65 protein-coding genes, 1 tRNA gene and 1 other annotated feature (1 of these 67 only partly in view) are annotated in these 57378 nt (G+C 41.6%); of the genes, 19 read left to right on the forward strand and 47 right to left on the reverse strand.

Annotated features, from left to right (window positions below):
* Window positions 1-184: 184 nt before the first annotated feature.
* On the reverse strand, window positions 185-385 hold the full coding sequence (locus JI667_RS09595) for a cold-shock protein (RefSeq protein WP_034763533.1): 201 nt from the start codon (window positions 383-385) through the stop codon (window positions 185-187).
* Window positions 386-751: 366 nt separating this feature from the next.
* Between JI667_RS09595 and JI667_RS09600 the strand changes: the two genes are divergently transcribed.
* On the forward strand, window positions 752-925 hold the full coding sequence (locus tag JI667_RS09600; protein WP_206852511.1) for a hypothetical protein: 174 nt from the start codon (window positions 752-754) through the stop codon (window positions 923-925).
* 132 nt (window positions 926-1057) lie between these two features.
* On the opposite strand, the gene JI667_RS09605 is transcribed toward JI667_RS09600, so the two are convergent.
* A tRNA-Val gene (locus JI667_RS09605) sits at window positions 1058-1129 on the reverse strand.
* 145 nt (window positions 1130-1274) lie between these two features.
* On the opposite strand from JI667_RS09605, the gene JI667_RS09610 reads away from it, so the two are divergent.
* Window positions 1275-1499: a hypothetical protein gene (locus JI667_RS09610; protein WP_206852513.1), complete on the forward strand. Its 225-nt coding sequence runs from the start codon at window positions 1275-1277 to the stop codon at window positions 1497-1499.
* Window positions 1500-1528: 29 nt separating this feature from the next.
* Here the strand turns inward: JI667_RS09610 and JI667_RS09615 are convergent, their stop codons facing one another.
* The 4 genes from JI667_RS09615 to JI667_RS09630 form a co-directional block, all read right to left on the reverse strand.
* On the reverse strand, window positions 1529-3514 hold the full coding sequence (locus tag JI667_RS09615) for a TRAP transporter permease (RefSeq protein WP_206852515.1): 1986 nt from the start codon (window positions 3512-3514) through the stop codon (window positions 1529-1531).
* Window positions 3501-4022 carry a DUF1850 domain-containing protein gene (locus JI667_RS09620; protein ID WP_206852517.1) on the reverse strand — a complete coding sequence of 174 codons (522 nt, stop codon included), beginning with the start codon at window positions 4020-4022 and terminating at the stop codon, window positions 3501-3503. Before JI667_RS09620 ends, JI667_RS09615 begins: the two co-directional genes overlap by 14 nt.
* A 101-nt stretch (window positions 4023-4123) precedes the next feature.
* The gene (locus JI667_RS09625; RefSeq protein ID WP_206852519.1) at window positions 4124-5119 is read right to left on the reverse strand and encodes a TAXI family TRAP transporter solute-binding subunit; all 996 of its coding nucleotides are present in this window, start codon (window positions 5117-5119) and stop codon (window positions 4124-4126) included.
* Between the two features lie 309 nt (window positions 5120-5428).
* Complete coding sequence (locus JI667_RS09630; RefSeq protein ID WP_206852521.1) at window positions 5429-5983, reverse strand: phosphatidylglycerophosphatase A family protein; 555 nt, start codon at window positions 5981-5983, stop codon at window positions 5429-5431.
* A gap of 150 nt (window positions 5984-6133) precedes the next feature.
* Here JI667_RS09630 and JI667_RS09635 point away from each other — a divergent pair, with 150 nt between their 5' ends.
* The 4 genes from JI667_RS09635 to JI667_RS09650 all read left to right on the forward strand — a co-directional run bounded on the left by JI667_RS09635 (window position 6134) and on the right by JI667_RS09650 (window position 8757).
* Entirely contained in the window at window positions 6134-6859 is a 726-nt protein-coding gene (locus JI667_RS09635) for an alpha/beta hydrolase (RefSeq protein WP_206852523.1), read from the forward strand.
* A gap of 164 nt (window positions 6860-7023) precedes the next feature.
* A complete protein-coding gene (locus tag JI667_RS09640; protein ID WP_098352815.1) occupies window positions 7024-7542 on the forward strand; it encodes a YjcG family protein in 519 nt (172 codons plus the stop codon).
* A 1-nt stretch (window position 7543) separates the two neighbouring features.
* Window positions 7544-7966 (forward strand): GNAT family N-acetyltransferase, encoded by a 423-nt coding sequence (locus tag JI667_RS09645; RefSeq protein ID WP_206852524.1) that lies wholly within the window; start codon window positions 7544-7546, stop codon window positions 7964-7966.
* 98 nt (window positions 7967-8064) lie between these two features.
* Window positions 8065-8757, forward strand: a complete 693-nt coding sequence (locus JI667_RS09650; RefSeq protein WP_206852526.1) for a DUF421 domain-containing protein — start codon at window positions 8065-8067, stop codon at window positions 8755-8757.
* Here JI667_RS09650 and JI667_RS09655 read toward each other — a convergent pair.
* The 10 genes from JI667_RS09655 to JI667_RS09700 form a co-directional block, all read right to left on the reverse strand.
* On the reverse strand, window positions 8754-9650 hold the full coding sequence (locus tag JI667_RS09655) for an MBL fold metallo-hydrolase (protein WP_206852527.1): 897 nt from the start codon (window positions 9648-9650) through the stop codon (window positions 8754-8756). The two genes, JI667_RS09650 and JI667_RS09655, sit on opposite strands and share 4 nt — an antisense overlap.
* Before the next feature lie 26 nt (window positions 9651-9676).
* A complete protein-coding gene (locus JI667_RS09660) occupies window positions 9677-9955 on the reverse strand; it encodes a hypothetical protein (protein WP_206852528.1) in 279 nt (92 codons plus the stop codon).
* Between the two features lie 157 nt (window positions 9956-10112).
* Window positions 10113-10373 carry a stage VI sporulation protein F gene (locus JI667_RS09665; protein ID WP_206852529.1) on the reverse strand — a complete coding sequence of 87 codons (261 nt, stop codon included), beginning with the start codon at window positions 10371-10373 and terminating at the stop codon, window positions 10113-10115.
* Between the two features lie 141 nt (window positions 10374-10514).
* On the reverse strand, window positions 10515-10631 hold the full coding sequence (locus JI667_RS09670; RefSeq protein WP_082051146.1) for a YjcZ family sporulation protein: 117 nt from the start codon (window positions 10629-10631) through the stop codon (window positions 10515-10517).
* 79 nt (window positions 10632-10710) lie between these two features.
* Complete coding sequence (locus tag JI667_RS09675; RefSeq protein ID WP_206852531.1) at window positions 10711-11403, reverse strand: DUF421 domain-containing protein; 693 nt, start codon at window positions 11401-11403, stop codon at window positions 10711-10713.
* Window positions 11404-11418: 15 nt separating this feature from the next.
* Entirely contained in the window at window positions 11419-11775 is a 357-nt protein-coding gene (gene spoVAE, locus JI667_RS09680; protein ID WP_206852541.1) for a stage V sporulation protein AE, read from the reverse strand.
* A gap of 21 nt (window positions 11776-11796) precedes the next feature.
* Window positions 11797-12813, reverse strand: a complete 1017-nt coding sequence (spoVAD, locus tag JI667_RS09685; protein WP_206852543.1) for a stage V sporulation protein AD — start codon at window positions 12811-12813, stop codon at window positions 11797-11799.
* Window positions 12813-13283 carry a stage V sporulation protein AC gene (gene spoVAC, locus JI667_RS09690; RefSeq protein WP_206852551.1) on the reverse strand — a complete coding sequence of 157 codons (471 nt, stop codon included), beginning with the start codon at window positions 13281-13283 and terminating at the stop codon, window positions 12813-12815. The genes spoVAD and spoVAC overlap by 1 nt, the downstream gene beginning before the upstream one ends.
* A gap of 12 nt (window positions 13284-13295) precedes the next feature.
* Entirely contained in the window at window positions 13296-13763 is a 468-nt protein-coding gene (locus JI667_RS09695; protein ID WP_206852553.1) for a sporulation protein, read from the reverse strand.
* 264 nt (window positions 13764-14027) lie between these two features.
* Window positions 14028-14384, reverse strand: a complete 357-nt coding sequence (locus tag JI667_RS09700; RefSeq protein WP_206852555.1) for a DUF1360 domain-containing protein — start codon at window positions 14382-14384, stop codon at window positions 14028-14030.
* A 134-nt stretch (window positions 14385-14518) separates the two neighbouring features.
* Between JI667_RS09700 and JI667_RS09705 the strand changes: the two genes are divergently transcribed.
* On the forward strand, window positions 14519-15007 hold the full coding sequence (locus JI667_RS09705; protein ID WP_206852557.1) for a CotY/CotZ family spore coat protein: 489 nt from the start codon (window positions 14519-14521) through the stop codon (window positions 15005-15007).
* A 58-nt stretch (window positions 15008-15065) separates the two neighbouring features.
* Here JI667_RS09705 and JI667_RS09710 read toward each other — a convergent pair whose 3' ends face one another.
* From JI667_RS09710 to mgtE, 5 genes are all read right to left on the reverse strand, one after another.
* Window positions 15066-15620, reverse strand: coding sequence for a CotO family spore coat protein (locus JI667_RS09710; RefSeq protein ID WP_206852558.1), 555 nt, complete (start codon window positions 15618-15620; stop codon window positions 15066-15068).
* Between the two features lie 192 nt (window positions 15621-15812).
* A complete protein-coding gene (gene fabI / locus JI667_RS09715; RefSeq protein WP_206852560.1) occupies window positions 15813-16589 on the reverse strand; it encodes an enoyl-ACP reductase FabI in 777 nt (258 codons plus the stop codon).
* Window positions 16590-16669: 80 nt separating this feature from the next.
* Window positions 16670-17155, reverse strand: coding sequence for a DinB family protein (locus JI667_RS09720; protein ID WP_206852562.1), 486 nt, complete (start codon window positions 17153-17155; stop codon window positions 16670-16672).
* A 115-nt stretch (window positions 17156-17270) separates the two neighbouring features.
* Window positions 17271-19133: a monovalent cation:proton antiporter family protein gene (locus JI667_RS09725; RefSeq protein WP_206852563.1), complete on the reverse strand. Its 1863-nt coding sequence runs from the start codon at window positions 19131-19133 to the stop codon at window positions 17271-17273.
* 21 nt (window positions 19134-19154) lie between these two features.
* Window positions 19155-20498 (reverse strand): magnesium transporter, encoded by a 1344-nt coding sequence (gene mgtE, locus JI667_RS09730; RefSeq protein WP_206853043.1) that lies wholly within the window; start codon window positions 20496-20498, stop codon window positions 19155-19157.
* Between the two features lie 278 nt (window positions 20499-20776).
* On the opposite strand from mgtE, the gene prpE reads away from it, so the two are divergent.
* On the forward strand, window positions 20777-21514 hold the full coding sequence (gene prpE, locus JI667_RS09735) for a bis(5'-nucleosyl)-tetraphosphatase PrpE (RefSeq protein ID WP_206852564.1): 738 nt from the start codon (window positions 20777-20779) through the stop codon (window positions 21512-21514).
* A gap of 27 nt (window positions 21515-21541) precedes the next feature.
* Here the strand turns inward: prpE and JI667_RS09740 are convergent, their stop codons facing one another.
* Genes JI667_RS09740 through JI667_RS09755 form a run of 4 tightly spaced genes read right to left on the reverse strand, consistent with a single transcriptional unit; the run spans window position 21542 to window position 24342 of the window.
* Complete coding sequence (locus tag JI667_RS09740; protein WP_206852565.1) at window positions 21542-22474, reverse strand: RluA family pseudouridine synthase; 933 nt, start codon at window positions 22472-22474, stop codon at window positions 21542-21544.
* The gene (locus JI667_RS09745; protein WP_060670229.1) at window positions 22474-23271 is read right to left on the reverse strand and encodes an NAD kinase; all 798 of its coding nucleotides are present in this window, start codon (window positions 23269-23271) and stop codon (window positions 22474-22476) included. Before JI667_RS09745 ends, JI667_RS09740 begins: the two co-directional genes overlap by 1 nt.
* Window positions 23272-23305: 34 nt before the next feature.
* Window positions 23306-23947: a GTP pyrophosphokinase gene (locus JI667_RS09750; protein ID WP_206852566.1), complete on the reverse strand. Its 642-nt coding sequence runs from the start codon at window positions 23945-23947 to the stop codon at window positions 23306-23308.
* A gap of 20 nt (window positions 23948-23967) precedes the next feature.
* On the reverse strand, window positions 23968-24342 hold the full coding sequence (locus JI667_RS09755) for a hypothetical protein (protein WP_206852567.1): 375 nt from the start codon (window positions 24340-24342) through the stop codon (window positions 23968-23970).
* Window positions 24343-24470: 128 nt separating this feature from the next.
* Between JI667_RS09755 and JI667_RS09760 the strand changes: the two genes are divergently transcribed.
* The 5 genes from JI667_RS09760 (at window position 24471) to JI667_RS09780 (ending at window position 27787) form a co-directional block, all read left to right on the forward strand.
* Window positions 24471-25058 carry a CYTH domain-containing protein gene (locus tag JI667_RS09760; protein WP_206852569.1) on the forward strand — a complete coding sequence of 196 codons (588 nt, stop codon included), beginning with the start codon at window positions 24471-24473 and terminating at the stop codon, window positions 25056-25058.
* Window positions 25059-25107: 49 nt separating this feature from the next.
* Entirely contained in the window at window positions 25108-25740 is a 633-nt protein-coding gene (locus tag JI667_RS09765; RefSeq protein WP_206852571.1) for a lytic transglycosylase domain-containing protein, read from the forward strand.
* Window positions 25741-26058: 318 nt separating this feature from the next.
* Complete coding sequence (locus tag JI667_RS09770; RefSeq protein ID WP_206852573.1) at window positions 26059-26460, forward strand: globin; 402 nt, start codon at window positions 26059-26061, stop codon at window positions 26458-26460.
* Window positions 26453-27319 (forward strand): ClpXP adapter SpxH family protein, encoded by an 867-nt coding sequence (locus JI667_RS09775; RefSeq protein WP_244668280.1) that lies wholly within the window; start codon window positions 26453-26455, stop codon window positions 27317-27319. The genes JI667_RS09770 and JI667_RS09775 overlap by 8 nt, the downstream gene beginning before the upstream one ends.
* A gap of 279 nt (window positions 27320-27598) precedes the next feature.
* Entirely contained in the window at window positions 27599-27787 is a 189-nt protein-coding gene (locus JI667_RS09780) for a hypothetical protein (RefSeq protein ID WP_206852574.1), read from the forward strand.
* Between the two features lie 98 nt (window positions 27788-27885).
* Here the strand turns inward: JI667_RS09780 and pepF are convergent, their stop codons facing one another.
* From pepF to JI667_RS09840, 12 genes are all read right to left on the reverse strand, one after another.
* Window positions 27886-29709, reverse strand: coding sequence for an oligoendopeptidase F (pepF, locus tag JI667_RS09785; RefSeq protein WP_206852577.1), 1824 nt, complete (start codon window positions 29707-29709; stop codon window positions 27886-27888).
* An 87-nt stretch (window positions 29710-29796) separates the two neighbouring features.
* A complete protein-coding gene (locus JI667_RS09790) occupies window positions 29797-30984 on the reverse strand; it encodes a competence protein CoiA (protein ID WP_206852579.1) in 1188 nt (395 codons plus the stop codon).
* Window positions 30985-31072: 88 nt separating this feature from the next.
* Window positions 31073-32578: a cardiolipin synthase gene (gene cls / locus JI667_RS09795; RefSeq protein WP_206852584.1), complete on the reverse strand. Its 1506-nt coding sequence runs from the start codon at window positions 32576-32578 to the stop codon at window positions 31073-31075.
* Between the two features lie 145 nt (window positions 32579-32723).
* Entirely contained in the window at window positions 32724-33395 is a 672-nt protein-coding gene (gene mecA, locus JI667_RS09800; protein WP_206852585.1) for an adaptor protein MecA, read from the reverse strand.
* 350 nt (window positions 33396-33745) lie between these two features.
* Window positions 33746-34141 (reverse strand): transcriptional regulator SpxA, encoded by a 396-nt coding sequence (spxA, locus tag JI667_RS09805; RefSeq protein WP_032089161.1) that lies wholly within the window; start codon window positions 34139-34141, stop codon window positions 33746-33748.
* Between the two features lie 295 nt (window positions 34142-34436).
* Complete coding sequence (locus JI667_RS09810; RefSeq protein ID WP_206852586.1) at window positions 34437-35009, reverse strand: GNAT family N-acetyltransferase; 573 nt, start codon at window positions 35007-35009, stop codon at window positions 34437-34439.
* Window positions 35010-35299: 290 nt separating this feature from the next.
* The gene (locus JI667_RS09815; protein WP_206852587.1) at window positions 35300-36499 is read right to left on the reverse strand and encodes a putative glycoside hydrolase; all 1200 of its coding nucleotides are present in this window, start codon (window positions 36497-36499) and stop codon (window positions 35300-35302) included.
* A gap of 218 nt (window positions 36500-36717) precedes the next feature.
* Window positions 36718-37653 (reverse strand): ABC transporter ATP-binding protein, encoded by a 936-nt coding sequence (locus JI667_RS09820; protein WP_206852589.1) that lies wholly within the window; start codon window positions 37651-37653, stop codon window positions 36718-36720.
* Window positions 37653-38723, reverse strand: coding sequence for an ABC transporter ATP-binding protein (locus JI667_RS09825; protein WP_206852591.1), 1071 nt, complete (start codon window positions 38721-38723; stop codon window positions 37653-37655). The genes JI667_RS09820 and JI667_RS09825 overlap by 1 nt, the downstream gene beginning before the upstream one ends.
* Window positions 38724-38741: 18 nt before the next feature.
* Window positions 38742-39767: an oligopeptide ABC transporter permease gene (opp3C, locus tag JI667_RS09830; protein ID WP_206852592.1), complete on the reverse strand. Its 1026-nt coding sequence runs from the start codon at window positions 39765-39767 to the stop codon at window positions 38742-38744.
* Complete coding sequence (gene opp3b / locus JI667_RS09835) at window positions 39767-40696, reverse strand: oligopeptide ABC transporter permease (protein ID WP_206852593.1); 930 nt, start codon at window positions 40694-40696, stop codon at window positions 39767-39769. The genes opp3C and opp3b overlap by 1 nt, the downstream gene beginning before the upstream one ends.
* Before the next feature lie 175 nt (window positions 40697-40871).
* A complete protein-coding gene (locus JI667_RS09840) occupies window positions 40872-42524 on the reverse strand; it encodes a peptide ABC transporter substrate-binding protein (RefSeq protein WP_206852594.1) in 1653 nt (550 codons plus the stop codon).
* Between the two features lie 487 nt (window positions 42525-43011).
* Here JI667_RS09840 and JI667_RS09845 point away from each other — a divergent pair, with 487 nt between their 5' ends.
* Window positions 43012-43395, forward strand: a complete 384-nt coding sequence (locus tag JI667_RS09845) for a DUF3899 domain-containing protein (RefSeq protein ID WP_206852595.1) — start codon at window positions 43012-43014, stop codon at window positions 43393-43395.
* Between the two features lie 43 nt (window positions 43396-43438).
* Window positions 43439-43673: a binding site (T-box leader), on the forward strand.
* Between the two features lie 51 nt (window positions 43674-43724).
* Window positions 43725-44723: a tryptophan--tRNA ligase gene (gene trpS, locus JI667_RS09850; protein ID WP_206852597.1), complete on the forward strand. Its 999-nt coding sequence runs from the start codon at window positions 43725-43727 to the stop codon at window positions 44721-44723.
* Window positions 44724-44818: 95 nt separating this feature from the next.
* Here trpS and JI667_RS09855 read toward each other — a convergent pair whose 3' ends face one another.
* From JI667_RS09855 to JI667_RS09870, 4 genes are all read right to left on the reverse strand, one after another.
* On the reverse strand, window positions 44819-45568 hold the full coding sequence (locus tag JI667_RS09855) for a YjbA family protein (RefSeq protein WP_206852598.1): 750 nt from the start codon (window positions 45566-45568) through the stop codon (window positions 44819-44821).
* Window positions 45569-46010: 442 nt separating this feature from the next.
* Window positions 46011-46772, reverse strand: coding sequence for a DUF2268 domain-containing protein (locus JI667_RS09860; RefSeq protein ID WP_206852599.1), 762 nt, complete (start codon window positions 46770-46772; stop codon window positions 46011-46013).
* Window positions 46773-46872: 100 nt separating this feature from the next.
* Window positions 46873-48117 (reverse strand): beta-ketoacyl-ACP synthase II, encoded by a 1245-nt coding sequence (fabF, locus tag JI667_RS09865; protein ID WP_206852601.1) that lies wholly within the window; start codon window positions 48115-48117, stop codon window positions 46873-46875.
* 49 nt (window positions 48118-48166) lie between these two features.
* Window positions 48167-49099 carry a beta-ketoacyl-ACP synthase III gene (locus JI667_RS09870; protein WP_206852602.1) on the reverse strand — a complete coding sequence of 311 codons (933 nt, stop codon included), beginning with the start codon at window positions 49097-49099 and terminating at the stop codon, window positions 48167-48169.
* A gap of 201 nt (window positions 49100-49300) precedes the next feature.
* On the opposite strand from JI667_RS09870, the gene JI667_RS09875 reads away from it, so the two are divergent.
* Window positions 49301-49516, forward strand: coding sequence for a hypothetical protein (locus JI667_RS09875; protein WP_206852604.1), 216 nt, complete (start codon window positions 49301-49303; stop codon window positions 49514-49516).
* A gap of 80 nt (window positions 49517-49596) precedes the next feature.
* Here JI667_RS09875 and JI667_RS09880 read toward each other — a convergent pair whose 3' ends face one another.
* The 4 genes from JI667_RS09880 to JI667_RS09895 form a co-directional block, all read right to left on the reverse strand.
* On the reverse strand, window positions 49597-49785 hold the full coding sequence (locus JI667_RS09880; RefSeq protein ID WP_034763435.1) for a ComZ family protein: 189 nt from the start codon (window positions 49783-49785) through the stop codon (window positions 49597-49599).
* A complete protein-coding gene (locus tag JI667_RS09885; protein WP_206852609.1) occupies window positions 49782-50747 on the reverse strand; it encodes a BMP family ABC transporter substrate-binding protein in 966 nt (321 codons plus the stop codon). Before JI667_RS09885 ends, JI667_RS09880 begins: the two co-directional genes overlap by 4 nt.
* A 113-nt stretch (window positions 50748-50860) precedes the next feature.
* Window positions 50861-51577 (reverse strand): hypothetical protein, encoded by a 717-nt coding sequence (locus tag JI667_RS09890; protein WP_206852610.1) that lies wholly within the window; start codon window positions 51575-51577, stop codon window positions 50861-50863.
* A gap of 22 nt (window positions 51578-51599) precedes the next feature.
* Complete coding sequence (locus JI667_RS09895) at window positions 51600-52346, reverse strand: hydrolase (RefSeq protein WP_206852611.1); 747 nt, start codon at window positions 52344-52346, stop codon at window positions 51600-51602.
* 234 nt (window positions 52347-52580) lie between these two features.
* On the opposite strand from JI667_RS09895, the gene JI667_RS09900 reads away from it, so the two are divergent.
* On the forward strand, window positions 52581-52763 hold the full coding sequence (locus JI667_RS09900; protein WP_206852612.1) for a DUF2929 family protein: 183 nt from the start codon (window positions 52581-52583) through the stop codon (window positions 52761-52763).
* Window positions 52764-52881: 118 nt separating this feature from the next.
* Here JI667_RS09900 and clpB read toward each other — a convergent pair whose 3' ends face one another.
* Window positions 52882-55473, reverse strand: a complete 2592-nt coding sequence (gene clpB, locus JI667_RS09905; protein ID WP_206852618.1) for an ATP-dependent chaperone ClpB — start codon at window positions 55471-55473, stop codon at window positions 52882-52884.
* A 122-nt stretch (window positions 55474-55595) separates the two neighbouring features.
* Entirely contained in the window at window positions 55596-55775 is a 180-nt protein-coding gene (locus JI667_RS09910; RefSeq protein ID WP_034763424.1) for a YjzC family protein, read from the reverse strand.
* A gap of 195 nt (window positions 55776-55970) precedes the next feature.
* Here JI667_RS09910 and JI667_RS09915 point away from each other — a divergent pair, with 195 nt between their 5' ends.
* On the forward strand, window positions 55971-56780 hold the full coding sequence (locus JI667_RS09915; protein ID WP_206852619.1) for an undecaprenyl-diphosphate phosphatase: 810 nt from the start codon (window positions 55971-55973) through the stop codon (window positions 56778-56780).
* Between the two features lie 71 nt (window positions 56781-56851).
* Window positions 56852-57378 carry the 5' portion of a Crp/Fnr family transcriptional regulator gene (locus tag JI667_RS09920; RefSeq protein ID WP_206852620.1) on the forward strand. Its footprint extends 166 nt past the window's final position, so the window shows 527 of its 693 coding nt (coding positions 1-527); its start codon is at window positions 56852-56854; the stop codon falls past the right edge of the window.

The following is a 57378-nucleotide window of genomic DNA, read 5'->3' on the forward strand; positions in this document are numbered from 1 at the left end:
CACCACAACTTAAATGACAGAGCATCGTAAATCTTAGTTGGTATGCGAATAGCAACAATCTTTGCGAAAACAGCCTTATAAATAGAGGGACGGACCTTGAAAGGTCCGTCCCTCTTATCCAATTAACATCCACATAAAAAAACAGACTCACGAATGAGCCTGTTCTTGAAGTTGTAAAGTTAGATTATGCTTTACGTACGTTAGCTGCTTGTGGTCCACGAGCACCTTGTTCAACGTCGAAAGATACTTCTTGACCTTCGTCAAGAGATTTGAAACCTTCACCTTGAATCGCTGAGAAGTGTACGAATACGTCGTCTCCACCTTCTACCTCGATGAATCCGAAACCTTTTTCTGCGTTAAACCATTTTACTTTACCATTTTCCATGTTTGTTGCCTCCTAAAGTGCATTTGAGCACCATGTATTACTATTCTTGCGATATCAGGTGAAAACCAAATCGTGTTCTTCCCTCGTATACCGGACAAAAATAATTCTTTTATAGAATAACAGTAATGAAACAAATAAGCAAGTTCTTCAAGGTGAAGTTTTGAAAGTCAGACCTCCTACATAATTGTACTGAATACCATGAGCAGTATGTGGTTTCACCACCCATTCCCTTGATTCCTTGCTCTCTCATTCAATCTGATGGACCTTTTGACGGATGTAACCGTTTTATAAACATAAACACTCATGGGATTCTAAAAATCACGTGTAAACTGTGGTATAATAAACAAATATGAAAGGGAGTGCCCAATGAAATCCACAAAAAATCGGTTCAGCAATGGTTCTATGGTGACAATTAAGGAAACTGGCGAAACAGTGACAATAATGAAGTGGCAGTATGTAAAAAACATGAAGCGATATTCATATATCGTAAAAGAGCATCCAGGCACATTTTATTTTGAAGAGGAATTGGAATTAAAATAAAAAATGCTATCATCCTTATACTTATCTTGACAAGGACTCTAACCGGAATACAGCAGAGTCCTTTTTCATTTCCGGCAAAACTAAAAACTAAAAAAGCCTGCATCCTAAAGGATGCAGGCTTTTCCATATGTATGACCTGTGAGGGATTCGAACCCACGACCCCTTCCCTGTCAAGGAAGTGCTCTCCCACTGAGCTAACAAGTCGCGATGTAAGGTACATATTCTATTATATTCATATATTGAAAATTGTCAATGACTTTATCGTAATTTTCTCTTGATTCTTCTTCCAGGGTATAAAAGAACGCACGTTCGCATAGACTATTTGTATCCAGCACACCCGGGGTGCCCAATGTTGATCAAAATTCAGCGTTCGTTGAAAGAACGACAGCCGATTGAAATGATTTATATGAATGCAAGGCTTGAATGCACGAAGAGAAAGGTACTGGTCAAGAGAATTGAAAAAGACTATATCACCGCTTACTGCTTGATCAGGAATGATATCCGCAGGTTTAGAATTCAGGATATTTTGGCAGTTTCTTATCCCCCCTCCGCTCATCCCACTACAAAAGGCTGAACCCTTATGGGGCTCAGCCTTGATTTATTTTATGCCGTTGCTCTAGTTGGTGTCTTATCTTCTCTTTTAATAAAAAACTGGAGAGCAAGCATGATTCCGAATAAAACCAAACCAATGATATCAGACATGCCTTCAGGGTAAATGAGTAATAGTCCGGCAGCTACACAAAGCAATCTTTCAATGACGAATACTCTGCGATACCAATAACCGATCATACCTGCCCCTATGGCCATCATCCCGGTCACGGCCGTAAAGATAACCCAAATCAGCCTTGGAATGGTTGTATCGATCATCAACAGTTCCGGGGATAAGACGAACATGTACGGTATGATAAAGGCAGCAATGGCCAACTTAGCTGAATTGACCCCTGTCCGTATCGGTTCTCCTCCCGACACCCCGGCAGCGGCAAAGGCAGCCAGTGCCACAGGTGGCGTGATGTCAGCAATGATACCGAAATAAAATACGAATAAGTGAGCAGCTAACTCAGGTGCTCCCAATAATATAATCGCAGGAGCAGCGATCGTGGATGTGATGACATAGTTCGCTGTAGTTGGAGAACCCATGCCGAGTACAATCGACGCAATCATCGTAAACACTAACGTAAGGATCAGCTTACCTTCAGTGGAATTGGTTAAATCCGCTGCAAGGTCCACCAGACCATTCGCAAGGGTCAACCCTAAGCCAGTCTTGGTCACGACTCCTACGATCATACCAGCTGCGGCTGTCGCCACTGCTACGGACAAAGCTGTCCTGGCTCCATCCACGAGGGCATCGACAGCGTCTTTGAAACCAATTCTCGTATCTTTCCTAATGGCACTGATGGCGATCGTGGCAACAATCGACCAAAGTGCGGCACGCATGACGCTCATTCCGCTCACTAGCAAAATGATGACCGTTAGAATTGGAAGCAGCAGATAAATTTTCTTGAACACTTCTTTACGATCTGGCATCTCTTCATCGGATAAACCCCGAAGACCGATCCGCTTCGCTTCAAAGTGTGTCATGATCCAGATACCTGTGAAGTAAAGGATGGCAGGAATAGAGGCCGCCTTGGCAATATCCCAATACGAAATACCACCGATGAATTCCACCATCAGGAAAGCAGCAGCCCCCATGATCGGCGGCATCAATTGACCACCCGTAGACGCAGCAGCCTCTACCCCGCCGGCAAACTCTTTACGGTACCCTAGTTTTTTCATCATAGGGATCGTGAAGGAACCCGATGTCACGACGTTTGCAACGGAGCTCCCACTGATGGTCCCTTGAAGGGCACTGGAGAAAATCGCAACCTTTGCAGGTCCTCCGACACGCTTACCAGCAATAGACACGGCCAAATCATTAAAATACTGACCAACGCCTGTCTTAACCAGGAATGCCCCAAACAATAAGAACAAAAAGATGAATGTGGCTGAAACATATAAAGGTGTCCCTAAGATTCCTTCACTTGTGAAGAACATCGTTTTCACGATGTCATCCCAATCATAACCTCTATGAGCAAGGAATCCGGGCATCAACCTGCCATAATACATATATAGGATGAAAGCGGATGCAATGATCGTAATGGGTAACCCCACCGCTCGACGGGTAGCTTCCAATACAAGGATCATAGCAGCGAAACCGACATAAAAGTCCAGTTGGGTCATCAATCCCACCCTGCTGACGATATCATCCTGCATGATCGGCCAGTATGCACCTATTCCTACAGAAATGGCTGAAAGAACAATATCATACCAGGCAATCTTCTCTTTCTTCAGATACTTCTTGCGGGCAGGAAATAACAGGAATACTAATGAAAGGGCAAACCCTAAGTGAATGGATAAAAGCAATTGTCTAGGGATGAATTGAAAGATGGATGCTACTAACTGAAATAAAGAAAATGCCAATAACCCAAAGAAGATGATCCATTTGAACATTCCATGATGGAATTTCCTCGTGGAAGATTCCGGATCGTATTTTTCAAGTAACTCTTGTTGTTGCTCTGCAGTCAAAGATTCAAACTCTCTATCTTTTTCCAACTACAGTCACTCCTTTCCACTGGTCGTAAAGTGTTTGTTTCTTCAATTGAATCCGAACGACAGATCCTTTATCGAAATAGTCGGCTAAAGGATATTCCCTCCCGTCAAGGACGAGACGGTGATTCGCCACGACTTGGCCAATTCTGATATCAATGTAAGGAAACACTCTTTCCATATTCGAAATTAAATATTTGCCTTCCTTTGTCACTTCGAAGATTTCATTTCCTTCTGCATTGGCCGGCATACCAATGGCAGTATCTTCATAGAGTAATTTGGTTTGTTGAATTTGATTTGATGATGTCGGTTCATAAAACTCCTCTACTTCCGATAGATGAATGGAGTGAGTATATCGAACCGAAAACGAATGATTGTCGGGGAGGCCGAAAAGGACAGATTCCCCTTTTGTACTTCTCGGTTCTATGACCAAAAAGGTTTGTATGGGTATGAAAAGGATGAATCCGCTACATAGAATCAGGAGAATCGCTCCCAGGGATGTTTTTTTCCTCATAAAGAATTCCCCACCATTCCATTGTTAGGATTTTAGCTGAAACCAAAACAAAAGAATAGACCGTAAGCGGCCTATCCCTTCGTCCATCTTCTGGTGTGAACCTATTCCATTGAAATTCCTTTTTCATCAAAGTATTTCTTTGCACCAGGATGTAATTCGATTCCCATGCCTTTAAGTCCGTCTTCAGCTTTAATCAGCTTACCTTTGGCGTGGGTGATTTGATCCGTGTTTTCAAAAATGGCCTTTGTTACATCATAGATGACATCTTCAGATATGTCAGCATTCGTCACAAGCATGGCACGAACGGCAACCGTAGTCACTGCACCATCCACTTTACTGTACGTTCCAGCCGGGATTTCATCTTCTGAGTAGTAAGGATACTTCTCGATCAGCTCGCTCACTTTTCCTGATTCAACAGGTACGATTGTAATGTCTTCCGTTGCTGCCAAACCTTCAACAGCTCCAGTAGGAGTACCTGAAGTGATGAATGCGGCATCTATTGTACCATCCTGGATACCAGTCGTTGAATCATCAAATGATAGATTACGAGCTTCTAAATCATCCAATTTGATTCCGTGTACTTCAAGGATCTGAGTTGCATTCAGTAGTGTACCTGAACCGGCTTCACCAACTGAAACGACCTTCCCTTTAAGATCTTCCACTGATTTGATACCGGAATCCTTCGTTGTAACGATCTGAATCGTTTCAGGATATAGTGTCGCAATACCTCTTGCGTTTTCTACTTTGTTGTCCTTGAACATTTCTGTACCTTCAGACGCATAAGATGCAATATCCGTTTGCGTAAAAGCGATTTCAGTTTTGCCGTCTTTCACAGCGGCCATGTTCTCAGCAGAGGCACCTGAAGTGGACGCTGAGGATTTGATTCCTGTTTCATCCTCGATAATCTTAGCGAATGTTCCGCCTAACGGGTAATATGTACCCCCTGTTCCACCTGTAGCAATACCAATGAAGTCAACCTCTTTGTTTCCTTCACCATCAGATGATGAACCTCCACCTGATCCGCCGCCGCAAGCAGCAAGAATGACAGATAGAACTAGAAGTAGTGCAGTGCTTAGAAATAAACTGCGTTTTTTCATATTCTAATTCCCCCCCTATTAAATTTTATACGTTAACGAAATAATTGTAACACAGCCTGTAACAATCTTGTCAAATAGAATACATAAAGTTTTAACATTTTTAATAAAAACCCTTTTTAAATAATCACCCAGTAACAAGAATCCTTAATCGGGAGCTATGGTAATCAGCGCACAATTGTATAGGGAATGTATAAAGCGTTTACATTCTTAATGAGTTCTCTTCTTCTGAGACGCAAATTTGTCCTCACAAAAAGGACTGAAGATGTAAGAGCATCGTTCAGTCCCTTCTGTTATATATCAGGTTTTGTTTCAGCCGATCAATTCCTCGTCCTCAAACTTCAGCTTATCTTCTTCAGAAATGTTTTCTTCCAGGTCCCTTTGTGTATGGGCAATCCTTGAAGATGCATTGGCAGCGATGCTTGCTACAATATCATCCAAGAAGGTATGGACACCATTCCCTTTTTTCGTATCCAACTCCCTGATGATGCCAATTTTATTCTTATCCAGATGGCCAAACGTGGTGACGGCAATGCTTCCATATCCTAAAGCTGCCCCAAGTGCGATCGTCTCATCGACTCCAAACAGCCCTTCATCCGTTTCTACGATCGATTGAAGGGGCTCTGAAAGTTTCTTCTCTTCAGCAAGCTGATCCAATTCAACCCCTACCAGGATGGCATGCTGGATCTCCCTTTTTAACAACACCTTCTTCACACTATCGATGCAATCTTCCATCTGAAGGTCCGAATTATATGGATACTGCATTTCATAAACGATTTCGGCTATATCCTCTATGGATACGCCTCGGTCCCTAAGTCTTTTTAATGCAGCTTTGGTAACATCTCTTGAGTGAACAGGTTTATTCATACTAATTCCCCTCTCTATACAATCACTTTCCTATTAAAATTATAACACTTTTTTGAATATTCGTATCGAAATTCGCTTCCGGGAATTATTTAAGAGATTATGATACAATCTTCCTGTAAACGTTAACACTGATCATAGGAGGCTACCGCCATGACAACCGTAAGAGGAAAAGTAACCGAATTGAACCTCTTTAGTAAGGAACTGAATGAGGAGATGAAGATGCTTGTTTATTTACCTGCAACATTCTCTCCTCTTTATAAATACTCCCTGCTCATCGCACAGGATGGGAAAGATTACTTCCAGCTTGGAAGGATCCCGCGACTCGCGGATGAACTGCTTTCAAACAAGGAAATTGAGAATATGATTATTGTGGGGGTCCCGTATAAGGACGTCGAGGACCGAAGAAGGAAATATCACCCCCATGGTGAGGAAAATGATGCTTATATCCGTTTTCTGGCACACGAATTGGTTCCTTATTTAGATGAGCATTACCCGACCTATCATATGGGAATGGGACGTGCCCTTATAGGGGATTCATTGGGAGCAACCGTGTCCCTGTTGACCGCATTGAAATACCCGAACACATTCGGGAAGGTCCTCCTTCAATCACCTTTTGTCAATGAGAAAGTGCTGGATGCCGTGGAGGAGTTCACACAGCCTCATCTTCTAAGCATCTACCATATCATAGGCCTTGGGGAAACCGAAGTGAAAACGACAGACGGGAAGGTAAAGGACTTCTTACAACCAAACAGGCAGCTTCAAGAGTTATTCGACGGCAAAGGATTCTCTTCTTTCTACGATGAATTCGACGGCGATCATACGTGGAAGTATTGGCAGCCGGACCTAAAGCGCGCCATAAAAATGATGTTCAGCTGAACAGGATGATTTCCAGGCGGCGAGGGTGACAACCCTTGCCGCCTATGAACGGTAACAGCTGAAATCACACCATTCCTCTTTCGTTCGCCCTATATTAAATTTTTGAAAAATTTGCTATACTGTACATATGACAATGATCATTAAATAGAGGAGGATTGAAGAAAATGAATTATGGTATAGTCATTTTCCCATCGAAAAAGCTACAAGATATCGCGAACTCTTATAGGAAACGCTATGATCCTCATTATGCATTGGTCCCGCCACATTTGACATTAAAAAACGTCTTTAGTGCAGATGATGATCAAATCAAAGATATCGCAGGAAAACTCTCCGCAATTTCAAAAAAATACGATCCATTCAATTTAAAAGTGTATAAAGTGAGTTCCTTTCAACCTGTGAATAACGTCATTTATTTCAAGGTTGAGTCTAAGCCTGAACTGCAAGGGTTGCACGATGATATGCATAATCAGAATTTCATGGGTGACGAGCCGGAATTCGCTTTCGTTCCTCACATCACCATTGCCCAGAAACTTTCAAATGATGAGCACTCCGATATCTTTGGATCACTGAGCATGCTTGGGATCGATCATGAAGAAACAATCGATCGTTTCCACTTGTTATATCAGTTAGAAAATGGCTCCTGGACCGTTTACGAAACATTCCGATTAGGAAAGGAAGAATAACGTGAACGTCCAAGTTGCGAAGACAGAAGAACAGATTCAGGATGTTTACAATATTCGAAAGACCGTTTTTGTAGAAGAACAGCAGGTTCCCCTCGAAGAAGAAATCGATGAACATGAGAGCGACTCCATCCATTTCATTCTATATGAACAAGACAACGCTGTCGGTGCCGGACGTTTCCGGATTCTCGATGGGATAGGCAAAGTTGAAAGGATCTGCATCCTTAAAACCATGAGGGGCAAAGGTGGTGGCCGTGAACTGATGCTCGGCATTGAAGAATATGCGAAGCAGCAGCCATTATCACAATTGAAATTAAACTCTCAAACCTACGCCATCCCTTTTTATGAAGGACTGGGCTATGAAGTTACATCCGGGGAATTCCTGGACGCGGGCATCCCTCATAAAACAATGAGCAAAAACATGTAAAGGAACATGAAATCTGGTTTCAGGACTAGATTTCATGTTCTTTTTTTATTTCTGCCGCTGTATATTCAGAACGACTCCCGTCGATAATGGAGAAGTGTATGGAAAGGGGGAGCTCCGTGGAAATCAAATCTATAGCCGTCGAATTGATCGTTGGATATTTCGCTTTGCTCATCTTGACAAAAATACTGGGGAAAACACAAATCACTCAAATATCAGCTTTTGATTTCATTTCCGCTTTGATTCTTGGTGAGCTAGTTGGTAACTCCCTTTATGACGGGAAAACAACCGTGTTTCAAATTCTTTCTGCTATCACTATATGGGGAAGTTTAATCTTCATTACGGAATACTTCACTCAAAAATCAAGGCGCTTTCGACATATGCTTGAAGGAACTCCATCATTAATTATTAATAAAGGCAAAATAAATTACAATGAACTAAAAAAAAACCATCTGGATTTGAATCAGCTTCAGCATCTACTCCGGGCAAAGGATGTATTTGCTGTTAGAGAGTGTGAATATGCCCTATTGGAATCGGACGGCACGCTGAGCGTCATTCGAAAGCCTCTTTACGACATGGTTCAAAGGCAGGACCTTCAATTACCCATTAAGTCAGCCACCCTCCCCCTTTCATTGATCGTCGACGGGGAAATCGTTTATGATAATTTGAGTCTGGCCGGCCAAGAAGAAACTTGGTTGAAAAATGAGTTAAAAAAACAAGGCTTCCTCTCCTCCAACGACGTCCTATACGCCGAATGGGAGGATGGAAAAACCTTGTTGGTCCAAGGATATTAATGGGGATGAATAATGAATTCATTTTCCCGAATCGAAAATGACAAGAGTTTCTTTCGTTCCAGGCTTGTAAGGTAGGCTGTAACCGATGTTCTAAATAGGAGCCACTGCCCCACATTCCCTACCTTAATGCTATACAGATCCAAAAATCTTCTTAAAATGCGATCGAATGTATCTCCGTTTGGTTTTTCATTTACCAATTCTAATAGCGCGTTCATCCTTTCTTCGTGAAGTTCCATATTTTCCTTCACGGTTTGAGTGATATTCTCTTCGAAGCTGCCATGGCCCGGGATTGCTCCTTTACATGATATGTGAAGGAGTTTTTCCAATGATTCCAGGGTTTGGTCCGCATCCACAATAAAGGGAATCACATGCTTCTCTAACGTCTCGCTTCCAAAATAACTGTCCGCGGCATATAAAATATCCTCTATCAGCAGTCCTACCTGACGATATGAATGTCCCGGTAATTCAATTACTTCTATAGTGAACGGACCAATGCTGTTATTACCAGTCAAGAGCTCTTCATCCACTTCAACTGCCTGTCCTTCTAAGAATTTATTACGTAAATCCTTTATAGGAACTGCACCATTGAATAAATAAATGGGTTCTAAAATAGGATTCTCTATAATTGCTTTCTCCAATTTAGGTGCATACACTGGAATGCTGTACTTTTTCTTAAGATGACGGGCACCGCCGAAATGATCCGCGTGGGCATGGGTAATCACACAATAATCAAGTGGAAGCCCTTCATCCTCCACTATCCTGATTACCTTCTTCATGGTCGAGTCATCCAATCCGCTGTCGATCAAAAGGCCCTTCCCCATTTTCACACAATAACCAATCGTTACGGCACCGGTAAACGCATAGCAATGTTCTGTGAATTTCTGAAGTTTCACGATCATACCTCCAAAGAATCGGTTCCCTATACATATTCGTTAACGTGCTTTCCTTTTCCTGTTAATTGAGCCATTAAAGTAGATGGGATGGGATTTTTGAAAGACTTCTGGTAAGAAGATGTACGTCGGTCGGTATGATGGACTCCATATCGGGTTTCGGTTTCTTCTGTGTTGGTTTGTGATTTATTTTTTAGTGGTTTGATGGGCTGTATGGGGAAAAAGCTGAACGGGTGTTTATCAACTTTCAGGTCTCTTTCCTGATATTGTTTATATTGATAGTGAGGAATAGGTGCAATGTATCCCATTGTTATGACCTCCTTGGTTTTATGTACCCAATTTGGGATTTTGAGAAACGTGTGAACGCATAACTTCCCACCCCATATAAAAAGAAAGAAGAATTAACATAAAATACGTGAGTGCACGTTTCTTTATGTCCATTCTTCTTATTTTTGTGAGGATTATTTATTTCTTGCCCTTGTTTAACATATTGGAAATGGTACTGAAATCCAATTGCTTTCCGTCGTTCACGATCGATTGGACAATTTTATCTTCCATTTCCTTGTTAACAGGTTTATTGGCAATTTTAGATACACGTTTGATGACGTTTCTGACCGTTGCTTCATCTTTAAAGTTCGCATTTTGTAATGAGTTAGCAAGCTCCAACACTTCGTTCATGTTCACGCCTGTCTTCTTCTCTAAATTCTTAAAAAAGTTATTATTCATTTCATCACGCCTCCTTTTAACTATAAGCATCTTATGTAAAAAAAACCAGGAGCGTGAATTGAAAATGAAATTATATCCTTATCTGCAAAACAAAAAGACAAAATCCCTTCAACTTTAGGATTCTGCCTTTTGTACCCCTTTCTAACAGAAGCTAGCTCCAACGATAATCAAGAGAATGAAAAGCACAACGATCAACACAAATGTCGAACCATAACCGCCGCCGCCATATCCACAGCCACCGTATCCATATCCATACATATAATTTCACCTCTCTTTTACCTTTAGTCTCTTATAACATATGTACAAAATGAGGATAACGTATGGGCTTTTGGATATTTTATTGTGTGTTTGTCCAATCATACAGATCAAAGGTCAGGTTGCCTTCAGAATCTAATTGTGCCAGAAAGATGGATTCTATCTTCAGTTTCCTCTTTGATAGTTCTTTCACTAACCACGGCAGGGGAAATCCGACTTCAGACAGAGCATTTTGATCCACTTTCCCATCTGTGATGACGGCTTGTGGAGGGGTGGATTTTTGTGATATTCCAAATACATCTTCCCGGACAAGCGGCTGTTTTTCTTTTTTCAAAAGGACACTTAGATCCCCATTTGTATCAAGTGATGCGAATTCTACATCGGCTGCCCGGAACACATCTTTTTTCCTTAATTGTTCCAAAAGTTCATCTACAGAATATTTTTCTTTTCTCAATGCCAATTCATCAATATTTCCATCCTTTATGAATACCGCCGGCTTCCCTTCAGCAAACCTTCTAAAACGAATACTCTTCAGGGACAGGAAGGAAAACAGCAGGGGGAATGCAAACCATAATAATATACTCATCAACCCCTCACTTAAGGGCAGGTTCAAGTCCATTGAGAGCGTTCCGGCAATGCTTCCAACAGTGATTCCTGTGATGTATTCAAAAAAGGATAATTTCGACAGCTGTTTCTTGCCTAACAATTTGGTGATGGCAAACAAAGAAAGCAGGATAAATATACTGCGTAATGCCACCTGTAAATATTCAGGCATATAACCTCACCTCAATCATCCCTTTGGTTTAAACAAGAGTGCTCCAATGAAACCGAATATGATGGCAGAAGATATCCCTGAGCTTGTAACTTCGAACATACCGGTCAATACGCCGACAAGCCCGTGTTCCTGTGATTCCTGCATCGCACCATTTACAAGTGCATTCCCAAAGCTCGTAATCGGAATGGTCGCTCCCGCCCCGGCAAAATCAATCAAAGGCTCGTACAGTCCAAACCCTGAGAGGATAGCGCCTGAAACAACGAGCAGACTTAATGTGTGAGCTGGGGTTAATTTCGCTACATCAAACAGTAATTGACCGATAACACAGATGATACCGCCTATCGTAAACGCCCAAAAAAACATTGCTAACATTTGGTTCCCTCCTTTCAAGCCCTACAAATACTCAATTGAAACCGCATGAGCAATACAAGGGATCGATTCGCCCTGCTGAAACGTCAGGGGTGATAATAATGCTCCTGTCGCTATGACCAAGATGCGTTTATAGGTACCTTTCTTCATTTCATTCAATAAATGACCGTAAAGGACGGTAGCGGAACACCCAGGTCCGCTTGCCCCTGATTGGACAGGCTGGCTTTCCCCGTAAATCAACATCCCACAGTCTTGAAAATGTTGGTCTCTTAACTCGTAGCCTTTCTGTTTCAGCATTTCTAGGGCCGTCTGTCTTCCAATTTTCGCCAGATCACCTGTAATGATAAGATCGTAATAGGATGGGTCTCTGCCCGTATCCTGAAAATGACCTGCTATCGTGTCCACTGCCGCGGGTGCCATTGCACCTCCCATGTTAAATGGGTCTTTCAACCCCATATCCATGACCTTCCCGATGGTGGCGGACGTTACTCTCGGTGCAGGCCCGGCGACCGATGTACCCTCTTTCACCACTGCAAACCCCGCCCCCGTTACAGTCCACTGTGCTGTTGGCGGTTTCTGTCCTCCATACTCGGTGGGATAGCGGAATTGCTTTTCAGTCGCTGAATTATGACTGGAGGCTCCCGTCACTACGAGGTGAGCTCCATGATAATTAACTAAAAATGCTGAAAGAGCGAGACCTTCCATTGATGTTGAACACGCTCCGAACAAACCGAAATATGGAATTCCATTTGTTCTTGCAGCAAAACTAGAAGGAGTGATTTGATTGATCAGGTCGCCCGTCAAGAAAAATTGGATATCACTCTTTTGAAGAGACTGTTTTTCCAAAGCAATTTGAACGGCATCCTCTATTAGAGTTCGGTTGGCTTTTTCGTAAGTTTCCTGACCCATCCATGTATCATCATAAAACTGGTCAAAATCAGCTGAAAGATTTCCCTTTTTCTCAAAAGGCCCTCCGACCACCCCTGTTGAAACAATGGCAGGGTTTGAAGGAAACACCCATGACCTTTTACCTTGCAGCATTAAATCACCCCCAACTGGATTAAGATGGTCTTGATCAAGGCAACGACAAAGGCTGAAAATACTCCAAAAACGATGACTGAGCCAGCCAATTTAAAGATATTTCCTCCCACTCCGAGGACGAGACCTTCTGTTCGATGTTCAATCGCAGCCGAAATTACGGCGTTCCCGAATCCAGTGACTGGTACCGCACTCCCGGCGCCGCCAAATTGGCCGATATGGTCATAAATGCCGAAGCCTGTCAGAAGCATTGCGAAAAATACCATTGTGGCAACTGTAGGATTTCCAGCAGTCTGCTCTGTAAAGTTGAAATAATAAATATACATGTACGTGACGGCCTGTCCGATCAAACAAATGAAGCCTCCAACAAAGAATGCTTTTATGACATTTTTAAGGAGGGGCCGCTTCGTTTCATATTTTTTCGCTAATTGCTCATAGTTCTTCTGTTCAGGTGTCTTTTGAATTTTCCCCATTACTCATTCCTCCTATGTTTTTTCCTTCTGAAGCTTCACGATCTCCTGGAACCTTTTCTCAGCATCCTTCTGTGTTATGGAACTATTTTTAAGCTTTTCCTTTAAGCGGATAGTTTCGAGGAAGATTTTATAATCACTGGATAATATAAAATCTTCCTTAGGATATTTATCTTCCAGATAGCGATCCATTTTCTTTTCAATCTTTTTCATCTTGAATCTGTGCAGATGTTTCACTTTGTATACAACCAGCGTCTCATCTTTTCCCTGGATGACAGCCACATCATAGAGTTCCTCCATTTTGGAAATTTCCCTTTTAATGGCATGACCATAACTGTCTGTTTCAGGATTATCCACCAATTCGATCGGCGGCGGATTGGTTTTTTTCATTAGAGCTATCTTGCTGTCGCTTCCATCTTCCTTATTCGCGCACCCGATCAACACGCATAAAGCTAGTGCAATGATGAATGAATTCTTGTTCATGCTATATCCCTCATTTTTTTGTACTCACCTGTTATTTTTTTCATAAAGTCATTTTTTATGAAAAAAAAGACTGCCCAGTTTGAGCAGTCTTAGCTTTTCTTCACTTTCGATCCACAACCGCATCCTTTTTTCTTAGCAGATGAGATTCCTTGTTTCTTTGTATTTGTAGAGGTTTTCTTCACTTTTCATGTCCTCCTTTACCCTGTTTCCCTTTTCAGTATATGTGAAGAAACCCTAGCTTGTTTCCACTAATTACCTAAGTCTTCAATCCGTTTTCCAACTTTGGACGGCAGCTTCTAGTAAAGCCGCCACCCCTGCAATTGCTAAAAGGGTGATAAGAGGATTGAAATAGAATGGAAAGAACACAAATCCACCATAAAGAAAGCAGGAAACCCAAATCCCGGTACACCAGAAACAAGACAATAGTTCTCCTATAAAACCCTTGATGCCATCTTTTTTTGGTGTAAGATAAATGGCTTCCTCCCCGTCCTCTTCCTCTTCAATATATTCATCAAAGAATGGGGCTCTTAGAAACTCCGTAATCTTATCTAATACAATCAGATGGGTCAGTCGAAAGACGGCTAATCCCAATGCAATCAATTCCACTAAAGTCAGCTGCAATGAAAAGACTCCTTTCGCATTTCAAATTAACCAAGCCCAAATTTCCAAAAGAGGGCAGATGTCCGTTACCTAATTGCCTACATGACAATATGTTAGTAATGTAAATGAAATTCATTTTAAGGAGGAACTTCTATATGGGTTGCGGAAGAGATAAAGACAAAAGTTCAAAAGATCGTGGTTGCGTATGTCAAGCCGTCCGTGCTATAAAAGATATCCAAGACGAAGCAAATCAAGAGTGTAACGATTGTAAAAACGATTGTTTCCTTGAGCCACTGGGTTCAATGGTAAGTCCTACTAACCGTTTGAATACTCGTATCTTCAAATTGTATCTTAAAAACGGTGAGACTTTTAAAGCGCATATCAAAGGATGCCCTTGGAAATCACCATTTTTCCGGGTGAAAGAAGTATTCGATAACTGCTGTGCGACTCTTCAAGTGTTGAAGCCTGACTATGCTGATACAACTGGTTCGAAATCAGGTTCTGGTTCTGGTTCTGAAATGGAAACCATGGGCCACAATACTGAGTGGGTGTTTACTGAAGAATGTATCACAGTTGACCTGGATTGCTTCTGTGCGATTCAATGTATCAAGGACGTACACGTATTCTTAGAATGCGAAGACTGATTCTTCAAAGTTAAAGTCTAGATAAAGAGCCAGCCGGGTATCCCGCCTGGCTCTTTTTTTATTGGAGGCCGATCATTTTAATGGAAGTAACCTCATTCTTCTTCATTTTTACTTCTTCACCTTGAAAGCTCTTAACCGTTATAGTTTCACCATCATCATTGAGCATGACACCTTTGACTGATAATTGGCCGTTCGAGAATTCACATGGAAAGGGTACCTTTCCGTAGATGCTCTCTGAAATGTAGTCTATTTTCTCTTCGATCGACAGCTCACGGAATGGCTTCAGCTTCCTAAAAGTAGAGACCGCCGTTTTGCGTTCGGGAGGTTGAGGAATCGATTTTACCACTTCCGTTTTAGCCTCTTCCACCTGTTCACTATGTTGCATATATAACTGCTCGTCAAAGTATTTTTCATCTGTTCTCTCTTGTCTTTCGGGTCCTTCGGGCGCTGGCAGCTTATGAGTGGTTGATGGATGCTTGGTTTCCGGTTGAGTTTTTGGCTTCGGCTTCTTGGATGATCGATAGGTCACCTGCATATTGCCTTTTACCTCATCTAATTTTGGCTGGTTAATATATAGCAAAGGTTCCTTCCCCGCTTTTTTCTCTGTTCTCACTAAGACACCTCCTAATTGTTCTCCACTTTTATATGTATGCAAAAGGCGCCCAGGGGTTTCATAATTACTGTAAAATCCTGTGTCTAAATCAATCAGGATGAAAGGAAGGCATCATAGAAAGTAAGGACATGACAAACGGAAAAAACAAAAAAGACCAGGGAAACACTATCCCCAGTCTTTAAAAACAGGTTATTATCCCAACACGTGATAACCAGAATCCACGTGTAGATTCTCTCCTGTGATCCCTCTAGAGTAATCACTGAAAAGGAACACTGCTGTATCCCCGACTTCTTCCTGAGTGGTATTCCGGCGAAGTGGAGCACGCTCTTCGATTTCTTTCAAAATACTGTTGAAGTCCCCGACACCTTTCGCTGACAGCGTACGGATCGGACCTGCAGAGATGGCATTTACGCGGATACCATGTTTCCCAAGGTCGCTCGCAAGATATTTCACACTCGCTTCAAGGGAAGCTTTTGCTACACCCATAACGTTATAGTTTTGCATGACCCTTTCTCCACCAAGGTACGTCATGCTGACAATGCTTCCTCCTTCTGTCATAAGGTCCTTTGCCACTTTAGCCACCGCCGTCAGGGAGTAGGAACTGATATTGTGAGCAAGCAGGAAGCCGTCTCTTGTCGTATTCATGTAATCTCCTGCAAGTTCTTCCTTGTTTGCAAACGCGATACAGTGGGCCAGACCATGAATTACACCCACTTCCTCCTTGATTGTCGCAAAGCATTTCTCAATGTCTTCATCACTTGTTACATCACACGGCAGCACAAGTGAATCTTCTCCGCCTTCAAGTGTTTCTGAGAGGTCCCTGACCCCCTTCTCAAAACGCTCCCCTGCATATGTAAATATTAAACGAGCACCGGATTGGTGCAAAGAACGGGCAATTCCCCAAGCGATACTGCGCTTATTCGCAACTCCCATTACTACATATGTTTTACCTTTTAATGAAAGAGTCATTATTATCCTCCTAATTAATACATGTTATTAGTACCTACTACTAATTCTACCTCAAACCCGTGAAAAAGAAAAGAAGATTCCTATCCTATTCTCTTTTTCACATCTTCTATTTGTTGTAAATGTCTTTGTTCATGTTTACCGAGTAGCTCAAGAACCTGCCAGATCGGCATCTCTCCGAAGCGATGATGATTCATGGATTGGCGATCTAATCCCTCTTTAGTGTAGTTCATTAGAAACTGGTTCGTGAGGGATCGTGACTCATCCAGTACTTTCAGTAATTCTTCCCTGCTTTGTTTCATGTTGGAGGGCTCGATCGGTGCTTTTAATTTTTGTGCAGGGTCATCAAAGACGGATAAATCTACATCCGTTTCGCTCCTCCCCGACTGGCTTTTAGCTGAATCCAATGCCAAAGTCATAAAGCGTGTTTCCGCTCCAGAGAGATGAAGAACAATTTGTGCGATGCTCCATTCCTGAGGTGAAGGCTTTTGATTCAGTTTTTCATAAGATAACCCGTCGAGGTTTTTCTTAACCCTTTCCCTTATCTCCACTACTTTAGATTCCCACATATTCATATCCTCCCTCTATTTATTTTTTCTTATAAACTATTAGGTAATGGGAGAGAAATCTCCTTTTAAAATAAAACTCCCCAAGAAATTATTCTCTTGGGAAGTTGGTTATGCATTAGCAGTATTCACAGAATTCAAGTTCTCGTTTTAGTTCATCCACATATTCTTTAGAACCTGTGACAATTAAGCGGTCGTTCATGTGAAGTTCAGTATCCCCGTGGGGAACAATGGAATCTTTCCCTCGGAAGATACGGACAAAGATGACATCTCCAGTGAATGGGAACTTCCTGAGCGTCATCCCTTCAAACTGACTGTTTAACATCCGGATCTCATACAGGGACGTTTCCTGATTCGTCAGGATGCTCATGACAGACGGTGATTCGATGAGAGCCCTCAACAAAGCTTTTGTTGATAAGAATACAGAGTAAACCTCAATATCCTGCTCACGTAGTGTTTCATGCAGATCAGGGCTTTCCACCCTTACAATCACTCGGCCTACAGCATACTCTTTAGCCGTCACTGCAAGTGTTGCATTTACTTCTTCATCACCAGTGGAAATCACAAGGATATCCGATTCAAAGATATTGTTTTCTTCAAGAGTAGGCAGTTCATAATCATCGATTTCATTGATTGAAAACAGAGAATCAGCGATGCTCCGGTCCGATTTATCCTGCTTCGTATGATACAGGACAGGTTCATACAAGGAGGACTGAAGCTCCCTTGATACCGGCATGGTTAACTGATTGGCGCCAAGGAACGTAATTTTCAACTTCTTCTCTTTTGCACTTTCCCTCGGAAAAAGCTTCTTAAAGATGATTGGTGTAATGATACATGTGATTACGGCAACCAAGATCAGTGTCCCACTCATCTGAGCAGTAATGATTTCGATCCTTTCTGCGATTTTCGCCGCTGCAATCACCAATGATAAGGTTGATGTAAGCAAAAATGCGGAAGCAATGGTTGTTTTTGTATCATACCAGTATCTCAATAAGTAAACAGGGATGATTTTCGAAACCAGGAATGCCAGAACTAATAACGGGATCAATAACAGCATCTTCTTATCACTAAGCAGGGACCCAAGATCCAGCTCCACCCCGATCATCACGAAGAAAATTGGAATTAAAAATCCATATCCAAAGGAATCAAGCTTGTGGACCATTTCTTGATTAGGTGCAAGAAGGGATACTAGTACTCCTGCCAAAAACGCTCCCAGGATGTTTTCCGCTCCCACCGTTTCAGATACCGCCACAAGCAGCATGATGAGTGTAAAGACAGCCCGTGTACCGATTTGGACGGTCCCTGTCGATAGACTTTTGATGAAGGGATTGTTCTTCAATCTCTTCGCAAGGAAGTACAACATCAGCCCGACTCCGAAAAGGATCAGAAGGAGCCACATATTCCCATGCCCTTCTCCATAAAGAGACACGAACACAGCAAGCAGGATCATGGTGACAAGGTCAGCAATGACAGCTACGAGTAGAATGATCTGCCCAATGGCACTCTTCATGATATGGGCTTCTTTGAGCGTCGGAACGACAACACCGAGGGAAATCGTCGAAATAATCAACGTCATAAGGAATGCATTATCAATGAGTCCAAACAGGACAAATAAATAAGACAACCCGAGTGATACAAAGAAAATACCGATAAAAATGATAATAGCCAATTTCAATCGATTTGGTTCTTCTTTTCCGCTAGGTAACGTTTCTTTTTTCTTTTTCCTGCCTGAAAATGCGGTAAAGTCGATTTCAAGACCACTTAAGAACATGAGGAATATAAACCCCAGTGTAGATAACGTTTCTAACCACATATCCTGATGAACGAGATTAAAGCCGCTCTTTCCTATAACCAATCCCATAATGATCTCTGCGATGACGACCGGGATGAAATTCAATTTGAATCGATGTAGCAATATGGGAGTTAAAAAAGCTACCAGAATAACGATGACAAGTGATGAAACCGAAGCATGCTGTTCCATTCATTCCTCCCCCTCTTCTCTCTATATTAGGTAATTCATAAACATTGTCGCTAATCCAAAGTAAATTAAGATGCTTATTATATCATTGATCGTCGTAATAAAAGGACCGGAAGCGACGGCCGGGTCCACTTTTAGCTTGTGCATAAGAAGGGGTACTAATGTACCAGCGAGTGTTGCAACGAATAAAGAGATCAATACGGATACCCCAACAAGGACTCCAAGGAAGAGTTCACCCTTCCACACATACACAACAATACTGACTACAACCCCGCATGTCGTGCCTGTAATCAGTCCGGTACCCGCTTCACGAATGACAAGGGACATCTTGTTTTCCTTTTCTAGGTCCCCAGTCGCAATCCCGCGAACGGCCACAGCCAGGGCCTGCGTCCCCGTATTTCCAGCCATACCGGCTATCAAAGGGATAAATACGGCAAGGATGGCCACTTTATCCAACGTATCTTCAAACCGTCCGATGAGGCTTGCTGTAAACATGCCGAGGAATAATAAGGCGATCAGCCATGGAAGACGCTTCTTCGCAGCATTAATAGGGCTTCGGTCAATGGAATCCAAATCGGCGATACCCGCAAGCTTGGAGTAATCATCGGATGCCTCTTCTTCCATGACGTCCATGATATCATCTACTGTTATGATCCCTAGAAGATGATGTTGAAAATCAACAACTGGGAGGGCAAGGAAATCATAATCTTTCATTTGTCGTGCGACTGCTTCCTGGTCTTCACTGACCCCCACAGACATGACACGGCCGCTCATGATTTCCCCGATCATGACATCATCGTGGCTGATGATCAAATCTCTAAGGGAAATAACCCCTACAAGCTTTTTATCATCATCCACTACATAGATATAGTAAATCGTTTCAGCATTCGGCGCTTCATTTTTTAATATATACATGGCCGAACGGACTGTTTGGTTTTTTGAGATGGCCACGAACTCGGTTGTCATGATACTACCGGCTGTGTACTCTTCATAGTGCAGTAATTCTTTTATTTCTTTCGCTGATTCATCATCCATGATTGTCAAATAACTGACAACCTGCTCTTTATCCAGCTCATTCAATACATCCACCGCGTCATCGGCATACATATTGGAAAGCATTTCAGCTGCATATGCAGGGTTCATTTCAGCTAAAATATCCTGATAATCCTCTTCATCAATATCCAGGCTTTCAAAAAGCTCTGCCATTTCTTCCGGTGAAAGATAATGGTACAAACGGTTTCTTAAATCTTCATCTATTTTAGAGAAAAATTTTGCTTGATCATAAGAGTGTAACTGCACAAATTCTGAACGGAATAAATCCAGATCTTCTTCTTGAAGGGCTCTAATAAGAAGGTCTTCATCATACATCTCTCTTTCCTGCCTATCCCTGTCTCTATCTTTTTCCTGATCTTGAGTTATTTCAGACATCATCTACACCCTCCTTCATAACGATATGGTCGTTATAATACTAGCAAATCTTGAGACGATTGTCTCTCATGAAATCATAACCATGTATGTATTCCTGCCAATTATCATGTCATACTATCTATTGAGTGACGAAAAGAAGAATATGAATACTGAAACATTAATATGTCATAAAATACGGTAAAAGAAAAGAAAAAGGCAACATAGAAAGTGGGATATTGATGAGAATTGACATTATCGGTGATGTTCATGGATGTTATAAGGAGTTTAAAGCATTGACGAAAAAACTTGGTTATGTTTGGAGCACCGGTATTCCTGTTCATCCGGAAGGAAGAAATCTTGGCTTTGTGGGTGATCTCACTGACCGGGGGCACCATTCGCTTCAAACGATCTCCACCGTCTACAAATTATTTAAGGCAGGATCAACCCATTATGTCCCCGGTAATCATTGTAATAAATTGTACCGCTATTTCTTAGGCAACAACGTCAAGATCCTTCACGGACTTGAAACTACCGTGGCGGAATTAAGTGCCCTGCCGCAAATGGAAAGGGATCAGTATAGAGAAATGTTCCTGGAATTATATGAGCGATCCCCATTGTATCAGGTGTTGGATGAAGGCAGATTGATCTTAGCACATGCCGGCATTAAGGAAGAATGGATAGGGGAACAGAATGACCGTGTCAAAACATTTGTCCTATACGGGGACATCACCGGGAAAAAGAATGAAGACGGCACACCTGTCAGGAAGGATTGGGCACTTGACTATAAAGGAGATGCCTGGATTGTGTACGGTCACACCCCAGTGAAAGAAGCCCGTATCGTGAACAAAACGGCTAATATTGACACAGGAGCTGTGTTCGGTGGAAAGCTTTCCGCTTTAAAGTACCCTGAGATCGAGGTCGTGAGCGTACCATCTGACATGCCTTTGGTGGAGGGGAAATTCAGGGAATTAGATTGAATACTTTTATAAAAAAAGAAATCCCTATCAGTCAATCTGAAAAGGATCTCTTTTCTTTTCATTATCAAGTACCGACCTCATATCGAAAGGCATAGGGGCCAAGATGGTCACCCAAGTTCTTTCAAAGGGATGGTAAAAGTGTAAACTTTTACAATGAAGAGCCTGCCTTCCCATCAGCAATAAACTTCCACCATATAAATCATCTCCAGCAAGGGGGTGTCCGATCGATGACAAGTGAACCCGGATTTGGTGGGTTCTGCCTGTTTCGGGTCTCAACTCGATGTGGGCAAAATCACGGAACTGCTCCTCCACCCTGTAGTGGGTCAAAGCATACTGCCCGTCTGCTCTCACTTCTCTTTCTATGATACTGTCTGATTTCCGTCCGATTGGCTCTTCAATTACCCCAGATCCGTCCATCACCCCTTCAGCAAGGGCTTCATAGGTCCTTTTGATTTCCCTTTCCTTCTGCTGAAGGCTGAATAGATGATGAACGTGCCGGTGCTTTGCCACTAAGACAAGTCCCGAAGTGTCTTTATCCAATCGGGTGACAATATGTACCGTTGATGAAATACCCTGTTGGATAAAATACCCCAAGATGGCATTTGCCAGGCTTCCTGCAGGCTCTTCTTTAGTAGGAATGGTTTTCATTCCCCATGGTTTGTCAACGACGATGACATCATCGTCTTCATAAACGATGGACAGAGGGATTTCTTCTGCTACCAACGCTTGACTGGGCTTTTCTTCAGGAAATTGCACTTCAAGAATATCCCCTGTTGATAGGGAGTATCGAACATTCTCCTCAGATCCATTGACGGTGATGCTTCCTCCATCAAACTTGATTGCTGTAAGAGTTCGCTTTGAAATCTGCTGATCAATCAGAAATTCTCTCATCATTTTCCCTTCATAGACTGAAGGAATGGTCCATTGGAGCGTATAATCCTTCCTTTTACCATTTGCCATTATTCATCCGCTACAAACGAATCATGCACCCGTTTCCAGAATGGGAAAGGGCGGAAGCGGGCAAAACGAATCTTCTCATCCGCGACACGATACTGGATGCTCTTTACATCTTTATGCAGAAGTGAAAGATGATCGATTGTCACAAGGAAGTCCGGACCGTTTACAGGTTTTAACATGCAAGTATGATGCGCAGGTAATATAAGAGGTGAGCCGATGGTACGGAAAACCCGATTATTAATCGATGCCATTTCTGCGAATTGGATGGCGGGTAAAGACGGGTGTATGATTGCCCCTCCAAGAGCCTTATTATAAGCTGTACTGCCTGATGGAGTTGAAAGACAGAGACCATCCCCCCGGAATCGTTCAAAATGCTGACCCCTGATTTCCACATCCATGACAAGGGTCCCTTCGACGCTCTTGACGGTGGATTCATTCAAAGCAAGATAGCGGGTTTCCTTCCCGCCATGCTGGTAACGGATGATCGTTTCCAGCAGCGGGTACTCAATGATCTGGTATGGTGTCTTGGCAATCGCAATCACGAGTTTCTCGATCTCCTCGGGCACCCAGTCGGCATAAAAGCCAAGATGACCCGTATGTACACCGACAAAAGCTGTCTTATCAAGTCTCGATCTGTAGCGGTGGAATGCATAAAGAAGCGTGCCATCCCCTCCGACGGAAATGACGATATCAGGTTGATCATCATCATATATCAAGTTGAAATCTTGTAGATATGTTCTCATTTTATGCATTAACGTATTGGATTTTGAATCCCCTTTTGATGTAATCGCGAACTTCATTCGTTTACCCCCTTCATGTCACTATTGCTTAGCTTCAGACTTTCCCCCTGCGCTGATCCTTTTCCTTTTTATTCGTGAAAATGACTTGTGCTTCCTGAATTTCCTCCCGGATCAAGCTCATTTCCTCATCCAATCTAAAGGCAGCTTCAGCAGCCCGCTGAATCCGGGAACGTACTTGTTCAGGAATTTGCCCGCTGTACTTATAATTCAAAGAGTGCTCAATCGTCGCCCAAAAATTCATAGAGAGCGTTCTGATTTGAATTTCTACCAGAATGTTTTTTTCACCTTGGATGGTTTGTACGGGATACTCAATGACAACATGATAGGATCGATACCCGCTAGGTTTTTTGTGGGTTACATAATCTCTTTCTTCCATGATTTTAAAGTCATTGCGGCTGCGGAGTTTTCCCACAACAATATGGATATCCTCGACGAATTGACACATCATTCTGAGCCCGGCTATATCCTGCATTTCTATCTCGATATGAGATAGCTTTATTCCTTTTTGATTAGCTTTATCAAGTATACTTGCGATAGGTTTTACTCTGCCCGTCACAAATTCAATGGGAGAGTGAGTATTATGAAGTTCATATTCTCCCCTCATCCCCTTAAGCTTAATCTTTAATTCATCAACCGCTTGCTTGTAGGGAGCTAAAAATTGTTCCCAGTGATTCATTTCCCTCACCTCTCTTGCGCCTACTTTTCAAGAAATACGTTCTCTACCTTTTTAACCATTTCGTCACCGTAGTTCCCGTTTCCTTCTATATTACCCACAAGATAGTCAAGTTCCTCAACAAATCGATCTAACTCCAGGGAAACATTTTCACTTTTTACCACGACTTCCGCGTTTCCATGGAGAGCCTTTTTCAATTCCGGCCAGATGGACTCTTCCAAGTATAAGTAGACATATTCCTCTGCATTTTCCGCTAGGTATACGAAAGCATAGCGGTCGGAGTCTGCTATGATCTGACCCGCTGCAGTTGTACCTTGAATGAGCTCCTGCTGACCCGTATGTAAGTATAATGTACCGTTTTCATATGTTGTGTGTTGAAATTGAACAATTTTCCTCATTCGTTTCTTCATCCTTCCATTAAACAATCAGTATCATTTTAACATAAGACAACCATTTCATCTAAACATTGAAGTTCCCTATATTTAACGAGATAATAGAGTGAGAAAGATAAGAAAGGATGCTTGTCATGTCACAGGAAATTGAAATAGAATTCAAGAATCTCCTTATTCCAGAGGAATTCAAACGCTTAACATCATACTTTCAAATAAAAGAGGAGGACTTCATCTCCCAGCACAATCACTATTTCGATACACCGGATCATCAATTAAAAGAGAAACGATCCGCCCTCAGGATCCGGGAGAAAAGCGGGGTATACACGTTAACTTTGAAAACCCCTTTAAAGGAAGATTTATTAGAAACGAACCAAACTCTATCAAAAAATCAATCATATTCTCTCTTGCAAGAGGGCATATTTCCGGAAGGAGAAGTCAAAGAAGCACTGAACGCTCTTTCCATACCCCCTACTTCTTTAAAACACTTCGGGACACTATCAACCAGCCGGGCTGAAATCGACTATAGGGATGGCCTTCTTGTTTTTGATCAAAGTTCTTATTTACGAAAAGAGGATTACGAGCTCGAATATGAAGTGAAAGAGCGCGCATCAGGTCAAGCCATATTCCTTAATCTACTCGAGCGGCACCACATTCCATTCCGCCCAACAGAAAATAAGATACAACGTTTCTACAGGGAAAAATTAAAACAAGATGAATCTTAACCGATATATATAGAAGAAAGATCAGTTTAAGCAATAAGGAGTCCTATACATGAATGTTCAAGCATTGAAAACGATGATGGAGCTACAAGCCCTGAACAGCCTGGGTTCAGTTTCTTCCATTCAAAATGGAACCGGTGGCTCAAGTGATCTGTTTCAGCAATTATTAACTCAGGCCCTTCATACAAACGTATCTCCTGTAAATACTCTGGGGGCAGTCAATGGGGTACTCCATTCAAATCCAGCTATATCCCAGACCCCAAATCTCCATCAGCTTTCCAATGTATACAAGCCAAACATAACCGCTCCCCAGGAAATCGATGAGATCATCACCCGGGCAGCTGATCACTATGGCCTCCCAAAAAAACTGATTCAATCGGTCATTAAACAGGAGTCCAACTTCAACCCGTCTGCCGTCAGCCCTGCTGGAGCGACTGGTTTAATGCAGCTTATGCCGAGTACGGCAAAGGGCCTTGGTGTCAACAACATCTTTGATCCTGAAGAAAATGTATTTGCCGGCACCAAGTATTTAAAGCAAATGCTCGATAAGTACAATGGCGATATCCACCTGGCCCTGGCAGCTTATAACGCCGGACCTGGAAACGTTGATAAATACAATGGCATCCCGCCTTTCAAAGAAACCACCTCATATGTAAAAAAAGTAACGGATCGTTATTTCGCCTGACATTTCTTAAGACGGACAAGACCGGCCTCCCTACCGAGGCTGGTTTTGTCTTTTTTAATGGCTATTTTCGTATACATTGTTGCTTTTGGATGTTGGCTGGCGGTGAGCCTCCTCGGCGCCTGCGGGGTCTCACCTGTCCAGCTCAAACGAATAGACCCACTACTTTCATATACCCCTTTTTCCAAATTACAGGATAAGAAGATAAAAGCAGGCTACACTAATTTAGGAATAAAAGGCAGATGTAAGGCGATTTGTTTGAGATATGGATGAATGCTTGCTAGAATGAACGTACAATCTAAGTAAAAAGGAGTCATTCTTATGGTCGAGAAACCACAAATGCCCTATAACCTTATCGGCGAAAAGAAACTCTCCATGCTCGTTGAAGCTTTTTATGATAGAGTATCACATCATCCTGAGCTGGCACCGATCTTCCCGGATGATTTAACCGAGACATCCCGTAAACAAAAACAATTTTTAACTCAATATTTAGGCGGTCCTGCTCTTTACACAGAGGAGCATGGACACCCGATGTTACGTGCAAGGCATCTCCCTTTCCCTATTACAGAGGACCGGGCTAAAGCTTGGTTAGGCTGTATGCACGAGGCAATGGATGAAGTCAATCTAGAGGGTCCAGTAAGAGATGACTTTTTTCACAGACTTGTATTAACCGCCCATCATATGGTGAATACTGATACACCCAAGGGTTCTGCCATTGACTAGAACAACCAGCTGGCATCACCTTAAAGGGTGCGGTCGTGAGAAAAAGCCCCTGGAAATTTATATGTTCATAGACCCTCTTTGCCCGGAATGCTGGGCACTTGAACCAATATTAAAAAAATTGCATATTGAGTATGGACAATACTTCCGGATACGCTATATTCTCAGCGGTCAGCTTGCATCCTTAAATCTTGCCACCAAGAGAAAACAGGAAGATCTGGCACAGCAATGGGATAAAACGGCGAGCCGTTCCGGAATGTCATGTGACGGAAGCCTGTGGATCGATAATCCGATTGATTCACCTTATCTCGCTTCATTTGCGATTAAGGCAGCTGAGCTTCAAGGAAAGCATTCGGGGATTCGCTTCTTACGTTTTTTACAAGAGCGATTATTTCTTCAAAAGCAGGATATTTCGAAAATTGAAGTATTGAAGGAATGTGCCTTGGCTGCGAAGCTTGATCTCAATGAATTTATGAACGATATTAACTCTGCCTCGGCATCCAAGGCATTTCAATGCGATGTCAAGATTACATCAGAGATGGAAGTGGATGAGATCCCCACCCTGGTCTTCTTCAATGAGAACATTGAGGATGAAGGATTAAAAATCACGGGGTTGTATTCTTATGAGGTATATGTTCACATTATCGAAGAAATGCTTGCATCAAAGCCCGAAAAGCAGCCACTGCCTCCACTGGACGTTTTCATGAAGTATTACCGCGTGGTCGCATCCAAGGAAATAGCCGTTGTATACGATCTATCTATAGAAGAAGTAGAAAAGCAAATGAAGAAATGGACACTGCAGCAAAAAGTAAAAAAGATCCCTGCAAAGCACGGAACCTTTTGGAAATATATCAATAACTAATTATGCCAATATAATAAATATGCTCTAAAACAAGAAAAGCCGATGTTGTTTCCAACATCGGTTTTTCAATACGAACAAAGGGGATGGGAGAAATTTTTCACGGTCAAACAAAGGGGTATATGTTTGCTTGTGATCAACTTCACACTGATAATATATCACGTATCCACTTGTATTGGCAAGTTGTTTGTATGGTATTTCACAATATTGTCAAAATCGATACATGTTCTCTTCTCCCCCTTCATATACATGGTATTAAGACAATCTTCGGAGGGAAATGGTATGTACGTAAAAATAAAATTCGGAATCTTTATCCTCTTGATCCTGATCAGCTTCTTCATCAATATCCTCGGCCTCATGCACCTGGTTCCAATCTACATCACATCCCCCATCCTCTTTCTCTCACTCCTCCTATTCATCCACTCCCTTGGAAACCGCAATCGCTTCAGGGGATTCAAATCGATGAAATAAGGGACGGGGCTTTACTATTACTATTACATGTCAATGAAAGACCAACACCCCGCATGAAGGACAAACCTATCATGCGGGGTGTTGGCAGTATCACCTGTTTATTGTAATTTTTCCAGAAGCTCTTCCATTTCATTCAGTTTTTCTTCAAAGACCTTACATGCATCCTCCACTGGTTTGGATGTTGTCACATCCACCCCTGCCTTCTTCAAGACTTCTATCGGATAATCGGAGCTTCCTGACTTAAGGAAGTCGATATACCTATCCACTGCGGGCTTCCCTTCTTCCAGAATCTGTTGACTGAGGGCCGTTGCTGCAGAGAATCCTGTTGCATATTGATAAACATAGTAATTGTAGTAGAAATGTGGGATGCGGGCCCATTCCAATCCGATCTCTTCATCAATGGAAATGTCTTCTCCAAAATATTTCTTATTCAATTCATAATATTCTTTAGTCAAAAATTCCGAAGTCAGCGCTTCGCCTTCTTGTGCCTTCCTATGAATGAGATGCTCAAATTCCGCAAACATTGTTTGGCGGAATACGGTTCCTCTGAAACCTTCAAGATAATGATTCAAGAGATAAAGACGTTTTTTCTCATCCTCGATTGTATTCAACAGATAATCATTTAATAATGCTTCATTGCAAGTGGATGCCACTTCAGCAACAAAGATGGAATAATGGCCATACGTATATGGCTGATACTTACGGGTATAGTAGCTATGAACACTGTGTCCGAATTCATGGGCCAGTGTAAACAAATTGTTGACATTATCCTGCCAGTTCATCAGGATATACGGGTTCGTGCCGTAAGCCCCTGATGAGTACGCACCGCTTCTTTTTCCTTTATTTTCGACTACGTCCACCCAGCGGTTTTCAAAACCTTCTTTAAGGACGTTTGCATACTCCTCACCGAGTGGCTTCAATCCATCAAGGATCATGTCTTTAGCTTCTTCATAGCTGATATCCATTTTGACTTCCTTTACAAGGGGCGTATACAGGTCATACATATGAACCTCGTCAAGGCCAAGGACTTTCTTACGAAGCTTCACATAACGCTGTAGCAGATGAAGATTCTTACTGACGGTATCAACAAGATTATCATACACTTCTTCTGGAATATTGTTATTAGACAGTGCCGCATGTCTGGCAGAATCATAATGTCTCACGTTCGCAATAAAATTATCTTTTTTCACCGCACCGCTTAACGTAGAAGCAAATGTATTTTCGAATTGCCCATACGTCTCATATACCTTTTCAAAGGCTTCTTTCCGGACACGACGGTCACTGCTCTCAAGGAAACGGATAAACCGGCCATGTGTAATATCCACTTCTTCACCGTTTTCGTCTTTAATGCTCGGAAACTCAAGATCAGCATTATTTAACATCCCGAATGTATTACTCGAAGTACTGAACACTTCAGAGGCTTGGGCGAGTAACGCTTCTTCTTCAGCTGAAAGAACATGGGGACGCTGAAGATTGATTTCTTCCAATGCATGCTTATATTTCTTCAGCTCATCTTTTTCCTCCATGTACCCTTTGAGCTTATCCTCGTCGATCGACAGCACTTCAGGCACCAGATAAGCAAACTTGCTTCCTAATTGTGTATAAAGACTTTTGGCACGGTCATCCAGTCCCTGATAATACGAATTGGTGGTATCCTGGTCATAGCGCATATGAGAATATGTATACACCTTGCCCATCCGCTCCATTATTTCATCCTGGAAACTGAACGCATTGTAAAGCTGATCTGCACTTTCACTCAATGTACCCTTAAATTCATCAGCCTTCTTCGATAACTCTTTTATTTCTTTATATTCTTTTTCCCATGCATCATCACTTTCAAAAATATCTTCCAGTCTCCAGGTTAACTTTTCCTCTACTTCTTTCCTGCCAGGCAAACTTTTTACAGCTGTATCTTTTGTCATATACATCCTCCATTCTAAATCTACAGAAAATTCCTTATAGTTACATTCTCTCTTATCTATGAAGTTCCTGCAACAATACTAACTTAGTTACACATGATTTAATATATGCTTCCACTTTGAAAAAAAATCATTTCGATGCTGTTCAAAGGCTTCGAAGCTATCGGGGCAGCTCCATGGTCCCGTAAGCGTGAATAGATCTGGACCAGCCCTGTCAATCACATTTACCTTTTCAAGGATCCGTAAATATCCCCTTACACTATTCCTTATCATTTCATCTTTTTTCACAAATGGAAGGATACGGAGCTCGATGTGACCTGCAGCAAGCCTCTTATTTAATCCTATAGTCAAACTCTCCTCTGAAAATAATCTCCCCCTTTTCAAACTGTCTTTCCACAAATAGTATTGCCATTCCACTTCATGATTTTTAATATGAAGTCCATGAGGGATGACCGGAAGCCCGACATAAAGAGGCAGATACAAAAAGGTATCCCCCTCCCCATACACTTCTCTAAGAAATGCATCTCTTCCTGATTTATTGTAATGTATTTTATTGTAAATCCATTTCAATCTGAAGTTGTTCCATTTAGTGAGGGGTTTAGGATGGTGAAAGGGTAGATTCGAAATAGTCAAAGGAAGGGCAAACTGGCTTACGGGAATCGTTACGGGAGCTGCACTCATGAAGTTTGAAATTGATACGGGATAAAGATGGGTATAAAGATGGAAACTATTAAGCTCAGGGAGAAAATGAAGGAGAAAATAGTGTAACTCTGGTGAATACCGGATAAACGCTTGTTGGAAGGATGATAATTTCAGAAGTTCTTTTTTCTTCAAAGATTGAGTCAGTATCCAAAAAGGGGTGATCCCTTCCCGGTGATAACCGAGTGTGCGCTGTTCCATTTCACGAATGGGGATGTTGGAACACTGTATTTCGACTGCAATTTCCCTCGTATCTGTTTTCACATAAAGGTCTGCGATTTGATTAATCTCTTTCATGTAGTGCTCGAGTCTCACATCTCTATAAAGAGAGCGTAATCTGTCATATAGAAGCTGCTTGCTTAACAAATGTTTAGGCGACTCATTCTGCTTCTCCACAATACATTCAGATCGGGACGTATGAGCAAAATGTGGTATGTTTCGACTTCCAATGCGCAAGATCAATGCGGATGCACAATAAGGACAATGAAATGGAATGCCATTACTTCTAACCTTTTTCAGTTCCTCCCTCGTAAATTGAACCGTCGTAAATAATTTCTGTTCTAGTAATGCTGTTAACATAGAACACCTCCTCTAGATTCATTCGCCAAAAACCTGGAAATCCCTGCACAAAAATGCCTCCAAGCAATGATCACTTGAAGGCCCGACTTTATAAAAGGGGAGACATCAACCGAGAAGTGGATTCTAAGATCCTGTATCCAAGATGTCTCTTCTGAAATTCTTCCAGCTGTAACTCTTCGGATTCTTCTAAATCATGAAGGTATTCCCTTACGATGGAAGCTGTACTTTCAGTTTTATACAAAAATGCATTTACTTCAAAATTCAGATGAAAACTTCGCATATCCATATTCGATGTTCCGATAGAAGCCATTTCCTTATCAACGATCACAATCTTACTGTGCATGAATCCCTTTTGATATTCAAATATTCTCGCCCCAGCCTCAAGTAGATCTGGAAAATAAGAACGCGAGGCATGAAATACAATACGTTTATCCGGTTTATGGGGAACCAGTAATCTAACATCCACCCCGCTTAGAGCGGCTATCTTTAGAGCCGAAAATATATCTTCATCCGGAACGAAATACGGGGAAGCTACCCATACACTTTTTCTTGCGGACGTAATCATCGAGAAGAAAATATTCTTTAATACACTCAATTCATTATCAGGTCCCCCCGCTATCATCTGAACACCGCCGTCGTTGGCATTTTCAAGGGGGTCGGGACTTAGATATCCAGGTGTAAGAAAGTCATCATTCGTCATATAATACCAATCCTGAAGAAAAATCAATTGCAATGTCCGCACCGCTTCTCCCCTCACAAAGAGATGAGTGTCTCTCCAGAACCCGAAATGTGGATTCTTACCCAGATATTCATCCCCGATATTAAGTCCTCCCACAAACCCGATGCTGCCGTCTATGACAATGATCTTTCGATGATTCCTGAAATTGAATTTGTTATTCAGTACAGGGATCTTTACCGGACCGAATGCCACTACTTCAATTCCTGCATCTTTTAATTCTTTTATATACCCTTTTGATAGTTGCCAAGCTCCAACCGCGTCGTAAAGAAAGCGAATTTTAACCCCCTCGTTGGCACGTTCGATCAGGATATCCTTTATCTGATTTCCGATTTCATCATGGCGGACAATATAATATTCCATATGTATATGGTGCTTGGCAGTCTTTAACCACTTCAGTATTTCGCCAAACGTCTCAGTGCCATTTGTCAATAATTTGGTTTCACTTGAAAAAGAAATGGCACTATTCCCAATTCTCTGGGCCAATTGAAAATGCTTCTCCTGAAATAAGCCAAACATATCAGCATTTATTTCCTTGGGTCCAGGCTCAAATTTATTATATGTTTCCTGATCCAGTATGTACTTCTTCTTATACATCTTTTCTTTTCGATAATTCCGCCCGAATAACAAATAAAAGATGAAGCCCAAAAACGGAAAAGCTCCCAATACCACAAGCCACGTCAATGTTTGGGTTGGATGACGATTTTCAAAGAATATAAGGAACCCGATGACAATGACAGAGAATGTAAACACTATACTAATATACTTCACCATTCCGGATAAATACTGATCGAAATAGAATATATAACTTAATATTAGAACGGCTATAAATAAAAGGACCCTTACTGTATTTTTCATCGTATTAACACCTTCCAACGGCTTAATGTCTCAAAATGAGTTGTTCTGTTAAGGATGAAGGGGACCAACCGAAACCCTCTGACTTTTTTAACAGAGAAATAAATATAAAAAAATACCGATTTCTAAATGAAACCGGTATTGTTCCTTACGAAAAGTGTTCAGTCAATGTCTCAAAGACATTCTCCTGAATGACGACTTTACCATACTCTTCAAGGCGATGAACGGTCATTCGTGACTCATCAGCATATTCAAGCAGTATACTCAACGTATTATCGATATCCTCTTCTGCAAAGTGCTCTTCAGAAAAGTTAACATAAATAAAATATCTATCTTCGAATGCAAGCAGCTTTGTTTCCAAGTGCTCCATAGGCATTTCTTTCATTCGATGGGATAGAGAAATCGCATCTTCAAAATCATTGAATTTCAGTGTGAAATCCAACACTACTTCAGCTTCCCCGTCCTGATCCTGCTTAATTTGGAAATGCTGATCCAAGAGCTCCTCTATACGCTCATCCACAGGAAGTTCCTTAAGCTTATCCTCAGGAATAGGAAGCTCAAAACGTTGACCATCCTTCGAAACCTGAGCCCTTGTAACAAGTACTTCAAGCCCTTTGTCCAACGCCTGAACCTGAATCCAAAGCGGTCCTTCGATTCCGAAGTCTTCTTCCTGATGGACCTCATCCATCATTTCCCAGAAAAGCTCTTCGCTTCTCTCACGATTATACCAGATTTCTTCCCGATCAAAGCCGCGATCTTCAATATCTCCATAGGAAATATAAAATTTTACGGTATTTTCGTTAATGCGTTCGATTTCCAATTAACACCTCTCCCTTCTTGCATGATGTTAGTGAAGGGACTACACCCTCTGAGCAGGCAATGCTCTTTTGCTGGTGAAGATAGAAGATACATTTAGGTTAGTTTGTACCTTGTACTTCTATTTTATGATAAAACCATAGAAAATGGAATTAAACGAACACCCATTTTTTCCTCACAAATCCCATTAGGTGTTTTTGACATTTTAGCGAATATTTGCAGAAAATTCAAGTGATAATACTTAATCTAATATAAAAGAGACCGACCTGAAAGGAGACGCAACGTTCCTTAAAGGTCAGCCCCTTTTACTTATATATCCTCATACAAGGAAAGCTTTTAGAATCTAAGTAAAAACTAATTTACCATTCTTTGTGCTTCGAGAAGTTGGAACGTACGAACCTTTCTCGGAAGGAATCGTCTGATTTCATCTTCATTGTACCCCACTTGAAGACGTTTTTCATCAAGGATGATTGGTCTTCTTAAGAGACCAGGGTTTTTCTGGATGAGTTCAAACAATTCTTGAAGTGGCAGAGTTTCTAAGTCTACATTAAGTTTTTGGAATGTTTTTGAACGGGTTGAAATGATTTCATCCGTTCCATCCTCAGTCATGCGAAGGATTTCTTTAATTTCATCGATACTTAATGGTTCAGAAAATACGTTGCGTTCTGTATATGGAATCTCATGCTCTTCTAACCAAGCTTTTGCCTTACGACAAGATGTACAACTAGGTGAAGTGAATAATGTAACCACGAATCATTCACACTCCCTTAAGGATTTTTTTATATAGAGGTTTATTTAAACGTTTACAGTTATTTAAAATTAGTTTAAATAAGAAATCTCTATTATGTATTATACATGAATAACTGACCATTGAACATAGTTTTAACTAATTTGTCAAATTTCCTATACATAGGTTTAACACAGCTATGTGATTTATTTCTACTATTCATTTACCCGGTACACCGTCAGCCTAAACATACATTTTGACATTTCATTTTTTCATTTAGAAAACCTTATTGCGAATAGACAATAAGGTTCTTCTTTACTATAGGTTTTTTAGTACATCCCCATCACGATCATTATCTTTCTTTAACACTTCTTCGACGGGTTGGTACGATGCACCATAGAATTTCTGGTCATTGTAGGTATGGATCAATTCATACGTTTTCTTCATAGACTCGAAGATAAGATCCTCAGATTCATGATGTGGAGCCCAATAAAGGATTTCCATTTCATTTATTTCATTTGTGGCAAGTGACCGCCGTGCATATCCGATACTGACGGCATGTTCAAAACCTTCACGTTTATAAAACTTTAAGCGCTTTTCAGTATCTGAATCATCATAGTCCACCGGCTCGACTTCCAAAATAATCGCTTTTTTCTTTTCTTTTAACTGATCAAGTAATTTATGTCCCAGTCCTTGACCACGAGCATCCTTTGACACAAAGAGATAATCGATAAAAATAAAATCCTCAAGTTCCGCATACATTAGGACATGATGTGGACCTTCATCTTTATGATAAATGTCACTTCTATCTTTCAAAAGTGATTCAAGATGTTCTTTGGATTTCATTTCCTCTACAGGGAAATATTGATTTAATTTTTCATACCAGTGCATGGATCTACTCCTTCAAAATGATTTTTTTTACTGCCATTGACTAACGGGATACCATTATGATTCTCAAGAATGATTTGTTTATGTTAGATGTTAGTCTTATCCGTGGGATAATAATACGGAATCACAGGCTGACCGCCCATGAAGGGGGATATGTGGTTGAAAGCGGTTAATCTTTCCAATATCTTAATGATAACAATATCTCTGGGACTTTTCAAATGGTAAGCCTTGTATAAGGTAAATCTACCCAAATGAAAAAGACTGACCTGTGACTTCCAGGTCAGTCTTTCCTATCATGGCGTGTAGTCTACGCCTTCAGTGTAGGTATTTCCTGCATCCCAAAGAAGGAATTCGTTTATTCCCTGATCATTTAATGCTTTGATCTGCGCCTCTACTTCAGCTTTTCCATACGGTTTATAATTCCCGCTTCCCAACCATGATGCAGTGAAATCCTGGAGCCAAGGTCTGGAAGTAGGCTTATTCTTTAGTTCAGCTATTTTCCCTTTCTCCACCTTGGTATATTCAGTTACCAGTTCATATGGTTGTAAATCTGGTTTTGCTATCCCGAAATAAGGTGTCCAGTGACTTGGATAGATCATGGATGAGATGACATCAACATTCTCAGATATCTTTGAGAAATTCTGACCAATTCCTGGAGCTTCCGGCAGGGTGGCCGTATAACCAAAGATATCCACGGATACTTTGACGCCATAGGGGTCCAGTTTCTTATGGGCATATTCAACAAAGTCTGTAACGGCATGCACACGCTTTTGAACATTATCAATGTCCTCTTTGGCATATTCCCCACCATTATATTTCAGCTCATTATCACGCTTCTCGAACCCTTCAGGAAATCGAACATAGTCAAATTGGATTTCTTGAAATCCCATTTTCGCAGCTTCTATGGCGATACCCACGTTGTAATCCCATACTTCTTTCAAGAATGGATTGACGAAGGAATCTCCCCCTCCATTTGACCAAACCTTATCACCATCTTTAAACGACAAGTCCGGTCTTTGATTCGCAAGGACAGTATCCTTGAAAACCACGACCCTTGCAATCGGGTAGATTTTCTTTTCCTCTAACGTCTTTAACATAGCTTTTGGATCCTTGATATATGGCTGACCCACTTTAGCGTATGGAGAAGAGGGTTCTGGTTCATACGTCAGATTTCCTACGTCATCTTTAATATCAATGACCATTGCATTCAGGTCAGTACTATCCATTAATTTGGTAAGAGTATCAAAACGATCCCCACCGGCTGAATGTGCTGTGACATAAACTCCCCTAACCGCGTCAGGATACTCAAAACTCAAGCCTGAGTCATATACAAATCGAGGTACCGGACTTGTAATTTCCTTCTTACTCAACGAAAGCGTTCTCTTCTCATGGCTCTTAGCCGGTTCTCCTTCAGCAGCAAGTGCTGACTGAAACGGCGTGACGCATAGTGTGACTAAACATAAGGATGTCGCTACCTTACTCCATTTCAACATTAACCTCTCCTCTATAAAATAAGCTATCTAGTAAATTATGTATCTTCCTATTCTATTCTAACAAGGAAAACACTTGTAAGAAAAGGGGTAATCCACCTAGTCTGTCGAAATTTCCAAGGAAATGAAGAATCTTCTAAATATAGTATGATTAATTTCCTATTATAAGACTGTATCCATGCAAAAAGCTCCCCTCAATGAAGGGAGCTTCGTTCATATTATTAATTTTTGTATGATGCTTGATATTGGGCAAATTCCTTATCAGAACAATATACAAAATGTCCTGGTGCCACTTCACGCATTTCCAGATTATCATCCTCTGTGTAGTTATGCACAGCTGGATTATATTCTTTTCTTCTGCGAGTGCGCTCATACTCCGGATCCGGTAACGGAATCGCTGATAATAATGATTGTGTATAAGGGTGAAGCGGGTTTTTGTATAGGGCATCACTTGTTGCCAATTCAACGAGCTTACCATAATACATAACACCGATACGGTCACTGATATACTTTACCATGGAAAGGTCATGGGCAATGAACAGATATGTTAAACCCTTCTCTTTTTGAAGCTCTTGCATAAGGTTAACAACTTGCGCCTGGATTGAAACGTCAAGGGCTGAGATCGGCTCATCGGCAATGATGAAATCAGGATCTACTGCCAGGGCACGGGCAATTCCGATACGCTGACGCTGACCGCCTGAGAATTCATGAGGATAGCGGCTTGCATGCTCTTTGTTCAAACCCACTGTTTCAAGAAGTTCATGGACTTTTTTCAAGCGCGCTTCTTTTGAAGTAGCTAACCCATGAATATCAATACCTTCTGCAATGATATCGACTACCTTCATGCGAGGATTAAGACTAGCATATGGGTCCTGGAAGATCATTTGCATCTTACGATTGAATTTCTTTAACTGCGAACGTGATTTTTTGCCGTGAACGTCTTCACCATTAAAAAGAACCTGACCGTCTGTAGCATCATATAGACGGATAATTGTACGGCCCGTAGTTGATTTCCCACAACCTGATTCACCGACAAGACCGAGTGTTTCACCTTTATAAATATCAAAGCTGATATCGTCAACCGCTTTGACCATATTTGGTTTTCCAGGATTGAAGTATTGTTTTAAATTTTTTATTTCTAATAATTTTTCAGCCATTATGAACGAACCTCCTCAACAAGTACCGGCTCTTTATAATTTGTCGGCATTTGTCTATGTCTTACTTTCACTGCTTCGGGTGGCTCGACCTGTGGAGCACTCGGATGCAGCAACCAGGACTTCACAAAGTGAGTATCTGATACCTGATAGTATGGAGGTTCCTGTTCAAAATCCACCTTCAGAGCATAGTCGCTGCGAATCGCAAATGCGTCACCCTTTGGCGGGTTAAGTAAGTCAGGAGGAGTACCAGGAATCGCAACAAGCTCCTGCTCGCCTTCTGTATCCGTTGTCGGCATAGAGCCGATCAATCCCCATGTGTAAGGATGGCGTGGATCGTAGAAAATCTCATCTACAGTCCCCGTTTCAACAATTTGACCTCCATACATGACCGCTACACGATCAGCAACGTTGGCTACTACACCAAGGTCATGGGTGATGAAAATGATGGATGTTTCGATTTTATTTTGAAGGTCTTTCATCAGCTCAAGGATTTGTGCTTGAATCGTAACATCCAATGCCGTTGTTGGCTCATCGGCAATGAGGATCTTTGGATTACAAGCTAGTGCAATCGCAATGACAACACGCTGGCGCTGACCACCTGAAAATTGGTGTGGATACTGTTTAAAACGAGTCTCAGGGCTTGGAAGACCTACTAATTTAAGCAATTCAATGGCACGTTTCTTCGCATCATTTTTACTCATATTTTGGTGCTTTACCAGAGGTTCCATGATCTGTTTCCCAATTGTCATGGTAGGGTTTAAAGACGTCATAGGATCCTGGAAGATCATTGAGATGTCTTTCCCGCGGATCTTTTGCATATCCTTTTCAGGTAGCTGAGCTAAGTCTTTGCCTTCGAAAAGAATTTCCCCACCTTTTATGAATCCCGGTGGATTTGGAATTAATCTCATAAGGGCTTTCGTTGTAACCGATTTACCGGAACCCGATTCCCCAACGATCGCTAATGTTTCGCCTTTATCTAAATGGAAATCTACGCCGCGAACTGCTTGTACTTCTCCTCCATGCGTATTGAAGGAGACTTGTAAATTATTTACTTCTAAGATTTTTGACATTTTATTATCTCCCTTCCATTACTTACGCATTTTCGGATCAAGCGCATCACGCAGTCCATCAGCCATTAAGTTGAAACTTAAGATGACCAATGATATAACCACAGATGGCACCAACATCATATGCGGGAATGATTGAATAGATCTATAACCATCATTAACCAAAGATCCCAGGGAAGCTCTTGGTGGTGCAATTCCCAATCCGATAAAGCTTAAGAATGCTTCTGTATAAATGGCAGAAGGAACAGTAAACATCGTCGTAATGATAACTGGTCCCATTACATTTGGAAGCAAGTGTTTAAAGATTAAACGATTGCTTGTAGCCCCCAGTGTGCGGGAAGCAAGTACAAATTCCTGATTCTTTAACTGAAGCACCTGACCACGGACAATACGTGCCATCGTGGTCCATCCTGTAATGACCATCGCCATTGTAATGGAGAAAATACCTGGCTCAAAAACCAGAATAAACAGAATTACTACAATTAAGTTCGGGATACCGACAAGGATCTCAATGATCCTCTGCATAATATTATCCACTCGGCCACCGTAGTAAGCGGAGATCCCACCATAAGAAATACCAATCAGAAAGTCGATGATCGCTGCAAGTACACCAATGTATAAGGAAACACGGGTACCATTCCATGTGCGTGTCCAAAGGTCCCGACCCAGATCATCCGTTCCAAACCAATAGTTCTCTTTGATTTGTCTTGCTTCATACACATCGAACCCGTCAGCGTCTTTCCCATCAAACGGTAGCCAACTAACACCTGAAAGCGCTTCAATTTTTGGTGGGAGCTTTGCGTGGCGAATGTTTTGATCACTAAATTTATACTCATTCATACCAGGTCCAATAATGGCCATGATCACAATAATGGCTATTATGATCATTCCGATAATAGCACCCTTGTTCTTTCGTAAACGGATCCAAGAATCCTGCCAGAAGTTCAAACTTGGACGTGAAATTTTTTCAGCTTGATCATCACTCGCCTTTTGAGGTTGGAAGAGTTCTGGACTTAGCTGATTTAAATTCTTTTTGTTTGCTTCCATTATTTCTTCCCTCCAGCTAAGCGAATACGGGGATCGATGATACCGTATAGGATATCGACTAAGAAAATGACACCAATGAATAGTGCACTATAAAACAATGTAATTCCCATAATCACTGTATAATCATTTAGTTCAATTGAACGGACGAACTGCTCACCAAGTCCAGGCACCGCGAAAATCTTCTCTACTACCAGAGCCCCGGTCATAATGTTTACAGTCATTGGTCCAAGGATTGTAACGATTGGTATCAATGCGTTCCTTACAGCATGTTTCACAATTGTTCCTGCTTTGGTAATTCCTTTTGCTTTAGCAAGCAGGATATAATCCGAATTAAGAATTTCGAGCATCTCAGTCCTCATGAAACGCGCAATCGTCGCAACGACCAAAACCGTCAATGCAAGGGTCGGAAGGATGGTATGTTTATACTCTCCCCATAGTGCCACAGGCAACCACTGTAATTTAACCCCGACATAATATTGAAGAAGTCCTGCAAATACGAAGGATGGAATTGAAATTCCTATTACTGCAAGTGAAGTAGACCCGTAGTCTAACCATGAATTGTGTTTTATTGCAGCGATGATTCCAATGAGCAATCCCAGGAATGTTCCTAATACCATGGCTTGGAATCCTATTAGAGCTGAAGGACCGATTCGGTCTCCTATCATGCTGGTAACTTTGCGGTTATCATATTGGAAGGATAAACCCAAATCACCTTTCGCCAGTCCAACCATATAGTTTACATACTGTTCTGGCAGTGGGTCGTTGAGACCGTATTTATCCAGGATGATTTGTTGTTGTTCCGGAGTCAGCCTTTCTGTGTTTTGAAGTGGAGATCCAGGAAGGAGCTTCATCAGAAAGAAAGTGGCGGTTGCAATTATAAGCAAAGTGATGATCATATAGACGATACGTTGAATAGAATATTTGACCATTCTTTAGCCCCCCTTTATATATATCTATTTTTACTACCAATTTAATTATAGCTAATTTCGACAAATTTTCAATTAATTTTTATTTTTTTGATAATTATCGACAATCAGTGGAAAAGGAGAGCATATGCTTTTGCATACGCTCTCCCTTTTAAGGTTTGTCGACTTGAGTTAATTACTACTCAATGTAAGCCCATTTGTATGATGCATCTGCACCAAATGAGTGACGTAACAGACCTTTAACATATGGACGCTCTAAGTAAGCAGATCCACGTTGGTAGATTGGGCTGATCGCTTGATCTTCAAAAAGGATCTTTTCAGCGTCAACCATTGCTTGCCAGCGAGCTTCCGGATCATCTAATAATTCACCTTTAGCCTGCTCGATTAACTTGTCATATTCTTTATTAGAGTAACCCATTTGGTTATGAGCACCTTCAGTGACGAACATGTCAACGAATGTCATCGGATCTGGATAGTCAGGACCCCATCCGGCGAATGAGAAGTCATATTGACCTTTAGATTCTAAATCAAGCTTTTGCTTGAACGGTTGAGCTTTAATGTTAACAGTTAAACCTTCAAGGTTTGTTTCAAGCTGTTCTTTTAAGAATTCACCGATTTTCTTAGAATTGTCAGAGTCATAGTTTAAAAGTTCTAATTCAATAGAATCTTTACCTAACTCTTCTTTTGCTTTAGCCCAGTAGTCTGCCGCTTTTTTCGCATCAAATTCACCGAAATCGCCTACCGCTTCACGGTAATCAGTTCCATCTGGACCTTTTACGAAATCTTTCGGTACTAGGTAGTACGCAGGGATAGATCCGTTGTTTAGAAGGACGTCTACCATACCTTGCTTGTCGTACCCAGCATCAATTGCTTTACGTGCATTAACATTCTTTAATACTTCGTTGCTCGTTTGGTTTAAACGAAGGAAGAATACAGAAGTTTCAGCAAGTGTCTTGAAATTTTCATCTGATTTGTATTTGTCTACAAACTCAGCTGAAAGTGTTACAACATCAGTTTTGTTTGTTTCATAAAGGTTTACACCTGTAGCAGTATCTTTAACAACGTTAAAGTTTACTTCATCAAGCTTAACTTCATCTTTTTCCCAGTAGCTGTCATTTTTCGTTAATTTGTAGCTTTGTTCATGTTTCCACTCAGATAGTGTGAATGGACCATTGTATAGTGCTGTGTCAGCTTCAAGACCGAACTTGTCGCCTTGAGACTCAACGAATTTTTGGTTTTGTGGATAGAATGTTGCGAAAGATAGTAAAGCTTTGAAGTATGGTACAGCTGTTTCAAGCTGAACTTCTAACGTTTTGTCATCTTTGGCTTTAACACCTAAGTCTTCAACTGGTACTTCACCAGCATTTACTTTAGCAGCGTTTTTGATATCGTACATGATGTACGCATACTCTGCACCAGTGTCAGGGTTTAACGCTTTTTGCCAAGCGTAAACGAAGTCGTTAGCTGTAACCGCTTCTCCGTTAGACCATTTTGCATCACGGATCTTGAACGTGTATGTTTTACCGTCTTCACTGATTTGTGGTTCTTCAGCAGCCATACCTAGTACTGCTTCATCCCCCTCACCTAAACGGTAAAGACCTTCATAAACATTGTTCATGATTTTGAATGATACTGAGTCAGTTGCCAGAGTGGAGTCCATTGATGGGATCTCAGACGCCTCCAGCAGGTTAAGTACTTGTTCTTTCTTTTCGTCAGAACCGCCCGCACCTGATCCTTCTTCACTGTCAGTCTTTTTGTCGCCGCCACAAGCCGCTAAGAAAGTACTGAGAGCCAGAAGAAGAACCAGCAAGAATGAAAACTTTTTCTTCATCTTGAAATTGACCTCCTCGTAAATCTCATATTTATTTATCTTCTAATTTTCAGAAGATTTGTTACTTATTATACATGATAGAGAAATTATTGCAATATGAATTTAACAGTTTTTTTGCTAAATTATCAGATTAGTAGGTATATTGTTGTTAAAATACTGTAATACCAACGTTTATTCTAATAATTTTAGAGAGTTCGCCCCATTACAATTGTTACAATTGTAAATTTGATAGTATTAATGCTGTTATACATAATGTCTGACATTCCACCTCTTCATATTACATTTTAGTTATAAATATTAAAATGATAGACTAAATATAAATGATAGAATTCATACTTATTTTAGCTTTCATCAATATGTATGCTCCGAGTGGATGGATGTCGGTTCTACTTATACACTTTGAGAAGAAATGAATATATATGAGTGAGGATTGAATTCTTTATTATCCTTCATGTATACTTTGGTTAAAAACACTTAAAGGAGTATTATGAAACGAATCAATCTATTTTATATAATTACATTACTTTTTTTCATTAGCGCTGTTGTGGTGGCGTCACTTCAGGAGAAAAATCCGCTTCTTTCTATTATAGACAGCTTGTTTATTATCGGGATTATTTATATGTGTCTCGGTTCCCTCCTATATATATTCGAAAATGGTTTTTTCAATGGGATCGTGTACGCAATCAAGCGATTCCGAAAGAGTACAAAGCTGGGAAAGTACACTTCAGAGTTCGATGAGCTGGACGAAACGAAGGAAGTACATGAAGAATTCAGTATCAAACGCTCCTATTCCATCACTAAGTCTTTATTGGGACTCGGTGCCGTGACTCTTGTGCTGTCCATTGTGTTGACCTATTTTCTATACACTTGAATTCTTAACCCCATTTTCATATAATGTAGTTATATGATTCGAATAATAGGCAAGGATGAAGAGTAGTACTTTTCAACATGATTTAAAGAGAGCTTGTGGCTGCTGTGAACAAGTAATCATGTGAAGAGGAATGGACTTCGTAGCTTTATTTGTGAACTAAGAGTAGCTAATAACGAGCTGACCTCACGTTAAAGAGGTCCCATGAACATCATGGACTAAGCCGGCTCATTCGAGCAACTTAGGGTGGCACCGCGGAAATGTTCCCATTCGTCCCTATCTATCATAGGACGGGTGGGTTTTTATTTTGTCTAATACTAGGAGGAAACGAAATGAAGACGATTTTTAGTGGCATTCAGCCGAGTGGAACGATCACCCTCGGCAATTATATCGGTGCAATGAAACAGTTCACCGAGCTACAGGAAGAATACAATTGTTATTTTTGTGTGGTGGATCAACATGCCATCACGGTGGCACAGGACAAAATGGAGCTGCGCAAGAATATCCGCAGTCTTGCGGCCCTTTATATCGCATGTGGGATCGATCCTGAGAAATCAACTCTATTCATTCAATCGGAAGTACCTGCACATGCTCAGGCAGGCTGGATTTTACAATGTGTAACTTATATAGGTGAGCTTGAAAGAATGACCCAATTTAAAGATAAATCCAACGGTAAGGAAGCCGTATCTGCAGGTTTATTGACGTATCCCCCTTTGATGGCGGCCGATATCCTCTTATACGGAACAGATCTCGTTCCAGTCGGCGAGGATCAGAAACAGCATCTTGAATTGGCAAGAAACCTTGCTGAGCGTTTTAACAAAAAGTATAACGATATCTTTACAGTGCCTGAGGTCCGCATCCCAAAAGTCGGCGCACGTGTCATGTCCCTTCAGGACCCGTTAAAGAAAATGAGTAAATCCGATTCAAATCAAAAGGCTTTCATTACTCTTCTCGACGATCCTAAGCAAATCGAGAAGAAAATCAAAAGTGCTGTGACCGATTCAGATGGTATCGTGAAATTCGATAAAGAAAACAAACCAGGAGTCTCAAACCTCCTCTCCATCTATTCGATTCTTGAAGGCAGTTCTATAGAAGAACTCGAACAAAAATATGAAGGTAAAGGATATGGTGATTTCAAAGGAGACTTGGCACAAGTCGTAATCAATGCCATTAAGCCGGTACAGGACCGCTACTATGAATTGATCGATTCCGAGGAATTGGATGACATCCTGGACCGGGGAGCTGAAAAGGCAAACTACGCTGCTAACAAAATGCTGAAGAAGATGGAGAAGGCCATGGGATTGGGTCGTAAAGAAAGAAAAAGAAAATGATGATAAAGACCAGTGACTCCAACTTCGTCACTGGTCTTTATATTTTTCACATACAAAAACCTCAAGCCCTATATGGGCTCAAGGTTCCCAAAAGATCAATTTACCTTTGGACGATTCTCCACTTCCCAAAGTTTCTCAAAGAATGGCTGTCCCTTTATCAAATTCTCACAAAGGGTAAGATGCTTGTCCGACCAGCCATATTGGGTTTCTTCATAGAGCATTTGCCAGATTTCTTCAAAGTCCAACTCCTGGATGGTGCGATAACGCTGTGGCGCCCATTCAGTGTACCAATAGCGGATTTCTGCAGTGTTGTTTGAACTGTGAAGCTGATCGAGTGCCATGAATAGCAGTTGCTTTAACTGCCTCTCTTTTCTCGTCAATCCACTCATCATATACGGACTTGGGGACAGGATATGATAGGCATCTTCCCTATTAGATTCCGGTTGAATGGTGTACTGCACCGTTTCATGACTTTCCACCATTTCATAAACCAATTGTTCCTGTCTCGGTATTAGCCTGCTTTTCCTTATCGGGACAGTATATCCGATAGTGTCCACGGCAAGTATCCCCGTACCGTCTGTCACGATAAAGCAATAATCCAATTGTATCCGTTCGTGGTTTTTACGTAAGTATGCTTTCTGATAGACATTGCTGAGCAGCTGTTGAGGTAACTCTGATAAATCATTCTCGATGTAATGAAACAGTGCCTTGTCCACTTTAATCAGAGGAACCTGATCTAATAATTCGATAACGTCCTCTTTTCTCCACTCATGAAAATGACAGACATTGTAGCCATTTTCTTCGCCTTCGAACCAATTTACCCATACATCATGAAGATATAACATGATTGACCCCTCGCTTTGCTTCAATCTTATTTGTCAATCAGTATAGGCTAATCCGTGTAAATTTATTCCTATTGAACAGGGCTTTTATAGATAGTCATTATTTTTTCTTCGGGGTATATAAATCGAGAGCGTAATGATGAGGATTCCTAATAGGAAAAAATAACATTCGATTCGGGTGGATACGAAAAATATATAGTCAATAAAAGTCATTCCCGTAGTGAGCAGATTCAAATACATAATCAGGCTAACCCCACCTGAAACGGCCAGTCCAAATCCAATAAAGAGCCCAAACAATTGTACCACCATACTTTCCGCCTCTATCCCTCGCCATTAGATCATGGAACTTGTCCATGCTTACTATAGTTTATGAAAGGGCAGATAAGATATGACGAAATGAAAGATCTGTTTTCTGATCAGTCCTTTAACTGCCGATGATCAGATCTTAAGGAATAAATGTGGAGGAGGGAACCCCCATAAGGGTGTTGGTAGAGGAAACCCGTTTCTTTCCATATTGATCAACCAATTTATAACCGGACGCATACCCGAGCATTTTAGGATAAGCTTTCTGTCCAAGAAGCAGCTGATCATGAAGTGGATTGCTCCGTTTTATATCCAGATTTGGCTGAATCCATTTTTCATAGTACTTGGAGAGTTCTTTTTGTTCATATACTTTTGTCCATGGTGCTACATACTTTTCTCCACAGTATTCTTTAACTGCATTTTCAGCCAGCCCTTCAAAGATTATGGAGTCAAGGAGTGTGTACTCTTCATCTTTTTTATTTAATCGCTTCATCCTTACACAATGATGGTACTCATGTACAAATAGGGCTTCGTATTCTTTCGGATCCTCTTGGTCTGTGACAAAAAAGAATATTTCATCCTTAAAACACACACCTGATTTTTTCATTGATGATTGGAACATCCCTCTCTTTTCCTGTACGGGGAATAGATAGATAGGCACGCTCGGACCATTCCATTTCCGCTTATATTTTTTTTCAAAGAGAGCAAAACGTTCCCATAGCTTCTTTTCTTTCATCTTTTCATAAGTATCTGATGCGAGACGAGGAGAGCGATACATCCCGTGCTTCATAAGGTACTGATAGAACGATTGTTGATCTTCCCTGCCATTTTTTGTTTTCTTTAGAAGATCCAAAGGGTTATCGATCCATTCAGCCAGCCAATCATCTGTAGGAACAACGGCCACTTTCATCCCTCTTTCTTTGCTTTTTAACATGTATATGTAAGAAAAGAAGGATTCACAACAAAAAGAGCCTGTTACACGTAGCAGGCTCTTCCTCTCTTTATTACCTTTGATATTTTTTGAATACGATGGTCGCATTGTGACCACCGAAGCCAAGTGAGTTACTCATGGCTACATTTACTTCTTGTTTTCTTGCTTCGTTGGCCACATAGTCAAGGTCACAATCAGGATCTGGTGTTTCAATGTTGATTGTAGGAGGCAATACACTGTCTTTCATGGCAAGGACTGTGAAGATCGCTTCCACCCCTCCCGCAGCGCCAAGAAGGTGACCAGTCATGGATTTCGTCGAGCTCATGGCGAGTTTATACGCATGCTCACCGAATACTTCCTTCACAGCCATCGTTTCGTATTTGTCATTATAAGGAGTACTTGTTCCGTGAGCATTGATGTAATCCATTTGTTCAGGAAGGATTCCACCATCTTCAAGTGCCATTTTCATTGCTCTGGCTCCGCCTTCTCCAGCAGGTGCCGGGGCAGTGATATGATAGGCATCTCCGGTACATCCGTACCCGACGATTTCAGCATAGATCGGCGCACCGCGTTTTATGGCATGCTCGAGCTCTTCCAGGACGACGATGCCCGCTCCTTCCCCCATTACGAACCCATCACGGTTTGCATCGAATGGTCTTGAAGCTTTTTCAGGATCTTCGTTTGTAGAAAGAGCTGTGTTTGCACAGAATCCAGCAACCGACATTTTCGTGATTGGTGCCTCGGCTCCACCTGAAACCATTACGTCGGCGTCACCGCGCTGAATGACTTTAAATGCATCTCCAATGGAATTTGTACCTGTTGCACATGCTGTTACGGTACAAGAGTTGAACCCTTTCGCTCCCAGCATAATGGACACTTGTCCTGCAGCCATATCAGGAATGATCATCGGTACGAAGAATGGGCTTACCCTGCGGTATCCACGTTTTTGGAATGTTTCGTATTGTTGTTCGAATGTTTCCATGCCGCCGATTCCTGAACCGATCCATACTCCCACCCGGTGAGCATTTTCATCTGTGATGGAAAGTTTCGAGTCTTTAACGGCCATTTGCGAAGCGGCAATGGCATAGTGAGTAAAGCGGTCCATCTTTCTTGCTTCTTTTCTTTCCACCCCGAAATCTTCTATGTTGAAGTCCTTTAATTCCGCTGCCACTTTCGCAGGATACTCATCTGCATTTAAGCGGGTTAAAGGCCCGACACCCGTTTTTCCGGCTAAAATATTTGACCACGTTGATTCAACATCATTACCTAATGGCGTGACGCTTCCCAAGCCCGTCACGACTACACGTTTCTTATTCATTGAAAGAACATCTCCTTTATCTGCAAGTTGTAGCTAGCATTATTTCCTATTATTTACCCCAGCGCATGATAATTGCGCCCCATGTTAAACCGCCACCGAAACCTACCATGACGACGACATCGTTATCCTTCACTCTTCCCGCTTCCAGATCTTCAATTAATGAAACTGGTATGGAAGCGGCTGATGTATTTCCGTATTTGTTTACGGTTTTGGACATCTTTTCTACCGGTAATTCCAGTCGCTGTCTTGCTGCTTCCATGATCCGGATATTCGCCTGGTGAGGAATAAGGAAATCAACGTCTTCTTTTTTCAACCCGGCTTTTTCAATGACATTGATGCTTGATTCACCCATTTGACGTACAGCGAACTTAAATACTTCCCGGCCATTCATGATTAACTTATCTTCTTGATACAAATGTTTCGCGCCTGATCCATCAGACCCCAATTCAAAGGCAAGGATTCCTTTACCGTCCGGAACCCGTCCAAGTACCGCGGCACCTGCAGCGTCACCGAATAAAACGGCCGTATTGCGGTCTTCCCAGTCTGTGATCTTGGATAATTTCTCTACGCCAACGACAAGTACATGCTTGTAAGCACCATTATCAATAAACTGCTTTGCCGTAATCATACCATACATAAATCCCGCACACGCAGCACTGATATCCATGGCCGCAGCCTTCTTTGCACCAAGGCGCTCTTGAAGGAGGCAGGCAACTGAAGGGAACGGATAATCAGGTGTTACCGTGGCCACCATGATTAAATCGATATCTTCAGGAGTGATTCCGGCATCATTAATGGCTTTTTTTGCGGCTTCATATGCCATATCGGAGGTATTTGTCTCATCATTTGCTATTCTTCTTTCTTCTATGCCTGTTCTTGTCCGGATCCATTCATCAGAGGTATCCACCATTTTCTCAAGGTCGGCGTTTGTCAAAATCTTTTCAGGAAGATAACGTCCAATTCCAATAATACCTGTATTCATACTGGTATTCCCTACTTTCGTTTAGTATTTTTTCCTATACAATAAGTTTATTATCAATTATTATGACTTGGTACTAATTTTATCGAAGATTTCTACATTCTGCAATTATTTTTTACTTCTTCTTCTTTTCTACACGTTTGACCATACTCATACAACCTTCCCTAACATAGGATGTTCCATAGGCCGAGGGGGGGTGAGAATGTGTCTGAAGAAAGAAAGCAACACCCGTTTGATCGGATGATGTATGGAAGAGGGGGGAAAAAGATAGAAGATTCTCCTTCTCGGGAAGAACAAAATTCGACGGGTGAAGGTGAATCATTACTTGACGGGGTTCATTCCATTATGAATTCCCTTGATGAATTAAGGCCGCTTTACAAGAAAATCATCCCCTTTCTAAATCAATGGAATAGTAAATAAACCTAGCTGTTTGCAGCTTTAGAAGAGCAGTATAAAAAGGACGGGTCACCCGAATATTCGGGTGACCCGTCCTTGTAAATCTATTCCTTATGTAAGGCGTCCTGTTTCCCTAATTCATAAGCCTCACTCATAACCTGAGTGAATAACGTCATGAATGGCTGTAACATCTCAGGTGAGAACTCAACCCCCGCTTGATCCAGCTGTTCTTTGGCTTGTGGGAAGTATTTCATGGCAATCTGCATAAATTCCATTGTCTTGTCTTGGTTCATTGCTTCGATTCCTTTCCATTTGGCAATTTGCCAGTTTCGATATAGTTCTTTATGTGCTGCTTCATTTCAGCTTGAAAATCTTTAGGGATGACGGGACTGAATTTACCCATGGAGATGACACCGTCTTCGAAATCAAATTCCAGGTTACCTGATTCAAGCTTGTCCCCTGCATACCTTTCTGCAACGATTTCATACAACTTATCAGCATGCTGAACAGTGCTTGTCAGTACCGTGGATTCCCCGAGATCCGATTGATCGGATACATATCCGATGGCATAAAGCCCCTTTTCCTTCAGCTTTTCGATTACAGCTACATTATATCCGTCACCGGCAGGATACACAACATCGACATCCTCTTTTATTAAACGGTCCAACTCCTCGAGAGCTGCAGCTTGATCATCCCAGTGATTGATATACTTTACATGTAGTTCTGTATCTCTATTTTGGTATTTCGCTCCATCTATAAAGCCCTGAACCTCCGGCTGCCAATCAAAGGCGGCAATCACACCGATCTTATTCGTCTGTGAGTGAAAGGCTGCTGTCATACCTCCAAAGAACCCCATTGCGTATCCCTTGAATTGGAGACTTGTCGTATTTCTTTCAGTGGCATTGCCGTTAAAGCTGACAAAATGAATGTCGGGATGATCCCCGGACAAGTTGTTAAAAACTTCAGCATACTCACTTCCGTGACCAAACACTAAAGTAACCCCTTTTTCGTCATACTCCCCTACTGCTTGCTGGATTGATGTATCATTCTTCATACCCTCTTTATAGAAGACATCTGCATTATAATCGGATTGTATTTTTAGTAGACCTTTGTATCCTTTTGTTCCCCATACACCATCGTTCACTGCCTCTGGAACCAGTAGACCAACTTTTTCTATTTCTACGTTGTTTCCTCGTGAACAACCACTAAGTCCAATCAGAACAATCAAGAAAAACGCGAAAAATTTCTTCCTCATATGCAGCAACTCCTTTAAAGCCCGTGCAGCATCTATAAAAAGCACAATAGAAAATTATTACATCATCTTTATTTTACCCTCACTCTCATCCACATGAAAAGAAAAATTTTTTCTCATTCCCGGATTTCATTCATTTTCAATTCCTTCCGCTGCTGCTCAATGATGCTTTTATGGGACTTAGACGGTCTGACAATAATCTCTTTGCCCCTTGATCCCGCACGCGGGGATGCGGGTGAAAAGGTCTTCTCGGTTACATATGAAAGAGCTTCAGACCAACTTTGATCTGATAATGATTTTAATGTGAATCGTTCTTTCTTGGTTGATAGTTTGACGATCGTTTTGGCTGCATCTTTCACAAATATTGCACCTGAAGGATCATCCACATAGTCCGAGATCTCTTTTCTCCCTGTTAAAAGCTGTGCAAATAGAAAATGCTCGGGTTGGTGGATTCCATATAATGTAGGAAGGTGAAAGGTGGCTCCATCTGACCCAACGTCCCTTACCTCAAACTCATTCGAATAAATCCGGACCATATGGGGGGGGTGGTCCATTTTTATCAGTAGTCCATCCACTTCTGTCAGGAACTCTAGTTTCCTCCCTCTAACTCCATCGTAATAAGGAAGGAAAACATAGCACCCGGATTGGACGTTCTTATCCCAATCACTATAGGGTACGTACTCAAGGTTTGCATTCCTTCCAATCTCCATCCATTTATCCATTAACACTGTCTTCTCATCGACAGCGGTAACAGTATATCCTTTTTCCAGCAGAGCATGACAGAGCTCAAAGGCCAGAAATTGTTGAGCAGCAAAGACGAATGCATGATCCAAGTCAATCACTCCAATATTTTAGTTATAGCTCACCCTCATGTAAGGAGAAGTAAGTGGCGAATTTCCTTCCAAGTGTTTCCCGCTTTTCAGGAAGTACAATGAACAGGTCTGTAGGGGTTCGTGTTTGTAACCGCTCCGTATATATATCTTTTATGAGAGAGAATTGATTTTTATAACGGTTAAGAGTCATTGACTGAACGATATAAAGTGGGATGGACATTGCCTTGAATAATTCGTAGTCCCGGGATTGTTGTAGGATGAAGGCTTCACACTCCTCCTCCCTTACCTTCAATACCTGGGATAGCTCATTTATCACTTTTTTATAAAAGAATTTCTGTTCTTTTTCTTGTTCCAGATGATCGAATAATGATACACAGGGTGAGAGCATGATAGCACTTCTAATGTCGTTTTCCAATTTCGAATACAATCTCTTTAAAACTAATGCTCCCATCCCTTCAGCCAGAATGTGAATTTTTCCGTTGATGATTTCATTTCGCTTCACATGTTGATAAAGACGCCTGGCCAGTTGGACGGCTTGATCGCTACCCCAGTTCGCTCCATAAAGATTACTATAATACACAATATACCCTTTGGAAGTCAGTTCTTGAATCCACTTATACCGTGCCTCATGCTGAACCCAAAAGCTACTTTTCCCATCTACGTAGTGATGAGAATCCCCTATGATCATTACAGCGAATCCGTTCGGGCGTTCAGGATAATGAATCATGCACCACTCTTGCTCTAATTGAAACAATCGCTGATACAACATTCAAATTTCTCCTTTTACATAGTAAGTCTTTATAGTTTATGTAAGCAACGCGTAAAGGTAAGGGAGATAGCCCATTGATAACCTATTATTTATAAATCCGTTCTGATGACAGGGGTTACATTTCACAGATTCGCCATTTATTAATTGATTCAGCTATGGTAAGATATAAAAGATTGAAATGGGTTACAACATACAAAGACTTTAGTTGATTACATAGGAATGAGGTGACTTGACGTGAGATTTTTCTGGATGTTCTTCTGGGCTTTTGCATTGTCTGAAATGTTGACTTACGTTGTGAGCTCTATGAATGGAATTGAATTCCATTTTCAAACAGGATTGATTCTTACCGTTTGTTTCTCGGTGTTGGTATTCCTGATCACGCTTGTTATACCAAACGAGCCTGTTGAAAACCATTAAGAAAAGCAGCCATATTCGGCTGCTTTTTTTAAATGGTTTCATAATAGGTCGGTTAAAGTAGCAAATGCTGGTTGATTTTATAGAATGAAGATGAATACGATCATTTGTGGGAAAAGTCTTAATGAATCAATAATCCGTCTTTCCCTGCATCAATCTTGATGCTCTCTCCTGATCGTATGTTTCCGGCAATCAGTTCCCGTGCGAGTTTCGTCTCGATTTCCCTTTGCAGGTATCGTTTTAAAGGACGTGCCCCATAAACAGGGTCATAGGCCGATTGGGCGATAAATTCTTTTGCCTTTTCTGTCAGGGAAATGGTGATATTCTGATCCTCTACCCGATGTTGAAGATTTTCTATCAGCTTATCGATGATCCCTTTAATATTTTCAATACTCAACGGCTTGAACAGGATGATGTCATCCACCCGGTTGAGGAATTCAGGCCGGAATGAAGTTCGGAGCTGCCCCATCACCAGGTCCTTCGTTTCAGAATTAATCTCTTCTTCCCCCATGTTACGCTCCAAGAGATGATTAGAGCCTATATTGGATGTCATGATGATCACGGTATTTTTGCAGTCAATCGTTCTGCCTTGTGAATCAGTGATACGACCGTCATCGAGCATCTGCAGAAGAATATTGAATACTTCCGGATGTGCTTTTTCGATTTCATCCAGCAAAATGACAGAATAAGGCTTACGCCTGATTGCTTCTGTCAGCTGACCTCCTTCTTCATAGCCTACATAACCCGGAGGTGCACCGATCAACCGGGAAACCGCATGTTTCTCCATGTATTCAGACATATCAATACGGATCATCTGCTCCTCACTATCAAACAACGTTTGAGCAAGGGTCTTAGCAAGCTCCGTCTTCCCTACCCCTGTTGGACCTAAGAAAATAAATGAACCAATCGGTCTGTTCGGATCCTTGATCCCTGCCCTTGCCCGGATGACCGCGTCGCTGACCAGTTGGACTGCCTCATCCTGTCCGATCACCCGCTCATGAAGGATGCTATCTAGCTTCAACAACTTCTCCCTTTCCCCTTCTACAAGCTTCGTCACAGGGATACCGGTCCATCTGGCCACAATGTTGGCCACTTCCTCTTCTGTCACCTCTTCCCGCAAGAGACGCCCTTCCTGTTCTTTCATCGTTTCCTGTTCTACTCTTTGGAGTTCTTTTTCCATTGCCGGAATCCGCCCGTGCCTGAGCTCGGCGGCTTTATTCAAATCATAATCACTTTCGGCTTCTTCTAACAGGCGACGAAGTTTTTCAAGTTCTTCCCGCTTCTCCTGAACGACTGCGATACTTTCTTTTTCCTGTTGCCATTTTAATGTCATGCTATTCGCTTTTTCCTTTAAATTGCTTAGGTCTTCCCGGATGCGGTCAAGACGTTCAAGACTTGCAGCATCCTTCTCTTTATTCAATGCTGCTTCCTCAATTTCGAGCTGCATCACTCTACGAGTCACCTCATCCAGCTCTGAAGGCATCGAGTCTATTTCGGTCCGGATCATCGCACATGCCTCATCGATCAAGTCGATCGCTTTGTCCGGTAGGAAACGGTCAGATATATAGCGGTCGGAGAGTCTGGACGCAGCCACGATGGCACGGTCATGAATATTGACCCCATGATGGATTTCAAACCTCTCCTTTAAGCCCCTCAAGATAGAAATCGTATCTTCTACATCCGGCTCCTGAACAAGGACTTGTTGAAAGCGCCTTTCCAAGGCGGGATCCTTTTCGATATATTTCCTGTATTCATTGAGGGTGGTTGCCCCTATACAATGGAGTTCTCCCCTTGCAAGCATCGGTTTCAGGATGTTCCCTGCATCCATGGCTCCTTCCGTTTTTCCTGCTCCGACAATGGTATGAAGCTCATCAATGAAAAGAAGGATGCGTCCTTCACTCTTTTTGACCTCTTGCAGTACTGCCTTCAAACGCTCCTCAAATTCACCCCTGAACTTGGCTCCCGCCACTAATGAGCTCATATCCAATTCGAAAATGGTCTTATCTTTCAACCCTTCCGGAACGTCCTTTCTGACAATTCTTTGTGCAAGACCTTCTACGATGGCCGTCTTTCCAACACCAGGCTCACCGATGAGGACAGGATTATTCTTGGTTTTCCGCGAAAGGATACGTATGACATGACGAATTTCACTATCCCTTCCGATCACCGGATCGATCCTTCCTGAACGGACCTCTGCCACAAGATCTCTTCCGTATTTCTTTAAAGCTTCGTACTTCACTTCGGGATTTTGTGTCGTCACCCTGCTCCCCCCTCTAATTTCTTCAATGATTTCGATTAATTCTTTTTCAAGTATTTCATGTTTTATCAAGTACGTTGTAATGGGATGATTCTTCTGTTTCCATAAGGACAGGACAAGATGTTCGATAGAGATATAGTCATCTCCCCACTTTTTCTTCAGATGCTCACTGTCCTGCAACAGTTGATGAATATCCCTGGAGAAAAACTGACCATACTGTATACCCTCACCTTCTACAGAAGGAATATCGCTCAATTTCTCATCGATCCACTCCACCATGCCCCGAACGCTTAGCCCAGCCCGGTCATATATATTACCGAGTAAGCTGTCTTCCGACATTAACATGGACTTCCACAAATGAAGGATGCCGACATCAGTATGTAGTTTTTCTTTGGCCGATTGCCCCGCCGAAACCAACCCTTCTTGAATACTGTGAGTCATATTATCAAAGTTCATCGTTCTCCACCTCTTTTGACCTTTATTGACCTTAAAGACATTATATCGGTTCCTGCGGAAAAAAGGAAAGAAAAAGGAACAAGGAAGCCTCACTGATTAAGGAGCATCCTTGTTCCTGACTGTTATGGTTTTCTCATATACGACCAAAGACGATTATGATTGGAGTTCTCAGGAAACCTGTCCCCTGCTTTCAAACGCAGTTTTTGCGGATTTTTTACCATGCTTCCGGTTTCACCGATTTCTATATACTCACCATTATTCGGTGCTTTTTCCCCGGCCCTGAATTGTCGTGACTGTCCCATTATTACCCCTCCTTTTTCGAAGCGATGCTTCTATCCTATTTTTCTACAAGCCGGTTCTTTCATGCATGCCAGATGAAGGATAAATATGATAAACACGTTACGGTTCGGTTAACATTGGGAAAAAGGGCTTTACAGTCTTTCACTTTATGGTGTTAAATTAAAAAATGTGGAGAATAAAAGCTTGGAGGATATACAATGGATTTTTATCTGATCATGAAATACTTATTTTTAGGGATTTTTCAAGGTTTTACTGAACCTATTCCGATTTCATCGAGTGGACATCTGCTGCTCGCTCAACATTTTCTTGACATCAAAGATGCTACCCTGACGTTCGAAATGCTTGTCAATACTGCTTCATTGCTTGCTGTACTCATTATTTACCGTGAAGATATCATGCGTTTGATCGTAAATGGATTGGGCTATTTCAAACATAAAACACCTGAAACGAAGCGTGATTTTCATTTCATTGTCTACTTACTGATCGGGACAATCCCTGCAGGGGTAATTGGTGTATTATTCGGTGATGTTATCGAGAAGCATTTAACAGGTATTTATACTGTAGGAATTACTCTGATCATAACAGGGATCGCCCTTTGGTTAATCCGTAACCTTAGAGGGAGAAAGAATGATGGGGACTTAAATGTAAAAGATGCCATTGTCATCGGTCTTGCACAGGCGGTAGCCCTCATCCCAGGAATCAGTCGTTCAGGCGCAACCATCGTTGCTGCCATGGCTAGTGGAATGAAAGCAGAAACAGCTTTACGTTTCTCATTCCTTCTTTACATTCCTGTAAGTGTAGGGGTCATGGTATTCGGAATCAGTGATCTGATGAATGATCCGAATTTAGCAACCATGGCGGTTCCCTACATTGTCGCATTCATAGCATCATTGATTGCTTCCTACTTCTCCCTTAAGTGGTTCATGAATATCATGGCTAAAGGGAACTTGAAATACTTTGCCATTTATTGTGCTGTTGTCGGAGCAGCCGTCCTTCTTTTTGCTTAAGCCTCTTCTATCCATCCGGTGCCTTTGATAAAATATGTTATAAGACATTACGATGGAAATGATGTGATTTCATGAATGAAAATCTTGAAATTCCTAGTGGGATAAAGCAATTATTTATTGAGAAAAACAACGTGAGAATCGTGAAAAAAGGACGTTTCCTGTTTCAGGAAGGAAAATCGGCTCACGAGCTATATTTAATCAAACGAGGCCGCGTTCAAATCAGTAAAGTCATTCCTGATGGACGCGAGTTATCCCTCCGCATCTGTACAAATGATGATGTCATCGGGGAGTTAACGTTATTTTGCAAGGAAGCCACCTACATGCTCAGTGCGAAGGTGCTTGAGAATTCGGAGATTTTTGTATTAGGGAAGGAAATCTTCGAAGAGAAGCTTTCAGGGAACGGTGATCTGACGATTACATGGTTGAAATGGATTCAACACCAAAACCGACAGAATCAGACCAAATTCCGCGACCTGATTCTACATGGCAAAAAAGGTGCCCTATACTCTACCCTGATCCGTTTGACCAACAGTTATGGTAAATCCTTGGAAAATGGTGTCCTGATTGATTTACCATTGACGAATCAGGAATTGGCCAA

This window comes from Bacillus sp. NTK074B (genome assembly GCF_017303375.1).
Lineage (GTDB): Bacteria > Bacillota > Bacilli > Bacillales > Bacillaceae_B > Rossellomorea.

Coding starts and splice junctions, on each gene's coding strand:
- JI667_RS09595 (WP_034763533.1), bottom strand. CDS start 385: ATGGAAAATGGTAAAGTAAAATGGTTTAACGCAGAAAAAGGTTTCGGA.
- JI667_RS09600 (WP_206852511.1), top strand. CDS start 752: ATGAAATCCACAAAAAATCGGTTCAGCAATGGTTCTATGGTGACAATT.
- JI667_RS09610 (WP_206852513.1), top strand. CDS start 1,275: ATGTTGATCAAAATTCAGCGTTCGTTGAAAGAACGACAGCCGATTGAA.
- JI667_RS09620 (WP_206852517.1), bottom strand. CDS start 4,022: ATGAGGAAAAAAACATCCCTGGGAGCGATTCTCCTGATTCTATGTAGC.
- JI667_RS09625 (WP_206852519.1), bottom strand. CDS start 5,119: ATGAAAAAACGCAGTTTATTTCTAAGCACTGCACTACTTCTAGTTCTA.
- JI667_RS09630 (WP_206852521.1), bottom strand. CDS start 5,983: ATGAATAAACCTGTTCACTCAAGAGATGTTACCAAAGCTGCATTAAAA.
- JI667_RS09635 (WP_206852523.1), top strand. CDS start 6,134: ATGACAACCGTAAGAGGAAAAGTAACCGAATTGAACCTCTTTAGTAAG.
- JI667_RS09640 (WP_098352815.1), top strand. CDS start 7,024: ATGAATTATGGTATAGTCATTTTCCCATCGAAAAAGCTACAAGATATC.
- JI667_RS09650 (WP_206852526.1), top strand. CDS start 8,065: ATGGAAAGGGGGAGCTCCGTGGAAATCAAATCTATAGCCGTCGAATTG.
- JI667_RS09660 (WP_206852528.1), bottom strand. CDS start 9,955: ATGGGATACATTGCACCTATTCCTCACTATCAATATAAACAATATCAG.
- JI667_RS09665 (WP_206852529.1), bottom strand. CDS start 10,373: ATGAATAATAACTTTTTTAAGAATTTAGAGAAGAAGACAGGCGTGAAC.
- JI667_RS09670 (WP_082051146.1), bottom strand. CDS start 10,631: ATGTATGGATATGGATACGGTGGCTGTGGATATGGCGGCGGCGGTTAT.
- JI667_RS09675 (WP_206852531.1), bottom strand. CDS start 11,403: ATGCCTGAATATTTACAGGTGGCATTACGCAGTATATTTATCCTGCTT.
- spoVAE (WP_206852541.1), bottom strand. CDS start 11,775: ATGTTAGCAATGTTTTTTTGGGCGTTTACGATAGGCGGTATCATCTGT.
- spoVAD (WP_206852543.1), bottom strand. CDS start 12,813: ATGCTGCAAGGTAAAAGGTCATGGGTGTTTCCTTCAAACCCTGCCATT.
- spoVAC (WP_206852551.1), bottom strand. CDS start 13,283: ATGGGGAAAATTCAAAAGACACCTGAACAGAAGAACTATGAGCAATTA.
- JI667_RS09695 (WP_206852553.1), bottom strand. CDS start 13,763: ATGAACAAGAATTCATTCATCATTGCACTAGCTTTATGCGTGTTGATC.
- JI667_RS09705 (WP_206852557.1), top strand. CDS start 14,519: ATGGGTTGCGGAAGAGATAAAGACAAAAGTTCAAAAGATCGTGGTTGC.
- fabI (WP_206852560.1), bottom strand. CDS start 16,589: ATGACTCTTTCATTAAAAGGTAAAACATATGTAGTAATGGGAGTTGCG.
- JI667_RS09720 (WP_206852562.1), bottom strand. CDS start 17,155: ATGTGGGAATCTAAAGTAGTGGAGATAAGGGAAAGGGTTAAGAAAAAC.
- JI667_RS09725 (WP_206852563.1), bottom strand. CDS start 19,133: ATGGAACAGCATGCTTCGGTTTCATCACTTGTCATCGTTATTCTGGTA.
- mgtE (WP_206853043.1), bottom strand. CDS start 20,498: ATGTATGATGAAGACCTTCTTATTAGAGCCCTTCAAGAAGAAGATCTG.
- prpE (WP_206852564.1), top strand. CDS start 20,777: ATGAGAATTGACATTATCGGTGATGTTCATGGATGTTATAAGGAGTTT.
- JI667_RS09740 (WP_206852565.1), bottom strand. CDS start 22,474: ATGGCAAATGGTAAAAGGAAGGATTATACGCTCCAATGGACCATTCCT.
- JI667_RS09745 (WP_060670229.1), bottom strand. CDS start 23,271: ATGAAGTTCGCGATTACATCAAAAGGGGATTCAAAATCCAATACGTTA.
- JI667_RS09750 (WP_206852566.1), bottom strand. CDS start 23,947: ATGAATCACTGGGAACAATTTTTAGCTCCCTACAAGCAAGCGGTTGAT.
- JI667_RS09755 (WP_206852567.1), bottom strand. CDS start 24,342: ATGAGGAAAATTGTTCAATTTCAACACACAACATATGAAAACGGTACA.
- JI667_RS09760 (WP_206852569.1), top strand. CDS start 24,471: ATGTCACAGGAAATTGAAATAGAATTCAAGAATCTCCTTATTCCAGAG.
- JI667_RS09765 (WP_206852571.1), top strand. CDS start 25,108: ATGAATGTTCAAGCATTGAAAACGATGATGGAGCTACAAGCCCTGAAC.
- JI667_RS09770 (WP_206852573.1), top strand. CDS start 26,059: ATGGTCGAGAAACCACAAATGCCCTATAACCTTATCGGCGAAAAGAAA.
- JI667_RS09780 (WP_206852574.1), top strand. CDS start 27,599: ATGTACGTAAAAATAAAATTCGGAATCTTTATCCTCTTGATCCTGATC.
- pepF (WP_206852577.1), bottom strand. CDS start 29,709: ATGACAAAAGATACAGCTGTAAAAAGTTTGCCTGGCAGGAAAGAAGTA.
- JI667_RS09790 (WP_206852579.1), bottom strand. CDS start 30,984: ATGTTAACAGCATTACTAGAACAGAAATTATTTACGACGGTTCAATTT.
- cls (WP_206852584.1), bottom strand. CDS start 32,578: ATGAAAAATACAGTAAGGGTCCTTTTATTTATAGCCGTTCTAATATTA.
- JI667_RS09810 (WP_206852586.1), bottom strand. CDS start 35,009: ATGCACTGGTATGAAAAATTAAATCAATATTTCCCTGTAGAGGAAATG.
- JI667_RS09815 (WP_206852587.1), bottom strand. CDS start 36,499: ATGTTGAAATGGAGTAAGGTAGCGACATCCTTATGTTTAGTCACACTA.
- JI667_RS09820 (WP_206852589.1), bottom strand. CDS start 37,653: ATGGCTGAAAAATTATTAGAAATAAAAAATTTAAAACAATACTTCAAT.
- JI667_RS09825 (WP_206852591.1), bottom strand. CDS start 38,723: ATGTCAAAAATCTTAGAAGTAAATAATTTACAAGTCTCCTTCAATACG.
- opp3C (WP_206852592.1), bottom strand. CDS start 39,767: ATGGAAGCAAACAAAAAGAATTTAAATCAGCTAAGTCCAGAACTCTTC.
- opp3b (WP_206852593.1), bottom strand. CDS start 40,696: ATGGTCAAATATTCTATTCAACGTATCGTCTATATGATCATCACTTTG.
- JI667_RS09840 (WP_206852594.1), bottom strand. CDS start 42,524: ATGAAGAAAAAGTTTTCATTCTTGCTGGTTCTTCTTCTGGCTCTCAGT.
- JI667_RS09845 (WP_206852595.1), top strand. CDS start 43,012: ATGAAACGAATCAATCTATTTTATATAATTACATTACTTTTTTTCATT.
- trpS (WP_206852597.1), top strand. CDS start 43,725: ATGAAGACGATTTTTAGTGGCATTCAGCCGAGTGGAACGATCACCCTC.
- JI667_RS09855 (WP_206852598.1), bottom strand. CDS start 45,568: ATGTTATATCTTCATGATGTATGGGTAAATTGGTTCGAAGGCGAAGAA.
- fabF (WP_206852601.1), bottom strand. CDS start 48,117: ATGAATAAGAAACGTGTAGTCGTGACGGGCTTGGGAAGCGTCACGCCA.
- JI667_RS09870 (WP_206852602.1), bottom strand. CDS start 49,099: ATGAATACAGGTATTATTGGAATTGGACGTTATCTTCCTGAAAAGATT.
- JI667_RS09880 (WP_034763435.1), bottom strand. CDS start 49,785: ATGAACCAAGACAAGACAATGGAATTTATGCAGATTGCCATGAAATAC.
- JI667_RS09885 (WP_206852609.1), bottom strand. CDS start 50,747: ATGAGGAAGAAATTTTTCGCGTTTTTCTTGATTGTTCTGATTGGACTT.
- JI667_RS09895 (WP_206852611.1), bottom strand. CDS start 52,346: ATGTTGTATCAGCGATTGTTTCAATTAGAGCAAGAGTGGTGCATGATT.
- clpB (WP_206852618.1), bottom strand. CDS start 55,473: ATGAACTTTGATAATATGACTCACAGTATTCAAGAAGGGTTGGTTTCG.
- JI667_RS09910 (WP_034763424.1), bottom strand. CDS start 55,775: ATGGGACAGTCACGACAATTCAGGGCCGGGGAAAAAGCACCGAATAAT.
- JI667_RS09915 (WP_206852619.1), top strand. CDS start 55,971: ATGGATTTTTATCTGATCATGAAATACTTATTTTTAGGGATTTTTCAA.